Source organism: Virgibacillus oceani (assembly GCF_041521345.1).
In the GTDB taxonomy this organism is placed as follows: domain Bacteria; phylum Bacillota; class Bacilli; order Bacillales; family Amphibacillaceae; genus Virgibacillus_N; species Virgibacillus_N oceani_A.
In genome coordinates, this window is the sequence record NZ_JBGOHB010000033.1 from 1 (window position 1) to 54,316 (window position 54,316).

Below are 54,316 nucleotides of genomic sequence, written 5' to 3' on the forward strand. Positions count from 1 at the left end.
CGATTTTTGAATATCTTTTTTGCCTGGTCTGAACATGGGATAACCTCCAACAAGTTATTCTATACCTATTATAACGAATTGTTCAGTCTAGTTGGTGGGATTTTTGACCTTTTTGGGTGAGAACCTTTATATAAAATTTTTTAAAAATATAAAGGGGAAGGGGAAGGGAATGCAACGATGAATTTATTTAAGAGATTCGTAATAACTGCTTTTATTCTATCTATTGGTTTCGTTCTTGTAGCATGTGCAAGTGAGCCTGATGATACGAATGGTACTGATGGCAGTACGGAGAATGATGAAGAAACAGCTGCCCCGGGTGAAGGTGGAGATTTGATTATTGCAAAGGGTGCTGATGTCGTATCACTGGATCCCAACGGTTCCAACGATATCTCGTCTTATGATGTACAAAGAAATATTTTTGAAACACTGGTAAAACAGAATGAGAATATGGAGCTTGTCCCAGGGCTTGCAACAGAATGGGAAGCGATAGAAGATAATGTATGGGAATTCCAGCTTCAGGAAGGTGTGACATTTCACGATGGATCGCCATTTAATGCGGATGTAGTGAAAGCAAATATTGAGCGTATCATTGATCCGGACGTAGGTTCATCTCAGGCATCTTTATATGAGATGGTTAATGACATTGAAGTAGTGGATGATTATACGATTAGATTGACAACGGATTATTCATTTGCTCCGCTTCCTGCTCATCTTGCACATCCTGTAAGTGGAATCGTTTCCTTAGAAGTAATAGAAGACGATTATGCGGCCATGGAAGACGGTCAAGAACCGGGAACGATCATTAATGAAAACCCAATTGGTACCGGGTATTTTAAATTTGAGGAATGGGTTTCAGGTGAATACATAGATCTATCAAAAAATGAAGACTATTGGAATGGTACCGCTTTACTTGATAGAGTCCAGTTTAAAGTCGTGAATGAGGATATGACACGTATTGCCGAATTGAGCACAGGTGATAGTCATATTTCGAGCCCACTCAGTCCATCAGATGTGGGGCAAATAGAAGGAATGGACGGTGTATCTGTACATGAGCAAAGCATTGTAAGGTATTCCTATGTTGGTTTTAATATGGCTAAAGAGCCTTTTGACAACCAACTTGTACGACAAGCTATATCTATGGCAGTGGATGAACAATTGATCATTGACGGTATTTTTGATGGCTATGGTATACCTGCTAACACCCCAATTCCAGTAGATATAGAAGGTCATGATGAAAATGTGGAAGACTATGAATATGATGTGGAAGGGGCAAAAGAATTATTGGCCGAAGCAGGCTATGAAAATGGCTTCTCCACAACCATTTGGACAGATGATGAACGGGAACAAATGGATACTGCTGTCAACATTCAATCACAATTGCAAGAGGTTGGAGTTGATGCGGAAGTAGAGGTACTTGAATGGGGTGCGTATCTCGATCAAACCGCTGATGGTGAACATGATATGTTTGTCATTGGGTGGACTACCGGAACAGGGGACCCTGACTATTCTGTTTATTCCTTATTCCACTCTAATAGTGTTGGAGCTCCTGGTAATCGAACATTCACGGAAAATGATGAACTGGATGCCCTGTTGGATGAAGCACGTCAAACCACAGATGAGGAAGATCGTATGGCCCTCTATAGTGAAATCCAAGAGCTGCTCGTGGAGATCGCGCCTGCTATCAATATTAGTTATCCGGAATATTTGATGGGCGTAAATGATCGTGTTAAAGGGTTATCCCAGCTTCCGACACAATATTTGGAACTGAAAGATGTTTATATAGAAAATGAATAAGAGAATGTAAATCGTAAGGATAACCCTCTATATAAATGATGATGTAGAGGGTTATTTTTAATAAAACAGGAATGGGTCTTTAGAATGAAGGTAAGGTGATAAAATGAATAACTTGAGAAATATGTGGGAAATAGGTGGTTTAGTTAGAGACCAGAATAATGACGATGTCGCGGATCAGGTCAATGTTTGGATTGATGTCCCAAAAACCATTCATCCGGATGGTTTAATCGACTTTTGTGCCAGACTTGGTTTTGAGACTGCTATATAAAGGGAAAAAAAGGGTTTCAGGCACTTTTGTCTAATTAGTGTAGGTAATAGAATCTTTACCTATGGAGGCGGACAAAGTGAAAAATATTTATCCATATGAAAATCTGAATCTCGAAATTCAAGCTGTTAAAAGAGCGATGGGAGATACAAAAGATCTTCGTTTATTTAAACGTTATCAAGCAATTTTACAGTATATAAAAGAACAGCCGATAAGGGAAATTGCGGACTTAATAGGTTGTAGCGAGAAAACAATATACACATATAAGTCCAATGGTTTGGCAGGATTGACTCCTGGTGAACTCCAGGCAGGCCCCGTCATCTTACAGAAGAGCAGGAACAAAAAGTTTACGAGGTAATTGTTAATAAAGTGCCGGTTGATTTTGACTTTCCTGCTGAAATGAACTGGACCTCTTATTTATTCGTGATTGGATCAAGCAAGAATATGATGTCACATTCACAGATCGAGGCGTGCGTGCGCTGGTGCATCGTTTAGGACTCAGTTATACAAGGCCAACATACACGTTAGCAAAAGCCGATCCTGAAAAACAGGAAGCATTCAAGGAAGAATTTGAAACGGCTAAAAAAATGAACGATGGCGAGATTGATCGAATTTTGTTCCAGGATGAATCCATGATTCGAGATTATCAAGCCATTGCTAAGACCTGGTTTCCAAAAGGGCAACAAAAAAAGATACCAACAAATGGCAAGCACCATGGTGTCAAATTAATTGGTACATTGGATTACAAAACCGGCGACATCTTTTGCATTGAAAGAGAACGGTATGACGCAAAAGAGTTTCTATCTTTTTTAGAGCAAGTAGTCAACCGCTATCCAGATGAAAAAATTCTTATGGTTCTTGATAATGCCAGAATTCATCACGCGAATCTAATTAAACCCTTTTTACAGGAACATTCCAAACAATTGGAATTACTGTTTCTTCCGCCGTATAGCCCGGAACTGAATCAAATCGAAGGACTATGGGGCTGGTTAAAGAAATCAGTAATCTATAACGTGTTCTACAAAACTGTTGATGAGATCCGCGAGGCTGTACAAACCTTTGTTTCTGAAATCAGCAAGAGCCCTGAGGCCATCGTTCGTAGATTGTGTACTAAGCTGTAATTATTAAATTCCATTTATATATATAGCGAAGAGTCAAAAACTCTCAGCAAGTTGTATAATTAAATGCAACAGCTAAATAAATAGAAAGCCATCGTGAAACCACGTATAGTTAAGGTCGACGAAAACACAAAACATACGGAGGAAGTTCACGATGACTAAAACCAATTCTAACACGAAAGAACGCAGATTTTCACATTTAACAGAAATTGAAAGAGGACAAATAGCTGCTTATTTAGACGAGGATCTACCATTAAGGGAAATAGCTAGAAGAATGGGGCGTCATGTAAGCACGATTTCACGTGAAAAGAAACGGCGAACATTTATAGCCTAAACCAGTAAATTTTAAATTGCCTCGAAGAATGGCGAAATTCGTCCATTCGATAGCCCTTTATGGGCAATGATCCAATTTCTACACTCCAAGCGTGTAGAATGATGTCGAAATCATTCGCTCGGAACTAACCAAAAGGATTCAGAATATTAACCTGACAACATTGGTGTAGCATGGCGGTTGTAAACAAGGATATAATGAAAAGAGATGTATTAGAAAAATATAATTTAGCTAAACAATCTGTGCAATTAATAGAAAAATCAGCATCCTATAGTGCAATATCGAACAGACTTCCCGAGTACAATGCAGAGAATATGAGCTTTGGCACGTATAAGGAGGATGAATTCGTAGCTTTGTTTGCTGATATGAGAGGTTCAACAAAAAGGGGTAAAAATCTCGGTTCAATTGGTACTTTTTTAACCATCCATGCGGTGATGCCGACTCTTGTATATATCGTGGAGGCTTATGGTGGATATGTGATTGATCACCACGGAGGATGTATATGGAAATGAAATTAAAACGAATCTAGTGTTTATTAATACGACTAAAGGTGGAGCGTTAATTGAAGGAGTGCCTTTTTGCTAATTGAAGTTGATTATGTGTAAAAAACCAATTTTCACATATTTGTTATAATTTTATTGTTCATTCAGTCAACTTTTATATTATAATATAATTGAAATAATCAGATGAAGGAAGGGATAATTTATGCTAGGACAACATAGAAATCTAGAAGAACTTATTGATCAGAATAAAGAGGCTTTGCTCAATGATGAGGAAGCAATGCTTGAAATCGAACAAAAGCTTGATGAAAAATTTTCAAAAGAAATATAAAACTCAGCAGGATAAAAGCCCTGCTGAGTTTTATATTTTACCAATAAAAGACTTTCTAATTTATTTGATCTCTCGAGAATTAATCTTTGCTTATCTGCTAAAATCTTTTGGCGATTAGCTACTTTCTCTTTATCCTTTTTAACAACATAATTTTTATCTTGTGCTAATCTTTTTAAGTTACGTAGTGCAGTTATTCCCGCATTTCGATCACTAACGTTTTGATCGGTTAAATTCTGAATTATATCACCTTCTTTTTACTGGGTTAAATCATCTAAAGCTCTTCTAGCCCAAACAAACTTCGCTTCATGTCGGTAACTATCCACTATATTTGAAGGAACATTATGTGAGCGCATAAATTGAAGCTACTAAATCTTTATATAAACATCTTCCTAAGCATTGCATCATTGCTTCAATTATTTCAAAATGTAAATTTCTCATGGCATCCTCCATTATATTTTAAAAGTTGTTTAATATTATCCATTTTATCATATGTAGTAACTTGAGAGCTCAATAAAAGTGAAGTGTTTTGAAAAGGATCTACACTAATTTATTTTAAAAAGAAATAAAAAACACCATTCCCTATTCGGGTCTTTTGTACTATAATAATCCATAAGTACTATATTAATGTTACGGAATTTGTATTATCTTATCTGATTTGGAAAGGGGTAATCTTATGGCCAATTTCACTCCTAAGAATTCAAACTTCTTAAAAAAATTATTTACGAAAGACAGGACTACTTATGGCTTCGGAAATGATCCACGGCATGATACTGATGACATACTTCTATTAAACTATTATGCATCGTTAGCCATGCATCACCCTAATTTAGTAATTGTATTTTCACCATCAGGCGATGTGCTCACTCAAAATAGAAATAGTATTAATGAATTTATAGGTCATTCACTCCGTAATAAATTGGATTTTAAAGAACTCGTGTCCAAAGAAATCTATCAGATCCTGGATTCGGCTTTTGCCAAAACGTTAAAAGGGAAATCAGAAAGACATGAAATTACAGTAAAAAATAAACACGGACAAACGGCGTATATGAATTTAACCTACATCCCTGTTAAACAGGGCAATAATAAAGTCGAGGGTGTTTACTTAATTATAGAAGATATCACAGAATATGAAAATCTAATAAAAACAGTAAAATTACATGAAAAATATTTAGTTCATGCCCAGGAGATAGCTGAAGTTGGCAGCTGGGAGTATAACATAGAAGGAGACGAGTTATATTGTTCCGAATACTTTTATGACATTTTTGGTTTGGATAAAGCAGATGACATTTCCATGGATCAACCGTTTCAGCTTGTTCATCCGGATGATTATCAGGACGCCTATCAAAAAGTAGCTCTAGCTGTAAGTAAGGGAACGAGTTATGTTTCCGAATTCCGTATCTATCACGGGAAAACAAACGAGATTCGCTACATAACAGTCAAGGCTGATGCTGTTTTGAAAGATAAAAAAGCCTATAAATTAGTAGGTGTTATTAGAGATTTCACCACTCAGAAACAGTTAGAAAATAAAATCAGCAGTACAAATGAAAATTTCAAACATATTTTTGATAACTTAAATACCGGAATTTGGATGAGAGAATCGATAGATGGAAAAGTTGTCCATGCCTCTAAAGGGTTAGAACAAATACTGCAAAGTCCCATATCAAAACTTTATAAAGAACCTGACTTTTGGAAGGAAATGATTTTACCTGAACACCGAAAAGAAGTGTTTGATGCTTATAAGTTACTGCAAAAAGGGGAAAGTATAAATATAAAATATCGAATAAACAGCGGAGATGGGACAACAAAATGGGTTGCGGAACAAACGGTTCCCAGTGTTAATAATGAAGGTGCAGTTGTAAGCTTATTTGGCATGGTAGCAGATATTACCCCTGAAATGGAGATGCAGCAGAAGCTTAAATTATATGCAACCCACGACACACTGACATTACTTCCAAATCAGCGCAGTCTTTATGAAAAAGTGGATACGCTGTGTGAAAATGATAAAAATCAATTTGCGCTTTTTTATATAGATCTGGACCGATTTAATGTGATTAATGATTCATTAGGTTATCAAATTGGGGATAAGGTGTTGATCAACGTAGCTAACAGACTTATTTCCATACTGCCGGAGAATGGATACGCAGCACGTTTAGGCAGTAATGATTTTATTATTATTATAGAAAATTACAAGTACAAAGAGGCCATATTTAGTTTCGCAGAGAAAATGATCACAACCATTAGAGAAAGATTAACTGTCAAAGAATACGAACTCCATATTACAACAAGTATTGGCATAAGCTTTTATCCGGAGGACGGGGCGAATAAACTTACTTTAATAGAAAGTGCTCATTCTGCATTATATCATGCGAAGCAGCAAGGGAGGAATAACTATCAGATTTATTCATTCTCCAGGGATATTTCTTCTTATAAAAAATACATGCTCGAAAAGGATATGCGCAAAGCCATTGAAAATGAGGAATTTGAAATATATTATCAGCCACAGGTTAATGCCGGTAGCGGTATCATTGAAAGTGCTGAGGCATTAATACGCTGGAATCATGAGGAATGGGGACTGGTCTCTCCGGGCGAATTCATTCCATTAGCTGAGGAAAATCACCTGATTCACCATATTAGTGATTGGGTCATTAAGGAAGTATGCAGCCAATTAGGGAAATGGAAGGAACAGGGGCTTGCATTACGTCCAATTGCCATTAATATTTCGCCAATTCGATTTTTGAAAAAAGGTTTAGTCGATATTGTGAGGGAACAGCTGATGCTTCATCAAATACCCGCAAAATATTTGGAATTTGAAATAACGGAGGGTTCCTTATTAAAAAGGGAGGAAAATGTTCTCTCTACCATGGCTGCTTTAAAGGAATTGGGAGTTAGCATTGCATTTGATGATTTTGGCACAGGATATGCAACCTTGAATTATTTAAGGGAATTCCAACCAGATACGATTAAGATTGATCAGGTTTTTGTTCAAACCAATGAAGACCAGGAAGAAATGGATAAAGCTATTATTTCTGCTGTTTTACATTTAGCGAATAGTTTAAACGTCAAAACCGTTGCTGAAGGTGTAGAAGAATATGAACATTATGAGTTTTTGAAACAAAAAGAATGTGGCTTCATACAGGGTTATCTTTTTTCGGAGCCCGTTCCATTAGAAACCTTTGAGAAAATGCTGGAAACAGGTTATTTAAAGCCCAACAAGCGAAAGTACAATATCGACCCTGAAGATGAAAGAAGGGATTACTACCGGCTTGAATTTCCTAATAGCGTTTTAGGGGAAATGGGAATTAAAGAGGTAAATAAACGAAAAGTTGATTTAGGTCAAGCACAAATACTCATTGAAGATATCAGTCTAGGCGGACTAAAAATATATTCTTCTTTAAAGCTGCCAATCAATACGAATATGAAATTAAGATTCATATTCAAGCTGCTAGGTGAAACATTTGAATTAAATGGTTCACTGGTTTGGAAGAATGAAGGGAAAGGTTCCACTTACTACTATGGTGTGAAATTTGATTTGAGCGTCATAGATGAAGATCGTCTTGCAGAAGTGATTAATAGAATAACCGTGATGCTTAAAAATAAAATTGAGATCCCGGATACAGATTTTATTAATGAGGATGCTTATGTATATTTAAACAAAAACAAATTGTGATTTAAAATAGAGGGAGGAGTATACTTGAAGTTTGTATCTACTGGACTCAACTCAGTACTGGCGGACAAACAATGAAAATGGAGGAATTTCTCGATGAATATAAAAGACTTTTACCTAGTTAACGCATTGATGGATGAAATGAACGATATGATATTCGTTGTGAAGGTGGAAAATAAAACGGATTTTATTTACGATTATCTGAATTGTGCAGCATTAAATGGAGCAGGTATGACTGAAAATATAATAGGTAAATCAGTACGTGAGACTTTTCCGAATGAAAGAGGAGAATTTCTATATAATCAGTATAAAGAAGTTGTAACTAGCAGGGAAACGCTAGTATTTGAAAGTGTATATTTTTCTCCCTTAAGAAAAAAGCATTATTTTGAAACAAAATTAATTCCTTTCTTTAATGATAAGAAAGAGTGCACACAGGTTGTTGAAATTGTGAAAGATATGACTAAAGAAAAATGGTTATACGAAGATGTTAAATGTACATGGGATCGATATAATGAAAGTAAATCCCGCTATCTATCGCTATTTCACCATAATCCTGACCCGTTTTTTTCCATTGATTCAGATGGCTGTATTGCCAATGTGAATGTGGAAGCAGAAAACATTACAGGTTATCATTTTAAAGACCTGATAGGCAATGCGTTTCATTCACTGATTGCTGAAGAGGACAGGTATACATTTAAAGAGCTGTTTAGAAACGCGTTAAGTGGTAATATTCAGAGTTCAAACTTGGTCATTTTCGATAAAACAGGAGATCGTATTAAAGTAGCCTTAAAAGTAATACCGGTTTTTTTTGATGAAGAGATTATAGCGATGGATGGAATTTTAAAGGTTATTACAAATGATAAAGAGCGAATCGAAAGCATGTAAGGAGTTATTGCCGAACCATTCTATTGAGGGGTAATAAGACGATTCCAATGGAAATAGTTCCTTTATAGAAGTTAATCATGGAGAAGAAAAAAATACAACATTGCCTGAAATGGAAATGAGACGCGGCTCATTTTAATTCATAGAAGAAAAATTTGGAGGGTAGCGTCATCACGGGATGGGGCTTATTTCCGCACCCCTTCAATAAACGAGCGAAACAGTCTTTTCTAAGCATCTTCTTGTGATGACCCTGGAGTGGAGGAGGCTCTGTCTTTTATGTTATTATTTTACCTTTTGAATTTTAGCGAAGACCATACGGGCAGTTTGAGAATCGTTTTGCAATTATTATCCATATATTCATTTTTAGCTAGAGATATAACATAATTAAGCTGCCAAATACTTTCACTCATTAATTACAAACACTCAGGTTATATTAATGTTCCTCTCTTTATTAAACGCGTAATTCTATCAATGGATATATTCGTTTTTTGGGCGATTTCCATAGCATTGGAATTTGGGTGTTTGGCTAAAATCTCTTTAATTTTTTTCACATTATCCATTTCTTCTGTAAAACAATCTTCACAAAGCTCGTTTGTTAAATGGTCAATTTTTCCGCAATACATACAAGAACCATAATTTTTCATTTTCAACCATACCTTCCCTTTATGAATTTTTAGTCTTTCGTTTCCAACTTATTTAAAATGGATGATAAATGATTAAAGTGAGGTTTTACAATAAAATCCTTTGCCCCTAACTGCAAAGCCTCCATCACATTTGAATCTGTCCCTATGGCAGAACACATAACCACATTTGCTTTAGCATCAAATGCTTTAATTTTTTTCAATGCAGTTAATCCATTTATATTCGGCATCGTGATGTCTAGAAAAACAATATCAGGCCTTAATTTTTTATACTGTTCAATTGCTTCCAGCCCATCAGTTGCTTCTGAGATATTATGATATCCTTGCTGTTGTATCAACTTTTTTAACCACATTCGCATAAAAGTTGAATCGTCCGCTATTAATATAGTATACATTTCTTATCACTCCTTTTAGGTTATTTTCATTGTGTTTTCCTTTTATTCTATTCGTTTGTCTTCACATTAACCGAATCTGAATCTTTATATATCTGGGTCATGTAAAAAGACAAACCAAGAAAATAGTCTCCCCTTTTAATCGGTAACTAGCTAGGCTGACTAATGGCAAATAGGTGTCAGGTTGCTCGACTTTGTATCCCTAACAAATCTATTATAGGACAGTATTAATGAACAGTTTATGGTACTGTACTTTATTATTAATAATATCGACAAAAAAGTTTAGATTTTAAGTGGTGCAAATATCTTCCTTCAAAAAAATAATTTTGATGGTGTAATTGTAATGGAATGTGCTATTTCAAAGATATTAGGGATAAAAACGTTTCAATGTTTTTGCTGGAATTATGGATAACTTGCTACTATTTATTCAACTACAAAGAGGAAAACCCTTTTCATATTTTTCTTTAGGACGTTTCTATTGAAGATATTACTCTTCACAGTCCCAATCATCTATAGTATTATGGTGTTAGTGCTAAAAAATGGAAGTAAATAATAGTAAACTTAAAGAAAAGAAAGGGTGTAAAGCTACGAGTCTAAGGTTTTCAACCATGAACGTCAAGTTCCAAAGGGGTTGAAAATTCAGCAGCTGTTTATTAATGAGTAACTATTGAAGGCGACTTTCTTTTGTCGGCTGTTTTTGTGGGAATAGTCATTTGATTAAATTTATTATTCCAAAAGTTAGAAAGGATGATAAATAAATGGCAGTATGGAGTAAAGAAGAAATTCAATACTTAAAAGACAGTGTCGGCACGCTGAAAATAACTACTATCGCAAAAAATCTGGGAAGGTCTTATGTAAGTGTTCAATTAAAAATGAAACGCTTAAATATATATAATACCAAAATACAATCCGGTTTGTTAACCATGAATGAACTGGCTATCATTCTAGGGGTGGATCGAAAAACCATAGAGGGATGGGTTGTTAGGCATGGTCTAAAATATAAAAAACGTGTTACAAAGGAAAAACGCCAATTTTCCTTTATAAGTTCTGAAGATTTTTGGGAATGGGCGGTAAAACATAAAGACAAAGTACAATTTAAAGACATTGAACCCAATCTGTTGGTTCCAGAACCATCCTGGGTAAACCTAGAAAGAAAAAGAGAATTTGATCAATTAATAATTAAAAAGAGAGACTACCAAGTTTGGTCAATGAGGGAAGAACAAGAACTGTTAAGTTTAAGAAAAGAAGGGTATACCTATAAAAAAATCGGGGAAATGATGAATAGAAGCAGTGTTAGTGTTCAAAGAAGATATAGCAGACTGTCTGGCAATAGCAGCTTGTAAGCGTTCAATAGAGCTATTTCTAATCATATGAGTAAAAATTGGAAACCCAAGTTTAGTTATCATGCCGGGTTTCTTTTTTATTGTTTTTTCTCTATTGATCTTGTGTTACGTGTCCTTTTGTAACTGTCAAAAAAATGTTTATATCTTTTTTATTAATTATTGTAAACAAATGTAGTAATTTGTCGATAAATAAAAGTAGGACTAAAGTAACGGTTTCAAAAACTGTTTTTCAGTAGGTAAAGGAAAACTATTCGAAAGGGTAGGACGCAAAGCCCAGGGTCTAAGATGTCTGTTGGAACGCATTATGATCGCCTGGGGTTGGCAATTTTTTCATTCACCATTTACGTTTAAATCTTTGGCTATTCTATTATATTTGAAATGGCTTTTTTTATGGATGAATTACGAGGAAAAATTTGGACTTTTATATAGCCCTGTATTTTAGCTGCCAAAAGAAAGTATTATAGATTTCTACAAAAGAAGGGTTGAGTGAAGTTACACTATAGAAGTTAAAGAATTAGGAATCATTTAAGCAACTCGATAAAAATATGGCATTTTAAATATCTAACTGAACAAGTGATTTTATGGAGGTTATATGATGGATAAAGCATCATTTATAGGGTTATTATTTGGGTTTATTGCAGTCGGAGCGGGAATGGCATTAAAAGGGGTAAGCCCGTTGGCAATTATCAACCCGGGAGCGCTCTTGATCATCTTTCTAGGTACGGCAGCTGCCGTTCTGATCGCTTTTCCGATGAGTACACTAAAGAAGATACCGACACTATTGAAGATAATTTTCACGGAAGATCAGAACAATAATGCTGCGGAAATTATTACAGATTTCACAAAATGGGCAGAAACAACCCGAAAACAAGGGATTTTATGGCTGGAAGGGAAATTGGATAATGTGAATGATCCATTTTTACGTTCTGGAATGCAGCTGGCCATTGATGGTCAATCCTCCGACTTTATTCGTGAAGTAATGATGGAAAAAGTTTATGCGATGGAAGAAAGGCATCAAAAAGGTGTATCTATTTTTACGCAAGCTGGTACATACGCTCCTACATTAGGTGTACTTGGTGCTGTCATTGGTTTAATTGCTGCGCTTAGTGATTTGAATGATATTGAAACTTTAGGCAGCGCCATATCAGCTGCATTTATTGCAACATTATTGGGGATTTTTTCCGGGTATGTTTTATGGCACCCTTTTGCAAATAAGTTAAGAGAGAAGTCGGAGAATGAGGTTCGAGTAAAACAGATCATGATAGAAGGTGTGCTATCTTTAACAAGTGGAGAGTCTCCTCAAATAATCAAAGATAAGTTAAGTTCTTATCTATCTTCAGAGGAATTAGCATGGCTGGAGCAGGAGGATGGAAATGCGAAGACAGAATCGGCGTAAAAGTAATCATATCAATGAATCATGGCTGCTTCCGTATGCAGATTTACTTACCCTGTTAGTCGCATTATTTATTGTTCTTTTTGCCATGAGTGAGATTGATACCCAGAAATATGAAAGTCTCATTCAAATTTTTGAAAGTGAATTTAGTGGAGGGATGGGGATATTAGAGAGCAGTAATGGTATCCAGGGTCAGGCTTCCATTGAGATATATCATAACGATGAAGACGAGGAAGAAGTTCAGGATGAAAACAACCATGGGATAAGTGAATTACAAAAATTAAAGGAACTGCAAAAGCAGATTAATCACTATATTGAGGAAAACAATTTATCGGAAGTGCTGGGAACGAAATTATCAAATGAAGGATTATTGGTAACTATTTCAAACGATGTGTCTTTTGATACAGGAAGTGCTGAAGTAAAGAGTGAAGGGAGTGAGATAGCGAAGGAAATTTCAAATTTCCTGTATACCGATCCACCGAACCAGATTGTTGTAAGCGGGCATACGGATGATCGACCAATAGACAATCATGAGTTTTCATCCAACTGGGACTTAAGCGCCATGCGGGCTATTAATTTTATGGAATTATTACTGGAACATGAAAATCTGAACCCTGAACAGTTTAGTGCGAAAGGGTTTGGTGAACATCATCCGATTGTTCCGAACACAAGTGAAGAAAATATGGAAGTAAATAGGAGGGTGGAAGTACAGATTCTGCCAAACTATGATATTGAAATTGGGACAGAAGAAGAGGAGTTGAAATAATGCAAATTAATGAAAACGAACGAAATAAAGTAGTCACTAACTTGTTGAACAGTACGTTAATCTCTTTGGAAGGGGTAGTTCCGATTGAATTTAAAAGATCTGCCCCGCGGTTATTACAACAAAACTTCAATCTGAACTTTGGCGTTCTGATTGGAATCATCGGCGATGTTAAAGGAAAAATGGTTTTATCCGGGGATCTAGGGGTTTTTAGCAGAATTGGGGAAGCCATGTATGGAATGCCCCTTGCAGGAGAAATGCTGTTCTCCTTTAGTGGTGAACTCGGAAATATGATTGCAGGTGGACTGTCATCAAATATTGCTGTCGATGGCGTTGATATTAATATTACTGCCCCAACTATTATGCAGGGAAATACAACATTATCGGGATTTAAACACGGCCTAAGTGTATCAACTACCTTTGATCATATAGGGAATTTAGACCTTTTTTTATTGCTTGATTAATTGTTAGGACGAGGGATTTGAAATGGATACAAGTGACTATCATGATGTTTTCCTTGAGGAAAGTGATGAGCATTTACAGTCCATAAATAATCATTTACTGGAACTGGAAAAAAACCCGGAGAATCTTGATATTATCCATGAAATTTTTCGTTCAGCCCATACATTAAAAGGGATGGCAGGTACGATGGCGTTTCATGACATTGCTTCATTAACCCACAAAATGGAAAATATTTTCGATAAAATGAGGAACAATGAACTGGAAGTGAATGATGATGTTATTGATATCATTTTTCAGGCGGTTGAAGTGTTGGAGGAAATGGTTGATGCGATTCGTGAAGGTAAAAGCGGCAGCCTGGATGTTCATGAGCTTGTTTTGCGTTTGAATGAATTTGACGGGAAGGATTTTAATGCAGGAGTGGAGAGGTGCTCTACGGCGGAACAGTCAAATTCACTTTTGCGCTTGGATGAATTTCAGATGACCGTGGTCAAACAAGCTGAAGAGCAGGGGTTAACCTCTTTGCAAATTACAGTGAAGCTGTCTGAGGATTGTTTATTAAAAGCTGCAAGAGTATATATGGTGTTTGAGGTTTTGGAGGGACTAGGAGACATTATCAAATCGGTTCCCGGTGTTGAGGAGCTGGAGGCTGAAGATTTTGAGACGGAGTTTTCGGTAGTTATTGTATCGAAAGCCTCAGCAGATGATATTAAGGCCCGTATACATAAAGTTTCAGAGATTTGAAGACATTTCAATGAAGAAAAAAGATCATGAGCTGATTGAAACAGTTGAACATATTGCTAAGGTCTCACAAGATATGCAGGATTTAATTTTAACGATGCGAATGGTGCCCATTGACCGGATTTTTAACAGATTTCCGCGTATGGTGAGAGGTTTGGCAAAGGATCTGGACAAGGAAATTGATCTTGAAATTATTGGTGCCAAAACGGAACTTGACCGGACGGTTATTGATGAGATTGGTGATCCTCTAGTTCATCTCATTCGTAATTCTATTGATCATGGTATTGAAACCTCAGCTGAACGTAAGAAAGCAGGCAAATCCAGCGGGGGAAGATTAGTCTTGCGTGCTTTCCACAGCGGAAATCATGTATTTATTGAAATAGAGGATGACGGGGCTGGAATTAATCGGGAAAAAGTCGTTCAAAAGGCGATAGAGAACGGATTGATTACGAGTGATCGTGCTGATGACTTAAAGGATGAGGATGTTTATCAGCTGATTCTTGCTTCAGAATTCAGTACAGCGGATAAAGTATCTGATGTCTCAGGACGTGGTGTTGACTTAGACGCAGTCAGCAAGAAGATAGAATCACTTGGTGGACATAATTCGATTGAATCGGAGCATGGGCAGGGAAGTAAATTTTCCATTCAATTACCACTAACTCTTTCGCTCCTTTCGAGTTTATTGGTAAATGTTTAAAACGAAATTTTTGGGATTCCTCTTTCTTCAGTCATCGAGACGGTGTTACTTGAAGAAAAAGATATCATGAGCTCTCACCGCCAAAAAGTGATGGATTTTCGCGGGAAAGTAATTCCGCTTTTGTCACTGCAGAAAGTACTTGGAGTTCCGGGTGATCAACAGGCAGAGGAACAAGCGAATTTATCCGTAGTGATTGTGAAAAAAGGGGAAAAGATGACCGGATTAATCGTTGATTCGTTTATCGGTAAAAAGGAAGTGGTTTTAAAATCGCTCGGGAACTATTTGAAGGGAACATTTTCCACTTCCGGTGCTACGATTCTGGGTAATGGTCAGGTTTCACTGATTATCGACCCTAATGCATTGGTAAAATGAAAAAAGGAGGCTTTAACATGAGTAAATCTTTGAAGGTAGTTGTTTTTCTTATGGGAAAGCAGCAATACGGTATTTCGATAGATAGTGTTCTTGGTATTGAAGAATTACATACGATCACTAAAGTTCCAAATACATTAGACTTCATAAAAGGTGTTATCAATCTTCGCGGGAACATCACCCCTATACTTGACTTAAAACAACGGCTGCAGCTTGATGAAACAGAACTTGTTGAACATACTAGGATTTTAATTGTGAAAATGAATGACTTGCGGGTAGGTTTAATTGTTGATGCGGCAACAGATGTGATGGATATTGATAATTCTGTTGTAGAGCATGCTCCAGAGATGATGAATGGTATCAAGGAGTCATTTTTGGTTGGAGTTGCCAAATTAGAGGATAGTTTATTGATTTTGCTGGATTTAGAACATGTCTTAGATTTTGCTGAGGTCAATGAGGTAAATGAAATCATCGAAGGCAATTGACATTGGAGGAAAGGGAAATGGCAAAAATACTTATTACAGATGATGCAGCTTTTATGCGAATGCAGTTGAGAGATAATTTGACAAGGCTAGGCCATGAGGTCGTTGGTGAAGCCGAAAATGGTATAGACGCGATAGAAAAATGTCAGGAATTGAAGCCGGACCTGATCACGATGGACATAACGATGCCTGAAATGAATGGGGTAGAGGCTGTTACGGAAATCAAGAAGACAAATCCTGATGTTAAAGTGATTATGTGCTCGGCGATGGGGCAGCAAAGTATGGTTTTGGATGCGATAAAAGCCGGTGCTACAGACTTTATTGTTAAGCCATTTAACGCTGATCGTATAAAAAAAGCATTAGATAAAGTTTTATGATTCAGAATTGTGGGATCAGGCCCCCTGCGCTAAATCGTTAGAAGTTAGGAAATAAGCTTATTTGGTTTAAATACATAATATATAGTTTAAAGGGGAATAAGGATGAGAAAGAATAATAAAACTGCAAAAAATGGTTTTTTAAGTAAAAGTATACAAAGTAAAATAATGATTCCATTTTTAATTTTAATCATCTTCACAGGAGGTATTGTTGCGTTTGTCAGCTACCAATCCAGTGTCGATATAACTACAGAAGAGCTTTCAAACAATGTGGAAAATCAAATGGCCGGTATGAACGATACATTTAATATATTCTTTGCTAATATCGATAATACCCTAAATCGGTTAACTTCAAATGAACTGCTTCTTAATTATAGTACTCAGGAAACAGATGCATTATTTCACACCTTTAGAGAAACAGGCGAAGCAGATGAATCAATACTAAATATTTATACAGGAATTGAAGAATCAGGGGAGGTAATCATTTATCCGGAAGCTGATTTGGGAGATGATTTCAATCCGAAAGAGCGGGACTGGTATCAGGATGCTGTGGAAGCAGGAGAAACTACCATATGGACAGAACCATATACCGACGAAGCTTCCGGTGAAACCATTGTTAGTGCTGCACAAGCATATTATAACAATAGTAATGAATTAATAGGTGTTGTCAGTGCTGATGTATCAGTTGATACCCTTCTTACAATGGTTAATGAGGTAGAAATCGGTGACTCGGGTTATGCTCTTTTGTTCGATCAATCAGGAAACTATTTAGCCCACCCGGATGAAAGCTATATTGGTCAAGATGTGTCGGAAGAGGGTTTTTATCAGGAAATGATAAATACGGACGGCCAGGGTATTTTAAACTATCAGTTTGAAGGTGAAGACAGAATCATGGGGTATACGCACAACCAGACAACTGGATGGACGGTAGGTGGTACGGTCAGCCAGGCTGAGTTTGAGGATAAAGCACAAGCTATTCTGGGTCCTATATTAATTGTGCTGGGTGTTATATTAGCTATTGCGTTCGGTATTTCATTTATGATTACTAGAAGAATAACCAAACCACTTCATATGGTAGTGGAACGAATGAAGCTAATTTCCAGTGGTGACTTGACTCATGAACCAATTAATACGAAAGCAAAGGATGAAATTGGACAACTGGTAGTAGCTACAAATGAAATGAATAAAGAGATGCGTGATTTACTAAATCAAATCGGCAAGGTCTCAGAAACAGTAAGTACGCAGAGCGAAGAATTAACACAGTCTGCAAATGAGGTGAGATCCGGCTCGGAACAAGTTGCCTCCACCATGCAGGAATTAGCATCCGGTTCTGAAACACAGGCAAACAGTTCAAGTGAGCTATCTTCCGCGATGACAACATTTGCCACAAGTGTTCAGGAAGCAAATGAGAACGGAGAGCAGATTAAAGATTCTTCTGGTAAGGTGTTGGAGATGACTGATGAAGGAAGTCGGTTAATGAAAAATTCTAATACCCAGATGGAAAAAATTGATCAGATTGTGCTGGATACTGTTAGTAAGGTGGAAGGACTCGATAGCCAGTCTCAAGAAATTTCGACATTGGTTTCCGTCATTAATGATATTGCCGATCAAACGAATCTTTTAGCTTTAAATGCAGCCATTGAAGCAGCAAGAGCAGGAGAGCATGGGAAAGGTTTTGCGGTAGTTGCGGATGAGGTGCGGAAATTGGCAGAGCAAGTATCCGAGTCTGTTACAGATATTACGGGCATTGTAACGGACATTCAAACTGAAACCAGTGTTGTTACAGGTTCCTTGCATGAAGGCTACAAAGAGGTAGAGAATGGGATTGTACAGATTAAAGCAACAGGCGAGAAATTTGATGGAATTAGTGCAGCTATTTCAGGTGTAGTAGATAGTATTCAAAGCGTAACTACTAACTTATCTGAAATTGCAGCTACCAGTCAGCAAATGAATAGTTCCATCCAGGAAATCGCAGCTATATCCGAAGAGTCTGCAGCAGGGATAGAGGAAACATCTGCGTCATCCGAGCAAACAAGCAGTTCCATGGAAGAGGTTGCAGCCAGTGCTGATGACCTTGCTAAATTGGCAGAGGATTTGAATGGATTGGTTCGTCAATTTCGATTATAGTGTAAAGGTGTATGTAAGGAAGTTATAGGCATATAATAGTATTCGGATAAGCTCAATGAACAAAAGGAGAAAACTTTCCTGCGTAAACTGAGGAAAAGAACGTACGAAACTCGAAAGGCGATAGATATATTTATAAGTACGGTTTTTGATCCCTTATACTCAGTTTTTCCTAACAAATTTGGGGAACAGTAATATCTACCATATAAATAGGAAAGGGGATCAAAGTGCGAAGAGAATGGACAAAAGAAGAAGAGAATTATCTAACAGAGAATGTAGGAAAATATAAAGAGGTTAGCACCCAAAAACTAAGGTTTTTATTTTAATTTACAATCCCAATCCATAAAAAAAAGTCTTTTTTCTGGTTCAGAAGTCTACTTTTTATTTTGAAAAGAAAATGCAACCACCTTATACGGTGGCTGGCACCATATTTTTCAAGTGTTTTGTACATCTTTTGAAGTTCTGGGCGATGATCGAGCCATATATCCAGATTTTTGAGCGCACTTGTCCCCTGACAGGCAAATGCTGTAATTGATATGCCCGTTTCAAAACAGATGGAACACCTTCAACACCTGCACGATAATTGGATAATTCCTGATGTCTATCACTGCCAATGTTGGCTCGGGTTTGATCTGTTCGCCTTTTATTTTCACTAAAAGAAATGTGGTATGCTTTTTTTTGTTCTTTTACCTGGCACTCCTCAAGTAAAGGACATTGTTGACAATGCTCCTTATAAAACTTGGCTGTGTATATTTCTTTTTCAGGATCATAGATGGAGAAAGTCGGCTCAAAACCTTGTGGACATTTTACAACCTTGTGTGTTTCAGGATCAATTTCAAATCGGTCTACGCCTATGTAATCATCGGAGACAGCCCGGCCTGTCATTTGGCTGAAGTTTATTTCAAGGTTCTTTTTATCAGCGTGCTTTACAGTTTCCTGCCGGTAGTAAGCACCGTCAACAGCCAGCGTATCTATTTCATCTGCGAGAGGATGATTCTTGACAAAGTCCTCACCAAACTGGGCAACACTATAGGTGTTTTCTTTTAAATCGGCATGCATAATAAGCCCTGTTTCTTTTTCAGGGTCATGAACTTCCACCAGGTTTAAACTGCTTCCGATATGGTTTTCGCCACCTTTATTTCTCAGGATCGGAGGGGTTTTGAAGGATACGAGAAGACAAACTCGTCCCTTCAATTGGGACACAAACTTCTTCTTCTGATTCAACGGATTGTTCATGTAATAAGCGTGCCAGGTGAGTATACGCATCGGAATCCAAGGCTGCGGAATTTGCTTGCACCCATTGATACAAGTCATAGGCTTGTTGGATGAGAGATTCCAGTTTTGATTCTTCTTCATTGGATTTGGTTTTGTATATGATTTTATTTTTATGTCCTTTTTCAAGATATGCCGAAAAAGATTCTGGGATCTCTATTCCGGGAATCTTGCTCAGTTCTCTTACCATATTCCGAATCACAGTATAAAATAATTCAATTCGTGTCATTTTCTTACAGGAACTGTCAAGCATAGTGGAATCCATGCGAGCCATTGATTTATTAATGGAAAGAAATTCTGCCATTTTTTCAGCGAGCGATTCCATTTCTTGTTGGAGAAGGGATTCTCCCGTTTTTACTTCATGTTCAACCAGACGACATCTAAAATTGGATAACGTGTTAACACAGAGGCGTTCCCTGTCAGCATCCGATTCAAGACCCAGGGCATACTGGAACCGGTAATCAAAGTAAAGGGATCCAATTAACTCTTCATCTGAGAGTAAATTCTGTTGTTTGAGAACCAACAAACTAACCAGTACATTGACTGGCTTATTCGGACGACTTGCCTTATCGCTATATAAAACTGAAAAACGTTCTTCATTAATTTGCGTAAGAATGAGGCGATAAAAGTCTTCTGCCCAACTTTTTTTCAGTAATTCAATGATATGGTCCGGAAATGCTTGATCCTGGTCGAACAACGATTTTTGAATATCTTTTTTGCCTGGTCTGAACATGGGATAACCTCCAACAAGTTATTCTATACCTATTATAACGAATTGTTCAGTCTAGTTGGTGGGATTTTTGACCTTTTTGGGTGAGAACCATAAAGAGAGTTCCATAGCGAAAACACTGGAAAGAACCCCAACAAGCGTAGAGATGAAAATGAAAAGAATGGGTTGTTTAATATAAGAGAACATACAGGTAAACTGACAATGGGGAGCCTTGCCAGGCTTTTAGGAGTGGATAGAAAAATCGTTCTAAATCGTAAAACAGAGTATGGCCTCTTCCTTACAATGGAAGAGTTCTATTGTTGAGATATTTAGGAGTGTTAATCTTTTGAAACGATACCAGTCTCAGATACATTATCACTGTATTGTAGAAGACTAGACTGGCATCGTATTTTTAATAATTTCATTTCTAGAATTGCACTGTAGCTAATGACTGTGATTGCGAAATTGATGCGAATTAATTTCAATAAAGCTCTTTGTTGTCCTCGTTTTTCTTTTCAGACAAATATTTTGCGTATGGGATTGCATGCTTAGCAACATCAAATTCAAAATTGACTATCCCGGGTTTGTTAACATTGATTTCAATAAGGTTCATGTTCATACTTTTATCTATTGCAAAGTCTAATGCTAATTCATTTATATTTTCGTCATATAATTGTTCAAATGTAGTTACTATATTATGGGATAAGTCTTCAATTTGTTTTTTCATATCTATAACATTATTTCGACCGTAGTTTCTTTCTAAAAAGCTATCAATTTTGCCAATATATCCTCCCTTTCTAACAACTAAAATTATGGCATGATAGACTCCTACTCTTGGATAAATTTTAACAAATGACCATTCACCGTTTTCGTTCTTCATCATATGCACCCTGATATCAAAAGGCTGCCCATCTATTGTCCGTGTTTCAATATATTTTTGTACAATAAATGCCCCTTTTTTTATTAAGTCTCTTAAATAATTAGAAAGAGAAATCTCATTATAATACGCTTCTTTTTCTCCAATAGCTACAAAATAGGTGTCATTACTTTCTTTTGAAATAAAATGAACACCTTGAGCAAAGGATCCAATTTCAGGTTTAAGAATAATTTGTCCATAATTTTCTATATAATTAAAGATATCCCTTATTCGTTTAACCTCTTGATAGGGTATTAAGTAGTTGTTGTCAATCTCCTTAGTCTCTGTTAACTTGTCATAAACTTCAAGCTTGCTAATGGAATTTCCATAAAATTCATTAGTAAATGGTATCCCATCCAATTCCTGATAAACGAGATTGTATCCCTTTATCCCTCTCAATCTCAATCGATCATAAATAACATCAGGATATTCAACGATTTTTTCTACCCATTTATTATTCTCATAAAAATGTCCTCGGATCAGCATTTCATCAAAGTCTATATCCTTGGGGTTAAATAAATAAAAATTGACATCTTCATATTTTGCGACATAGGCACAAGCAACAGCTAACTCTTCATCGTCTATCCCATTGACCAACATAGCAATTCTCGGGTTGTTATCCAAGTTAGCCCAAGTTAAATCAGTGGATCTGGCATTAAATTGTTCTTTCATGTCAGGTGTGCTTTGAAGTTCATTGGTATTTACTATACCGTTTTCAGCTAAATAAATTGCATAGCCAATTGTATTGACTGCTCTTTCTTTTTCATGGTAAGTAGACTGTGGTCCATTATTAACTTCATGTAACCAAAACCTGCCACTTTTATCGATTGTTAAATCAAGTCCAAGTTCATCTAGTGCTGATCCATATAGCTTATCAAGATGTCTGGTTAAATCATGAGCTAGTTGTCGAATTTCACTTGAATATAGCTTTCCTTTTTCTCCAAATTCTTTTATTAATAAAGTATCTAGTTCTTCTGTTCTTCCCCCGCGACTAATATTACTAAGAATACTTTTTTTACTACCAATACGCGGATATATTCTAGTAATCTGCCATTTCCCTTCGCCATTTTTTTGCATATGGGCACGGATGTCAAAGGGTTCGCCATTTTTGGTTTGACTATCAACATATTTTTGAATCATGTAACTGTTCTTTTCTTTTAAAACGATATTTTGAATCCATTCATGAAACTTTTTATTACCAAGCATATGCTCTTGCTTATGGTCTAAAATTAAATAGTGATTTCCTTTTTTCTCGATATAGTATATATTTTCTCCTCGTCGACCAAGAATGGGTTTTAAAACAGCTCGATTATGTTCAGCTAAAAAATCAAAAATAATGGAATCATTAGTAACCATTTTGAAAAAGACTAATAGCTCCGCATACTTTCTGTATTGAACTAATTTCTTAGGTAAATATAGTTTATTGCCTACAAAAAAGCTTGTGAATGGAGTGGTTCTTCTTAATTTTCTATCTATGATTGATTGCTGAGAACGAGAAACAACTCCTATATTATGGATAATGTCGGGGAATGAAGTCGAGATCCGTTGCCAATCTCCATTCTTAAAAAAATCAGCATTGATTTCCCTTTTATTTAAATCGACATCATTTGATGAGAAAAAGAGGAGCCTGGCACCTTGTTGCTCGCTTTCGTCAATTAATGCGTTAATTCTTTCTTCTGGATAAGCATTTCTTGGATTAGTTTTATCAAAATAGACTCCAATTGTAATGTCTTGTTTATCCAAGGTATTGCTGCTAGTTTCTGTAAACGCCTCTTTTAATCGTCTAAGTTGTGGAGAAAAAGAGAATTGTAAAATCTCGGAAGTCTTAATAAGATTCCCTTTCTCTAAATGTTGTGCAATTAATAGTAAGTATTGCTCGATTTTTTCTCTTTCTTTTTTTCCATGTGTTGTTTGGTATGTATTTAATAGTCTATTTATCGTATCAAAACCTTCTACAACAGAAGTAAATGTATAAATGCTTTGATTCAGTTCTTTTTTCTTGATTAATATTGAGAAATGTTCCGTTGCTTCAAGCAATGTGTCTATAATATGATGTACTTGCGAAATTTGTTTATCATTTAACCTTGCCATAGGTGCCACTCCTTAAATAATCCTTCTTTTGTCTATTATATTATCGGATTAAAAGTAATGAAAATGAAGTTTTGTCAGGGGAAATATTGTTGCTTGAAAAGAGGGAAGGGGTAATTTTGGGTTTAAATAGACATAGTGATTAAGTTAAATGTGAAAGAAAGGACAACAGGAGGGGGTTGAATGTGCTCTTAGTGAAAAACAGAATTTGTAGAAGGTTGTAATTAGCAAGTGGAAGTAATTATAATTAATTTTTCATAAAAGTATTAAACAATCCAAAATCTGGCCGATATAAGTATTGTAATCATCAAATGATGATTTGTTAAGTCCTTAACGTTAAGCTTGATAATAACTCTTGGCCAAGAGTTATTATACATACGGGACATAAGGACGTGACCCGTAGAAAAATTATATTACATGGAGGTAAGGAAAAATGATTATTAATCACAACATTTCTGCTCTTAATGCACATCGCCAATTAGGAGCAAACCAAGGTGCAGTACAAAATTCATTGGAGAAGCTTTCTTCAGGTCTTGGAATTAACAAAGCAGGGGACGATGCTGCAGGTCTAGCAATCTCTGAGAAAATGCGTGGTCAAATTCGTGGATTAGAAATGGCGAATAAAAATGCCCAAGACGGTAAACTGGAAACGCCGCTCTAAGTAGTAATACTTAGATGAAAACTCCGTGAATTCGGTGGAACCCCAAACCAACTTTGCAGTTATGGATGGTGGGCAATACCGAGCCGAGCCTGGTGAATTGTAAGGAAAGTTGTAGCTAGGAAGGTGTAACGATCAGGTAGTGAGGAAGCAGACCGATAACCTACCCACGAGCGCGGGGCATCCTAAAGGGATGAAGATATGATCTGAACTTTATGGAAACATAAAGAAGTAGTGGATTAAATGTCACTGCGATAACAAATTTGATTTCTCTAATCCAAACTGCTGAAGGTGCATTGAATGAAACACATTCTATTTTGCAACGTATGCGTGAATTAACGGTTCAAGCGGGTAATACAGGAACACAAGATTCAGATGATTTACAAGCAATTCAAGATGAAATTAATGCACTAGTTGAAGAGTTAGGTGGAACTAATGACAGCCAAGGTATTTCAGACCGTACTCAGTTTAACGGAAAAGATTTACTAGATGGAACTTTTGCTAGCGGTGAATCTGAATTAGTATTCCAAATAGGTGCTAATGGAGAGCAGCAATTAAGTGTTAATATTGGAGATATGTCTGCTGAAGGATTAGGTTTGTATGGGGCTGAAGGTAGTTTAATCGATGTAACTGAATTTGTTGGTGCTGAAGGTGCAGCGGAAACTGCTGAATTTGATGCCCAATTAGCTCTAATTGATGGAGCTATTAATACAGTATCAAGTCAACGTTCTAACTTAGGTGCAGTTCAAAATCGTTTAGATCATACAATTAACAACCTAGGCACATCAGCAGAAAACCTAACTGCTGCAGAATCACGTATCCGTGACGTTGATATGGCGAAAGAAATGATGGAGTTCACGAAGAACAATATCCTTTCACAAGCGGCACAAAGTATGTTAGCTCAATCCAATCAAATGCCTCAAGGAGTTTTACAACTTCTTCAGTAATTTGATGGGAAGGGCGTCTAACCTGGTAACGGGTTAGAGGATAACTGGGTGAATTGCTGGAAATTCCTAAAGTGTTTTTGTACCACAACGCAGATGGAAACGGCAAACGTGATGGTCTGAAAAACAAAACAATGAACCAATGGATAATCAGCAGCCAAGCGCCTGTGGTGAAAACCTGGCGAAGGTTCAACGACTAGAATGCACTGCCTAACAGTTTAACTTAAGGCAATGAGATTCGTAGGGTGATGATAACGTTCATCATTCGAAGTGCCCAGCTCCTTATGGATAAGGATGAAGATATAGTCTATTCTATGCTCGAAAGACATAGCGGCAAAGCAAGCCAACCAAATGCCTCAAGGGGTATTACAGTTGTTACAATAATATTAGATTTAAAAGGGACTCTGGCTTGGCTGGGGTCTCTTTACTTTTAAAGTACATATCATTGAAATTTTTAATTAAAAGAGGAGACAATAGGTATGGCTATGAAATATAGTAGAATTAAATCACTTGATATAGAATCTTATATTAAGACGCAGGAATTTAAAAATATTCATATAAATGTAGCAAGTGAATTACAGATTAAGGGTATAAACTGTGAAATTAACCTTTGTAGCGAGACCATAAATAAAGAAGGTCATATAATATCTAATACTTTAGGGCAAACAAATATTAAAGACGAGTTCACACGAGTAGAAGGAATTAGCTTATTCAAAGATAATATAGTTCAAAATGTAAATGATTCTTATTCAAGAATACCTGAGTCTAATAAATATGTACTTGACCATATTTTGAAGATATTTTTTAACTTTATTGTTATTCATGAGTTAACTCATATATCACAATTTAAAGAAGAGGGATCTAAGGAATTAAAATGTCTAGTTAAATTAAAACATAACTTGGAGGAGTATAGGAATTCTTCACTTGAAAAAGAAGCAAATATGAATGCATATAGTTACCTAAAAGAAATTGATGAATTTACTGCAACAATTGCTTTAGATTGCAAAAAGCAATTTGGAGGACGAAATATAATAGATTATACTGATACAGCAGAGCTACATTCTATGAAGATAATTAATTTATACCACGAAGTATATGGTAATAATCGATAGTATATTCCCATTTAACTTGTTCTTTTCAATCGTTTTTAGTAAACCATATAAAAAAGCTACTTAACAAACTACTTCCAGAATGATTTTCGCAATGGTAAACAAGCCAAGATAAATCTGAGCCTGAACCCATTTTCTACCCCCTTGAGCCTGGATTTCATTCTAACTTTATTATTTTGGGAACGTCAATCCCCACTGCGTTAATGTGTTGAAAAAGATAAGGCTTTAGGTTCTCCTGCCCCAATATGAGATAAGAGGGGATTGATTGTATCAACTCTCCACCTTTCTGAACACACCACTCTATAGTATAATAGCAGTATCATAACAAAGAGGTGCAGAAATGATTACAGGAGAATTAAGAAACAAAGTGGATCGAATATGGGAACGTTTTGGACTGGCGGGATTACTAACCCGCTCACAGTCATAGAACAATTCACCTATTTATTATACATAAAAGTCTTAGATGATAATGAAAAGAACAAAGAAAAGGATGCGGAGTTGCTTGGTATCCCACATGATGGCATTTTTCCGAAAAATCAGCCTGAATTAAGATGGACGAGCTTTTCGAATATGGGGCCGGAGGAAATGATTGAAGTTGTTTCGCAAAAAGTGTTTCCGTTTATTAAAACTATGGGGGAGCAGGATTTAGCTTATGCGAATCACTTGAAAGATGCAGTTTTTGTGATCCCGACTCCTTCCTTATTATCACGGGTTGTTGCCGGAATCAATGATTTTCCGCAAGCGACAAGTGGCGAGCAGGAAGTGGATACACTTGGGGATTTGTATGAGTATTTGCTATCCAAATTGCAAAGCTCAGGTACAAACGGGCAATTTCGTACACCGAGACAAATTATTGATATGATCGTAGAAATGATGAAGCCGACACCGGAGGATATTATTGTTGACCCTGCGGCAGGGACGGCTGGATTCCTTGTTTCAGCAAGCCAGTATTTGAGAAAAAATCACAACGATGTGTTCTTTGTCCAAGGGCTTAGGGAGCATTTTAACAATGATATGTTCCATGGGTTTGAGTTTGACAATACCATGCTAAGAATTGGTGCCATGAACATGATGTTGGATGATGTGGATAATCCAAATATTACTTATCGCGGTAGTTTATCTGAACAAAATAGAGACAGAGAAAAATACACCCTCGTTTTGGGCAATCCACCGTTTAAAGGATCTTTGGATTATGATTCCGTATCGGACGACTTATTAAAAATAGCAAAAACGAAGAAAACAGAACTGTTATTTGTCAGTTAATTTCTGCGTCTCTTAAAAAAAGGCGGGCGCGGTGCAACGATCGTGCCGGATGGTGTCTTGTTCGGCGCATCCAACGCCCATAAAGCGATCCGAAAAGAATTGATAGTAAACCATAAACTAGAGGCAGTAATCAGTATGCCAAGCGGGATTTTCAAGCCATATACCGGTGTATCAACAGGTGTGCTTATTTTTACGAAAACGGATGCCGGCGGAACGGATAACGTTTGGTTTTATGATATGGAAGCAGACGGATTATCCTTGGATGATAAACGAAGCCCTGTTGAGGAAAATGACATTCCGGATATTGTGGCGCGATTTAATAATCTGGAAGCGGAAAAAGATAGGAAGCGGACAGATAAATCATTCTTTGTGCCGGTTTAAACTGTACTATTAAAAGACGTTACAGAAAACTTAAATAATAAGAGGAAACCCCTTAACCAAAATGCTAGAAATGAAATGAAAGAATATAAATTATATCCTTACTGTGGTGCAAATGGGATTATAGAATATATAGACGAATATATTTTTGATGATGAAATATTATGTTTAGCGGAAGATGGAGGTAGTTGGGGTTTTAATGAAAAAAGTACTTATATTATGTCTGAACCATGCTGGGTAAATAACCATGCTCACGTATTAAAAGCATGTGAACAAATAGAACTAAGATATCTTTATTACTATTTAAAATTATACCGACTTAACTAAGTATATTACTGGTGCTACTAGAGGTAAGCTTACTAGAAGACTGGTGAAAAACTAGTATTTTTATCCATCAAAAAAGTGAATTTTTCAGTGAGTTTTTCTCGGATTTCCTGAAAAAGGTGGAAAATAGAATGATTATGATGGCTTTGGTGGCATTCTTCAACCCGTATTTCCGTTTCAGCGCATGCTGAAATGCCGGTCTTAGGCCTTATGCCCTTGAACCGGCTCAATTTTTTAAGGTTTTGCACGATGGCAGTAAAGAGTGCCTGTTCCTGCATGCGGTCCAGCCCTCTGCCTTTAGCCTGATCCATTCCGTGAACCGTCTTGCTTTCGGCGAAATTATGTTCACATTGTACACGCTTTTTTTGGATGTCTCGGTATTTACCTTCAAGTTGGATTTGTTTGGCTTTATTTTTGGTTTTGACTTTCTCGCCTTTTTCCTGGCGTTTTCGTTGCCACTCCGGGTTGTTGGTCTCTCTTTTCCATGTGGGAACTTCTTCCAGGTTATAGTCTCTCAAAGAAATCAAAGGTATAATGTCCTGCGAAAATAGGCATGCCAAATAATCCGGTGTGCCATATGCTTTGTCACCCGACAATGTTTTAATATATATTTGTGGATGCTGAAAACGAACAGCTGCCAACTGCTGAAGGCTAATTTCTCTTTCCGCTTTACCGGAAGCGATGCTTGCATTCGTTTTTAAAATAATGCCTGATTCCACGTCTGTTAAGTCATGTACAAGGTAACGCGGGTATGCTTCCTGCCCTTTGCTTTTCTTGTAAAGACTCTTCCGAATTATTTTCATTTGATTTTGGCGTTGGCGGATCTTCATCGTCTTTCTGATCCGGCGTGTCTGTTTGATCCAGAGATGCTTCGTCACTCTGTTTCATATCATCCAAGTATTCTTCAATGCTTTGTACAGGGGCAATTTCTATTTCTTCCAAACTGTGGATGGATGCATTTGCACGCACTTGTGTACCATCCACACCAGCGTGAACATCAGCACGAACGAGTCCGGCTGCTATGCACTGATCCACCACATGTTTCATGATATCTTCAAAGATACCATGTTGACGCCAAAGAGCTTTTGTTTTCACAAGTGTTGTTCGGTTGGGGATGGATGATTCAAAATCCAGTCCACAAAACCATAAATAACCTGCGTGCATCGGAAGGATCTCAAAAAGCTCCCTTTCCGAATGGTTAAAGAGATATTCCAATATGACCAGACGTACAGCCAACTCTGAATTGATGGAAGGAGATCCCATTTTTTCGGAATAAAGGGGCTTCACCCAATCGTGGACATGGGAAAAGTTAATGACATCTTTCAGTCTACGCAGAATGTGCTTCTCGGGAACGATGTTCTCCATATCTATATATTGAAACAAACGAGATTGAATGTGAGTTTGCTTTGGCGATTGCATTCATGATCATCCTTTTAAATTGTGTTACTTACTTTATTAGACATAAAGAGTCGTAATTCCTGTTTCAGCTATGACTTTTTCACCGGACTTCTAGGAAAAAGGTCGATTGCCAGGCGTGCTTCAAAAAAGCTGGACAGTAGATCTGGCCCATTTTTATCTTCAAAAATAACCTGCACTATCTTCAATTTAAAATCAGCACTTTTAAGGAGATCTAACCAGAAATTTTTAATAACTAAACAGGGAGTCCTGCAAATGATGGTACACTAATGATATGTCTCGGAGGATTCATAGACAAAATAATTTGTTAATGGGATAATACGCCTAATGATATGTAAATAATAGAAGGGGAGGTAACACAATGAGTAATAGTAGAGATGATCAAAGTGATCAGAATCAACAAATTCACGATTTGTTGGAATCTGTTTATGATATGTTAAAAAGTTCAAAGATCCCAAATAAGATAAAAGAAGCAGTGAAAAAAGAATTAAATGAACTAAAGTCATTTACATTAGATAGAAGGCCTGCCCGAATTGTTATTGTAGGCAGAAGAGGGGCGGGGAAAATCAAGCCTGATTAATGCGATTTTTAATGAGATGCGAGCGGAAATCGGAGATGTAAAAGCAAGGACAGGCATAGGGAAATGGCATACGTATGAATCAGACTTAGGGGACCTTGAAATACTTGATACAAGGGGATTAGGTGAAGCAGATAAACCAGAAGAGGAGATTTCCCAATCATCTGCGTTAGAAGAATTGAGCGTGTCGATTAAAGAAAAATGTCCGGATGCCATGTTGTTTCTGAGTAAGGCAAAAGAGGTAAGTGCAAGAATTGATGAAGATTTGCAGCAATTACTGGATTTAAAGCAAACGATTCGGTCAGCGCACGATTACGATGTGTCAATTATCGGTACTGTGACACAGGTTGATGAGTTAAGTCCTAAAAGACCTGATACCCCTCCTTTTGATCATCCAATAAAACAAAAAAATATAGCTGAAGCAGTCGAAGTTCTATCAACTAAATTACAAGAAGCAGTGTCAAACCCTGTTAAGGTGATACCAATTTGCTGTTATCTTGAATTTGAGGATAATAAAATCACTTATGATATCAGATGGAATGTGGATACGTTATTAGATTATTTAATCGAACAATTGCCCAATGAAGCCCAAGTAATCACTGCAAGACTGGCAAAGATAAAAACTGTCCAGAAAAAGGTAGCCCGAAGAATTGGTTCAAGCGTGGCAGGGGTTACTGGGCTGATAGGCGCAAATCCAATTCCGGGTTCTGATTTACCGATAATTACAGGGCTGCAGACATTTATGATTTCGGCAATCGCCCTCATAGGCGGAAAGAAAATCAACAAAAAAGGTGTCATTGAATTTTTTAGTGCTCTAGGAGTAAACGTGGCAGCAGGTTTTGCTTTACGTCAAGTAGCCCGCCAGTTAGTGAAGGTAGTTCCAGTTGCGGGTAATGTTGTTTCAGGCGCTATTGCCAGTGCAGGTACCTATGCTTTATGTGAAGCAGCCATAGCGTATTTTATTGATGAAAAATCAATTGAAAATGTTAAGGATATATATAAGAAGGTGTTTGATAAGCGGAAGAAAGAAAGTGAAAAAGAATATTGAGGTCATGCCATAACCTGTTGGAATGGTCTCATTTAAATGATTGTGTACAAGTAGCACAAGTCTTTAAGGAGTTTGTCGAGAAACGAAATTGATTTTTTTGAGGATAAGGTAAGTTTGTAGATAATTTAATCAATTAGAAACTTATATATTCTTCCAAGGTAATAAGATTTATATTCGAAAACCACGAATAATATTAGTAAAGGAGAAAAATATACAGATTATTCCCTAACATCTATGGATGATAAATGATTAAATGTATGCCGATATCGTTTAATAGCTGATAATAAAGAGGATGAGTTAAAAGGAGTAACCTTTGACTCAGCCTTTTTATGTGTATTCATATTTATTCTTTCATCAACTGTGAAAATTCATTGAGTTTTCTTCGAGCTTCTGAACTTAGCGTCTTTAAGGTATCAATTAGTTGAATGAAATCCTCCGGTAAATCCTCATCGCCTGCTAAGTAAGTCGATAAGTCTGTGCTAAGTGATGCGAGTATTCTTTCCAGTAAATCGATATCAAGGATTGTTCGACCATTTTCAAAACGGCTGATATACGACTGTGAGATATTTACCTTATTGGATAAATCTAGAGCTGAGGAGGGGGGCAGGCGGGTTAAACGAACAGGTTGTGTCGAGGCTTTGAACCACCTAAGAGTCCAGAATGGTCCCCATTAATTACACTAAAAGAAAATAAAAAAGAGAAAAATAATCATTCTGGTGAGCAGCGAGTTTTACATGCAATTAAAGGTGCGTTAAGTCAGAAAAAGAAGATGTCTCGCATGAGGATGTTGATGGTTGGAGATGGAGTAGCTGCAGGAGGGATAAGTCACAGTGGCGGCTTTGGAAAGGGAAGAGATTAAATATAAAGCTGGCGAATTTTGGGTGAGCGGAGCCAGGGATTAGTTTTCACATTATTTTTGAGAAGCAATTTACTGTATTACTGTGTTAATTATCTAAAAATTATATTGATTTAATAATTCTACCATGTTAAAATGCAATTATACGAAGTAAAAACTTTATTTTTTGTTAATGAGAAGGAAATCCTTTTAATAATAGAAAATTCGGAGGTTTTCATGGAACATATTTATACTGCTATTAATGAACAGCAAGCTAATTTTTCCAAAGGATTCAAAAAAATAGCTGCTTCCTTTATTCAGGATCCTAAATTATTTGCTGTTTATTCAGCAGCAGAAGCTGGAAAGCAAATGGGAGTAAGTGAAACAACGGTAATACGATTCAGTCATATGCTTGGATATAAAGGATATAAGGCGTTACAAGAAGATGTGCAGCAGCATCTTTTCCAAAAGAGCAGCTTGTCTGATTATGCAGAGACAAAAAGGCAGGGTTCTATCAAAGATATGATGCATAACGATCGGGATAATATATTAAAAGTGATAGAACAAATAAGTGAAGAAGATCTGGAAAAAGCTGTGAAGAAACTTTCTGTCGCTGATCAAGTCCTTATTTCGGGTGTTCGTTCTTCTCATGCTCCGGCAAGCTGGTTTGCATTTGCGCTGGACTTGGTAATTGGAAAAACTCGTTTGTATCAGCCCAATTCCGATGATGTGTTACTCCGTCTCAGTGAATTGACGGAAAAAAGCGTTTTTGTAGCTTTTTCTTTTCACCGTTACACAAAAGATACGATTCATATGGCAAAATTAGCTAAACAACAAGGTGCTTTTGTTATTACATTTACAGATTCTCCCTTTTCACCTATTTCAAAGTATGCTGACTTAAATTTAGCAGTGCAATTATCGATCAAATCAACACTTGATGTGGCACCAGTTTTATTTTCTCTGATGAATAGTATCGTTTCAACCATTTCATTACGAAATGCGGAGGATTTTCACCGCCGAGTTAAGCAATTTGATGCCATGGAGGCAGCGGATTTTTTTCCATTATAATGATAGGAGGCGTGCTTGAATTGAAACAGACAATTGAAAACTTAACACCAAAGCTGATGGAAATTTTCACTCATTTGCATACCAATCCGGAAATTAGCTGGGAGGAATACAATACAACGGCCTATATTAAAGAACTGTTTAAAGACCTTCCATGTAGAATTACTCCATTTAAGCAAACTACCGGATTAATGATAGAAATTGGATCTGGAAAACCGGTCATCGGCTTGCGTGCAGATATAGATGCGCTTTATCAAGAAGTGGATGGAACGTTTCAGGCAAATCATTCTTGCGGACATGATGCGCATATGTCCATTGTCATTGGAACACTCTACACACTTTTAGAAGGAGGCTATCCGGATAAAGGGACATTTCGGTTTATTTTCCAGCCGGCAGAAGAAAAAGGAAAGGGGGCTCTTGCACTTGTAGAGGAAGGAATCATCGATGATATGGACTTTCTATACGGGATGCATGTGCGCCCGGTACAGGAATTACGGTATCAGGAGTTTGCGCCAGCCATTCAACACGGGGCAGCCCGGTTTGTCGAAGGAAAGATCCGTGGAAATGATGCGCACGGCGCCCGGCCGCATTTAACTGTGAATGCCATTCAGGTAGGCAGTGAGTTGGTACAACATATAAGCAATATAAACATTGATCCGATGATTCCGTATTCCATAAAAATGACGTCATTCCAGGCTGGGGGGAAAAGCGCGAATATCATTCCGGGTTCAGCGACGTTTTCTATCGATATCCGTGCTCAAACGAATGAAGCGATGGAAACATTAATGAATAAGTTGGAACGGATTTCAGAAAATATTGCCTCTATGCACGATGTAGAAATTGATTTAGATATTGGTGCAAATGTTGCTGCAGCTGTTATTAATGAAGAAGCAATCGCGGTCATGCGCGAGGCCATAATAGAATGTGAGGGAGAAGAAAATTTAGTACCCATGATTACAACGACAGGCGGGGATGATTTTCATTTCTATACGATTAAAAGGCCGGATATAAAGGCGACAATGCTTGCGATTGGATGCGATGTCCAGCCGGGGCTCCACCATCCGAAGATGACGTTTAATCATGATATCATCCCCCATGCTGTTGAAATTTTAACTCAGGCATTAATAAAAACTGCGGTGAAACATTCCCAGGGATATAAGGAGGCTTTTGATGGGGAATCAAATTGAAATTAAAAAAGTGACGAGTATGCAAGAGCTGCCTAACATACAAAAGCTGGAGGAAACTGTCTGGAATATGCCACCGACCCCGGTTCATCAAACCTTTACAGCTTTAAATAATGGCGGCATTATCCTAGGTGCCTATGACGGTGATGAAATGGTCGGCTTCCTTTATAGCTTTGCAGGCTATGACGGGGAAAACAGTTACCTTTGTTCCCATATGCTCGGAATTTTAGCGTCCTACCGCAAAGCCGGACTTGGGGTGCAGATGAAAAGGAAACAGGCGGAAATTGCCAAAAGTATGGGTTATCCATACATCACCTGGACATTTGATCCACTGGAAAGTTTAAATGCCTATCTTAATTTGCACAAGCTTGGAGCAACGGGTGCATATTACAAGGAGAATCATTATGGAGAAATGGAAGACGACCTGAATCAGGGGCTCCCGACGGATCGCATTCAAATCATTTGGCACTTGGATGACCATAAAAGTAAAACTAAAAAGGCTGCTGGGATAGATGAACATAATGTATTGCTAACAAATGAAGGTAACAAACCTGCTATTACGGAAGCTTTCAGCAATGATATTTCCAATAATTCGGCCGGCTGGTTTGTTGCCGTGCCCATGGACTTTCAGCAGATGAAGCGGGACGATATTGAATTAGCCAAAGCATGGCGCTACGATACGAGGATGGTATTTCAGGCATTGTTCTCTCACGGATATCAGGCAACAGATTTAATAAACGCTCGTGAAAAGGGAATAAGCTATTACTATTTTTCGCGCAACTAAATGAAAAAAGGAGATATGCACAGTGACGATACCAATAAAACAAATCAAATTACATAAGTTAAGAATGCGTTTAAAAGATCCATTTACCACAAGTTTTGGGACATTTCAGGAAAAGGAATTTTTCGTAACGGAAGCAATTGATAATGACGGAAACCGCGGGTTTGGCGAATCCGTAGCATTTACCAGCCCGTGGTACAGTGAGGAAACAGTAAAAACGAACTTACATGTGATGAAAGACTTTTTAATTCCTATTTTACAAGAAAATGAGATTACTCATCCGGACGAGGTCTCCGTCCTTTTTACCCCGATAAAACGAAATAATATGGCAAAGGCAGCATTGGAAGGAGCGGTATGGGATCTTTATGCAAAACGTCAAAATATATCTCTGTCTCGAGCGCTCGGCGGGACAAAAACGGAAATCGATGTCGGAATCAGTATAGGAATACAACCAACTGTTGCCGATTTATTGGATGTGATTGACCAGTATGTCAAGGAAGGTTATAAGCGAATCAAAATTAAAATTAAACCGGGCTGGGATATTGATGTGCTGCGTGAAGTACGGAAACAATTTCCGGATACTGCGATTATGGCAGATGCCAATTCGGCTTATACTTTAGCGGATATTGACCATCTAAAGCAATTGGATGATTTGAACTTGACGATGATAGAGCAGCCACTGGAACACGATGATATTGTTGACCATGCTGAGCTGCAGGCTGCACTAAAAACGCCTGTTTGTCTGGATGAAAGCATTCATTCTCTGGCAGACGCAAGAAAGGCAATAAAACTTGGCAGCTGTAAAATTATCAATATCAAAATTGGCCGTGTCGGCGGACTTACTGAAGCCAAGCGAATACATGATTACTGTAAAGAAAATGGAATTGCTGTATGGTGTGGCGGTATGCTGGAAGCAGGTGTCGGGCGGGCACACAATATTGCATTAACTACATTGTCCCAATTTAGTTTACCTGGTGATACAGCTGGATCTTCCCGCTATTGGAAACAAGATATTATTCAGCCTGAGGTTATTGTGGAAAATGGTGTCATTACCGTGCCGGATAAGCCTGGTATAGGGTATGAGGTAGATGATGAGGTGTTGTCTGCATTTGCAACAGATGTAAAAACATTTCATTTTTAAAAGGAATCATAAACATTCAGTGCATTAGCTATCAAACTTGGTGATATATATACTTTATATATATTAAAAGGAGTAAATAATTAATGAAAATAATTATTGGTCAGGTCACTCATGAAACAAATACATTTGCTGTTACTCCCACTGATAAAAGTTCTTTTACTTCATGGGAATGGGGTTATGGAGACGAAATCATTGAAAGGCACAAGGGTGTTGAAGACTATTTAGGTGGTATGATTGAGGAATGTGAATATAGAAATATAGATATTGTACCAACCTTTTCGGCATTCACATATCCCTCAGGAATTATTAATGAGGACACATATAATGAATTAGAGAAGGAATTAATTCAATCCATTAAAAGTGCCGGTGTTGTCGATGCTATCTGTTTATCATTACATGGTGCAGGAGTAGCAGAAAATACCGAGGATTTGGAAGGAAATATATTAGCAGCTCTTCGTGAAGAAATAGGATATGATATCCCGATTGTTGTTACGCTTGACCTTCATGCAAATGTAACAAATAAAATGGTTACAGAATCAGATTTGCTGTTGGGTGTAAATTTCTACCCTCACACGGACTCTTTTGACCGAGGAAAGGAAGCTATTGATAAGGCGATTAAAATTGCTAATAAAGATATAAAACCTGTTATGCATTTAATTAATCTGCCATTAATCATTCCAACTTCAACGACTAACTTATCACCAGCAAAAGATATTAATGAAAAATGCTGGGAATTTGAAAAAGAAAGTTCTGTATTAGACTGTACATTTTTTCACGGGTTTCCATATACAGACATCTCCAAAGTAGGGGTTTCTGTTATTGCAGCTACAAATAATGATAAACATAAAGCAGGAGAAATTTCAAAATCTATTGCTGATTATGTATGGGCAATCCGAGATCATTTTATTGTTGAAACCATTTCACCCTCTCGGGGGATTGAAAAAGCACTTCGAATTGAAGGTGGACCAATCATTATTAATGAAACATCTGATAATCCAGGTGGGGGGACGCCGGGTGATGGAACTTTTTTATTAAAAGCTTTGCTTGAAAAAGACATAAATAAAAGTTGTTTTGGTTTCATTTATGACCCAGAAGTTGCAATGGCAGCTCACGAAGCGGGTGTGGGATCAAATATAAACGTTAAACTCGGTGGTAAAACGGATCATTTGCACGGAGAACCACTTGAGGTCGAAGGTTATGTTAAGAGCTTAACTGATGGTATATTTATTCATTCATCACCGATGTGGGGAGGATTAAAAACTAATTTAGGAAAATCAGTTAGACTAAAAGTCGGTGAGGTGGATGTGATTGTTTGCTCAGTAAAAGCACAAGTTATGGATGAACAAATTTTTCTACTTCATGGGATAGATGTTACATCATACAAAATCGTTGCACTGAAATCCAGTCAGCATTTTAGAGCAGCCTTTGAACCTTTAGGTAGACAAATAATCACTGTTGATTCTCCAGGATTAACAACACTTGATTTTACAACATTTAATTATAAAAAAGTTGTGCGTCCAATTTATCCTCTGGATAAGATGTAAAGATGAGAAAATATATCCTGTTTAATAGATTATAAAGTTATTACTTTTAAATACTATAAAACTTCGGAAAATAATTGGAAGGGAGAAATACATGTGTATCTGATAACTTTTTTAGTATATTTAATTATCGTTATTGGTATCGGGGTTTATTTTAAAAAGTATAATGAGGGGGTAGAGGATTTTGCGGTTGCGGGACGTAGTTTAGGTGTGCCGGTACTGTTAGGCACACTTTTTTCCACAACAATGGGTGGAGCAACTGTTGTAGGATGGACCGGAAGTTTCTATACAATGGGAATCGGTTGGTGGTTTAGCGGCTTGGGAGCTATATTGGGGATATTAGCTGCGACCTTTATTTTAGCAGAAAAATTCCGAAGATTGGAGCAATTTACGGTTCCTGATATGTTAGCATTGAGATATGATAGAAGGTCCGGCTATCTCAGTTCAATTATGATTATAATTGGAGATGTTGCAGTTATCACCGTTCAGATCTTATCGATAACTGGTATACTTGTTGTTTTCATTGGATTAGAAGAATTGCCTGCAATGATTATTGGTGTTTTAGCATTTACCGTCATCTCTCTTTTTGGAGGAATGAAGGGAGTAGCAATTACTGATGCTATTCAAGCGGTATTAGTATTTTTAGGATTAATGGTTGGCGTTATTATTTTATTTTATGTAGGTGGGGGCATTAATAACATTGTACAAGCCCTTCCAAACGATTATTTTAGTGTGTTTTCAAGTACAGATGGATTAGGTGCGTTTAATATGGCTATGGCAGCTTTCGGAACTACTGCAGTGTCCCAGTCAATTATCTTTGCCAGAGTTTTTTCTGCAAAGGATGCAAAAACTGCCAAAACAAGTTTATTATGGCTTGTACCAGCTGTTTTCCTTGGATATCTTTTTACAGCATTATTAGGATATAGTGGTCGTGGAATTCTAGGAGCAGATGTCGTACCTGATCAAGTTTTCCCAACAATCGTTACTACTCTATTACCACCTTTTGTTGGTGCATTGTTATTAGTTGTTGTCATCGCTGCATTGGTAACCACGACAAATTCAATTATTCTAAGTACAAGCATTAACGTTGCAAGAGATTTCTATCAACAGTTAAGAAAAGGGGATGTTTCTAGTAAAGAATTACAAAAAGTGAGTCAAATATCGGTTGTTATTATTGCTGTGATTAGTTTTCTACTTGCTTTCTTTATGCCTAATATAATTGATGCAATTGTATTTGCATATACAATGTATGCTGCAGGGTTGTTGATACCGATGTATGTTGGATATTTGTGGAAAGGAGCTACTGCAACAGCTGGAATGTTGAGTATAATAGGGGGAGGAGGTACCGCACTATTGTGGTATATTTTAAACCAACCTTTTGGGTTACCTCCTATGGTTCCTTCTTTATTAGTATCTTTAGTTTTAATCATAGTCATTAGTTTCATTACTGAAAAGCCCTCTAAAGAGCAATTGAAATCTTTTGATATTTAAAACCAGCATTGTGTGGAGTTAATTTAATAGAAAAGGTTCAAAAATCCTCTCTGAGTTATGTTCGGAGAGGATTTTTGCAGGTTAAGGTTTTTATGGAGTAATTGAATACTTCTTGTGGCTTATTTAGTTCTTCTTTAATACATTCCCGGCGTCTAATAAGCTGATCAGCATTTTCAATGGATTACTCACTAAGTTCATTAAATGAATTTGCACCTTTCATTTTTTCGGGTAATCGGATAATCGTGTGGAAATACGTTTAATGATATAAATTTAACACGAAATAATTTATTTTATTGACATTTTCTCCAATACATTTCACTATTACGTCACACGATATAACACTGAACGTAACCCCGGAGCGGATATGTTTGGCTTCTGGTCATCTTCGTATTGAGAAGGTCCGCGACTGGACAATTCATACACCTGATCATTATTGTCCAAGGTAGCCACAGCATAGCTTTCCGGGTAGTTTGCTGGAGATGGTATGGTGTTCTCTCCAGGACCGTTGTTCCCTGCCGAAAAAACCGGAAAAATACCGGCATCTTTCCAAGCTTGCGCCATCGGTCGGTACCATTCATCAGCACCTGGAAAATCCCTCCAGGAATTGTTGATGATGTCTGGGGCCAGGCCAGGGTCATCTTCCGGAGCCAGCATATATTGACCGGCTGCATGCAGATCAGATTCTGATCCACCTACAAGACTAAAGGCGCGGGATTGTCGGGGGCATCAGGATTGTATCCGCGCCATTTCTCTTTTAAAGCCTCATGTTCCCAGTGTACCCCAGTATCTATAATCCCTACTGTTACCCCCTGTCCTTCAACACCAAAAGTGTTCCACACATCTGGGGCATTGACACGATCAATATTCCATTCCACACTGTTAGAAGCTGGCGGAACGTCCTTAATAGATACCTCCGGCCAATCCAGCTTAATAAATTCATCCATCTTGATCCGTGAAATTTCAGGACGATAAGCCAGTTTTTTAACGGCATCTTAAGAGATTTCAGCGTATATGACATTCATAATGTAAAAGCTTTCGAATGATTTACTTCTCCATCATCCTTTGCTTTCTCTAGTATGTCCAGAGCAGCAGCCTGTGTACGTTGGGCAGTACTTTTTAGTTCATTGTACACTCCATTACGTGCAGCCATCTTCTTTTTATACTCTGTTGCAGTGTCCGCCGTCATTTGGATTCCTTGTTCAGCTGCCTGTGATGTATTTACTTTCTCGTCCATTTCAATAAGTACTTCCACGTATTGTTGATCTCCAAAAGCTTCTATAACTTCATGGTCAATTTTTTTAAGTGCTAACTCGGCCGTTTCCTCATTCATACTCATGATTTCCTTTGCGTTCTCTTGACCTGAAGTTGCTTTTGGCTGCATCCCTCCTGCATAGGATGGAAAAAATCAACGTCAGAATCAATAAAAGAACAAACCGACCCTTGTACCTTTTACACTTGCTTAGTGTAAACATCGTTCTCCTCCTTCTTAGAAAATTGGTTTCCCTATCCGCTATACATCACTGTCTCTGCGGACGAATCTAAGTGTTCGAGCGGTCTGAATGTTAATTCATAGACCCTAATATTGGGCGGTATAATAGAATTTCCAATATCAGTCCTAAACTTGAAGCAGGAGTAAATTCCTCTTATTGGCCTACAGCTCTGGTTATCAATGTCGAATTTACTGTCTCCAGCCTCTAGACCTTGTCAAATTATATATGCTAAGATCATTTTATAAATTTTAATTATTCTTAAAATAGGTAACATTATTCGTTTTGAGTAAAAATAGTTTTATTCGTTTTTGTTAATTCATTAATAATAGAAGGGGAGTTTTAGGCTGATAAGATACTTAAGAAATACATGCAGCTTTATTCCCTGCAAAAAATCTTATTGCTATTTTGTATAGGTCTCGAAACGAAAGTGAACCGGTGAAGCCACCTGAAAGAAATACGGTTAAACTTCAGGTTGTAACTAGAGGGATTAAACGATTGTATTCTGAGAAGTAAGTCAAAAATCGGAAGTTGCATGAAAAAGTGAATGATATCGTGATACTTTATATCGATCAACAAAAATGCAGTATCCATTTTTTTGTTAATCTAATAAAGGTAACTGTTCGTGATTGATTCGAAATTCGGGTCAGCAACATTAACTCCCCCCCCAATAGTTTTGCTGGGTCGAAAGATCGGTCAAAGGAAAGGTTTCGACCCGCTTAGCGTCGGTGTTCTCGGCTTTTTACGATCTGCAGATGACTGTTAATTTTTCTGAATTAACGAATGATAGTTTATAAAGAATAGAAATAACTGTGGCAAACTCGGGATATTAATAAAACATTATTCTACAGAATTTAAAAACGGCTACCATCAAAAAGATATGATGATAGCCGTTTCTAAGTTTTTACTAAAATCTTTCCTGTTCATCAAAAACTTTTCAATACATTAAATCTTACTGATCATCAAACTCTTCCCAATACGAAAGTATAAAATCAGTATCTGCCATCAGAAAGTCATACGCTTCATCAGATATTAATTCATTGTCATATTGATGATCAAGTATCAGTTTGAAGCTTTCCGTGTGGCGTATTACTTTTTCTGCTGCTTCTTGCTGTTCATATTGGCTCACAGCAGTCAAGTGCATTTTTAATAAATTCGTATCAGCTTCGTTTGTAAATGCTCCTTCGTTTTCCAATCTCTCCACATGGGTTCTCATATTCGCCGCAGTAACCGGAAGTCGATAGGCTCGAATGATTTCCTGTTCAATTTGATTTTGTTCTGTGTCCCATGCTTCCACTTTTAAAGAAACAAATCCACTTCCTTTTGGATTTCCATGATCCAGGTTTGCTTCGAATTGGCCATTACCTACGGGTTGGACATGATCAATTTTTCTCCATTCATTCCCATCATCATAAGAAATCCATAGATTAGCATTTTCAATTGGATTGCTGTTAGATCCAGATTGATGGTTCACTTCGAAATGGAAGACACCCTCTTCAGCTGTTTCATCTGAACGTTTGGCAGAATTGTTTAAGTTTAACTCTTGATCGTAATCAATGAATAGCATTGGTGCTATCGTTTGTATGTCATCGTCTGAATTAGAAGAAAATGTCCATCTCGTCCAAGTTGATGAAAAAGGAGGACCTTGGTCAGAAGCGTCAACCTCTGTTTCGATCTTGATTTCTCCATCATTTAAAGTTAGTGGAAAACTACCCGACAGCCAGTTTTCTTCACCAATAAGCTCGTCGTTTTCATACACACGTAATGAACTTCCTACACCCGTTCCCGAATGAAGATCCGTGTCTGCAAAATCATCGATGGAAACTTCCAACGTATCTCCTTCCCGGTAAACATCAGCATTTCCCGGACGTATAGGCTGCTTATACCAATTAGATTCACTTTCACCAAGTTGATAGTTTAATCGGGGACCTTCTAATCTCCTCCCGCTATGATGAAGCACTGATTTTCTATACTCAATATCTTCTGGGATAAAATATTCTGTTCTCTCTTGACCTGCATGTAAATAACGTGGTTGTGCAGTTGATCCGAAAACAGAAGCAAAAGCATGTTGAAGAATACCGTATTCTTCAAATGAATCACCATAATATTGATTATGGACTACGGCCAGATCTTCTTTGTTTATGTCGTAATGCATTTCGGATGGAAACGCTCTTTCTTCAGTCACCAATATTTTATAAAAATATGGATTTCCCTCTATGTCAGAAGGCGATACTAGCTCCAAATTAGTGAGTAGGTTAAATTCACCCATTGTTGTTTCTTCAGTAGAAGCAACAGAAACCTGTTCATTCATAATTAGATTTTGAACATAAGATCCAGACTTTTCCATATCTCTTCTAATAGACATTCGATATGACTGTGTTTCTACTTCATCCTCTACATCCACCACGACAGGGTTCGCATCTCGAGCATCAAGAATAAGTGTACTATCCTCATCAATGTTAAATTCCAAGTCAGAGACAAATGATGATTCTTCTCCATCCGTATCAATAAGCGCAATGATACTGTATACACCCGAAGGTACACGTGTTTTTATTTCACCTGCTGCATCCCAATCATTTAAGCTTGCCTCGAAATAATGCGAGATGTCCTCCATGTTAGCGACACTTGCCCTGCTTGATGAATCTGCAGGATCACCATTACGGTCAATGGCTTTTATTGTTAAATCAAACATTTCAGGCTCAATGTAAAATCCGACAGGGGTGTGGATGGTTGTATCATTACCAGATTGTGCAGTAACATTCCCTCCATACAATAATCCATTCGTTCCATATTCAGGATGAAGTATAACTTCCACTGATTTTGTACTGTTTGCTTCAATGAATAATTCATCTTCAGAAAACGTAATCATGGATTCGTCAATTGGATTACCGTATTGATCAGTGATATTTAAGCTGACATTTAAAACTACACCCTCATTCGATAAATTATGGTAGGTAATCGTTTCTGTTACAGGCTCATGATCATCATGTGTGAGATTTCCCATATGCACAGTTGGTGTAGTTGAAAATATATCCTGAGAGATGAAACTCTCTACATCTAACCTGCCTGCCCCTTGTTCATAGATGCTGTAATCTTCATGTGGAATGGCCGTTGATACTAATGCCGCTTTCAACTCTTCAGGTGAAAAATCTCTTTCCATCTCAATCCATTTTTCAGCTAACAAAGCAGCTGCTCCTGCTACATGGGGGGCTGCCATTGAAGTTCCTGAGGCTTCCATATAGTATTCATCCCCTCCCTCTGCTTCAATTTCTCCTGAACGGGCAGCATTTATCGAGACCCCGGGGGCAGTAATTTCAGGCTTGATCCCATTGTCACCAATTCTTGGCCCTCGGCTTGAAAATGAAGCAAGTTCATCTGCATTATCTACCGCTCCAACGGTCAAAGCGGAATCAGCTGTACCAGGTGTAGTAACTGTTTCACTATTTGGTCCAAAATTACCTGAAGCAATCACGAATAGTACATTATTTTCTTCCGTAATGGTATTAACTGCTTGACTAACAATATCTGTTCCATCAGTAGGGAAGGAACCTATACTCATATTGATAATCGAAGCTCCTTGATCTGCTGCCCATTCCATACCTTCAATAAGATTTGAAGTTGGTCCGCTTCCATATTGATTAAGGACCTTTGCGTTTATTAGTGATGCATTGGGAGCAACCCCTTTCTGCGCTCCATCTGAAGCTTCTCCACTACCAGCAATAGTAGAAGCGACGTGGGTTCCATGACCATGTAAGTCTTGTGTAGTTTCATCTGCTGTAAAATCCTGTGCCTCAACAACTTTACCGTTTAAGTCAGGATGTTCTTCATCAATGCCTGAATCTAACACAGCCACTGTAATTCCTTCTCCATCATATCCTGCTTCCCAAGCTTTGGGTGTACCGATCTGCGGAACGCTATCTTCCAATGACACAGTCACTTGTTGATCAAGATGAATATACTCAATCTGCTCATCGAGTAAGTCAGTACTTTGCAGAGACAAATCATTCTGAGTAAATAATATATCTTTGAAAAAGACTGTATTATCTTTTGAAACTTCAGCTGCTACTCCATTAATACTTGAAAAAACATGTGAATCAGAGAGTCCTGTCTCCGTGTGAAGGGAGGATTGCATCGTCTGCACAGAATCTCGATCATTAAGAGTAATAATAATAGGAATATGATTCGTCTGTGAATCATCATATCCTTGTTCAACTAATTTGGTAATATTGAAAAGTTCCTTATCTAATTTATCAGGGATATGCTCCATTATGTCTTCAGGGAAAACGTAGATTTCATCATTTATCTCCATCTTTTCAAAGTTCGGCACATAGCCCTCGCGTTCAGCTGGTAAAAAGTTTACTGCACTCCGGCCGTCTGGAAATTGCTGAATTTCAATTTTGTCCCCGGTAATTAGGGTAACGTTGTGCGTCTCACTTGTCTCTGCATTTTCAAGGTGTGCTTGATTGCTTAACTGTGCTGTATCGGATAATGAAAGTCCTAAAAGAATGGATAGAAATAATACAGTCACCAGAAAAGAAACAATAGTTTGCCATTTTTTTAGCATGATAATCCTCCTTAAATTTTTTGGGGGTGGTCAAGTCTGGGGTGTTTCTAAAAAGGTTATTTGAAGGGATGTTTATATACATGGGTGTGAGGTTAATTGTTCAAAATACAGCTGCGCTTTTTGAAACCATGTATCTTCATATCAATTTTGAAGACCTTGAACTTGGTGAAATAGTGAAACAGCCTCCTTATTTAAAGATTATTGTTATAACGGTAAGTGGAGTAGATGTATTTTTCCGAATTTGAGTCTGAAAATTAGGTAAATTAATCTTGTATCAACGATAAAAAAGAATAAAAACTAAAGAGAGAAATCATATATTTTTTAGATTTTACCATTCATTCTTTTGTAAATTGTTCTTTTTGCAGGAGTCTATTTGGTGGTTTGTCATCATTAAAAATGCCATTTGAGAACCTGTTCATTTTTTTGATTGATCTAATATCACTTGCGTGGCATGGTGGTAAGTTCATCTTGCGTTGCGAGAGTGAATAGATTTAAAACTGAAAATCATTGGAAAATGCAGTTGCAGGAAGCTGTTATAGTAATACTTAAATTCCCATTTATTTAATTTTTATTAATTGTTTTTTGTCATTTTTAAGAAAAATCAGATCATGTCGAATCATGAGTCTTCTAAATATTATATAGAAGTTTAACAAAATAGAAAATGAGTAATTAGTACAAATTGTATTCATTATTACTTAACGAATAGTAGGAAAATAGGAGAGATGGTCTATGTTTGTTCTTTAAGTTAAAAATGCTAAACCCCCATTGAAACTTAGAAAGTTAAGTTTAGTAATGTTATTTGGCCCCAGAATTCTAAGCAATTATATTAGTATATAAGTGCTAGTTAAATTTTTTTGAACCACAGGGATGAACCACAGGGACAGGCTCCTTGGTCCACAATGTTTTAGAGATCCAAAGAAGGAGGTACCCTGGTAAACACAGTAGTGGCCGAGACTGAGTGTTCAGATTACCCGGTCTATTTTTGGGTTTCACTTTAATATCCAAAACAGTTATTCTGCGAGCTGGTGGGTCTCTTCCTCAAATAATTCTTGGATGATAAATAAACTTTGCTGTAGTATAATGGTCATTTATTTCTCAAACTCGTTGGGGCACAAGGGCTACGAATTATGATATTCGTTCTATTATAAAGAAGGCATAATTCTCTTTTTTTGAGAACTATACCTTTCTTTTTTAGAGGTTTTTTCAGTTTCCTTCACAAAAAGAGGATTTTTATTACTGAAAGGGAATTTTAAATTATTGAAAGAGGATTTTTGAATTACAGAATATCTATCTTTTTAATCCTGTTCTTTTTGAGAAACGCTTTTACTTACTCTTGCACGATATAAACGTCATACCCTGCATTACTAGCTTGATCAGCAAGTGCTTGAGCATTGCCTCTGTCGCTAAATGCCCCAATTTGAACTTTAAAAAGACCGCCTTCATGCACGATAAAGTTATCAAATCCTGCTGCTGTTGCTTCATTGGCTAATTGCTCGGCATTTTCTCGTACACTAAATGCCCCAATTTGAACTTTATAAAGAGTGGGTGGTCCTTGGTTTCCGATACCTGCTTTAAATTCATCCCATGTTGGTAATAGCTTTCTTGGACAATATTTACCACTCCAATGGCTATGGGAAACAACATTACTTAATGAAATATTATTCGTACTCATCAACTGATTGATAAGCCATTGCGCATTTTCTGTCGCCCTATTGAAGTTACCATCACTATTCTCGCAAATTTCAATTCCAATAGATCTAGTATTACCACTACCTGAACCATCACCTGCATGCCACCCTTGCTGAAAGTCTTCAAGCGTTTGCCATATTTCCGTGTCATCTACAGTGTAATGCCAACTAGCTTGTCGGCCACCACTACCATTATGCAGATAATTTTTATGCATTTCAGCATTTGCTCCATGTGACGTATTAGCCGTATTGTGAACGGTAATATAAAGTGGTGTCATTGTACGTCCCGGCACATTTGAAGCGTTTTGTGGCAGAATAGCTCTTTTAATTTGAACCATTATTGATCATCTCCTTTACGAGATAATCTATGTACTATCAAAATGCCTGTACATTATAAACAACTAAAAAAGAGTAGACCTTTGTAACCGTCAAGTGAAAATGATTTTTACGCATATTTGGTGAATGAACTAGTATCCATGAGTCAAGTGGTATCTAGTTTGTATAATCTTTATCTTTTGAATATATCGATAATGTGGTATAGTATACTTAATAAATGACAGGTAGCTGCACACTGGAATATTTTTTTGGGAATGGAAATCAGAATATATAATATGTTTCAGTGTGATAAAAGAATAGAGTTTAAATAATAAATTTATCAGCAAGAAGTACTTTGTTTGGGATAGAAATTATTTCTGAAATCAAAAGATCAGAATGAGAAAGGAGGAAAATGAAATGAAATTTGGAGTGAGAAAACCCAGTTTAAAAAAGAGTGTTAAAGCACGGACAACTGGAAAAATAAAAAGGAAAGCAAAATCTGCTGTTAACCCGATGTATGGCAAGAAAGGCGCAGGATGGGTCCGGAATCCCAAGAAAGCAGCTTATAATAATGTTTACAAGAAGACATCATTTAGTATATTTGATTTGTTTAAAAAGTAAGTCTCAAATCTAGAATGAGGGATTTTTTATTGATCAATTCGGCTTTTTCATAATATCTGTAGAGAAAAAATGGGGGCAAATAACCCCCTCTTTATGTATATCTCGCTGCAAAACGACTATGAAAAATTAGATTACATATATTCCAAATTGCTGTTTCCCTTGAGAATTAATGCTGTCCTTTTCCCTCCGTCACACGCGGCATCGGATTCAACAACAAAAGCATTTCCAATCCAGTGAGTTCAGGCAGCCGTTCGACGAAACCATTCAGCTCTGTTTTTGTACCAAAACTGAAAGCGGCTAAATCCTGGATGGGAAAGAAAGCGTCTTCATTCTGTGCCAATTCGAAAACTCGTACAATAAACATGTTGTCCTTTCCCTCCGAGAGCACGGCAAATCTCAAATCCGGGTGTTCTGCTGAAAAAATGGTTGATTCTACGTTCATTTCCTCCAGCATACTATTGTCAGAACGCACTTTCTTTTCCGAATTCATAGCATTTCCCCTTTCATTTTTTATGATTGCTTGCCGCTAATTCCTGGGTGCTCTATAACCGGCATTTTCAGCTTCTTCAGTGGAACAGAACCACTGGACGACATTGGTTGTCCGGTCATAATAGGTGCTCCCTGGCACATGATAGATTCCACTTTCACTGCCTTTAATATCGCAAGCTGCATCTTCAGTGTCGTTGTTGTCATTATCGCTGGAAGCGCTGACTTCCGTGCTGCTTTCCGAAGTGGTAGAATTACCAGAGTTACTTGCTGAATTTGTGGAACTATCAGAGCTACTGCTGGAGGTGCTTGTACTGCTGTTACTTGACTCGGTAGTAGAAGATGCTACTTGCTCTTCTGCCTGCTCTAATTCTACCATTATATCTTCAAAATCATCAGTTAATTTTTTATTTTCTTCCTCCAATTTGCTGTATGTTTCTTCGAGATCTTGATAGTCTGCTGTGATCAAATCATATGTCTCAGTTAGGTCGCCGTACTTCTCTTCCACTTCTTCCAATAGGGACAAAAGATCCACGTTCTCAGCTTCCAACAGCTGCATCATTCCCCACCAAACTATGACACGCAACAAAACACCAGAGAAGCAACCCGTACCCTTCCCCAACATCTAACACCCCAGAAGCTTATCAACCTCTATTGCACTTTGATGGACAGGAGTTCGGAAATTACTGCTGATAATTCCTCATTCTCTGTCACGGCATCTGATAATTTCTGTGTTGCTTCAGTTGCAGGGGAAAGGCTGCCAGCTGTAATAATGAATATAAATAAAGCGGAAAATGTAACAAGGATTTTTTTCCAAAGCGCTGTCTCTTTGCGATATTTCCAAACATAGACTAATGCAGCAATAAGTAAACATAATAGGATGACTAAAGCCATTTTTTCACCTTGGCTTGGGTGTTTGTTGCGGAATTTTCCAGTTGATTATTTTATTTTGGAAGGCATAGAGGCAATGTCTTCTTGGGGTAATGAATACGTCAACCTGCAAGCGCTGGTTCGCTCCATCTGTTTATGAATCATGTAGCTGGAGATATCCAGTGGGATTTGCATGCCATTTTTAAATGGAATAATCGATTTTGTCGGCGTTTTCTTCGATGTCGGGTGATTGATCACTGAATGGATATGATTGGGGAACAGCCACATGCATTCGAAATCGGTTGGTGCGTGGGTGGGAAAGGTGTAGATTTCTCTCTTGATGCTGATTGGGATGGGTACCTTTCTTTTAAAGCCGGTATGATACATTGCTGCACCCCGTCTTCCCTGATAAGTAGCGCCGTGATCCAGACAGGCAGCTTTCACAAGCTGGATCGGCGTTTTTTTAATGAAATACTGTTTGTGTTGTTCACAGGCAATGGTGGCATAGTTCATGTGCCTTGCAGGGAGTAAAGCAAGGGTGTGTTTGTTTATTTGTAATTATTGTAAATTAATTGGGATATTTTGATAAGGTAGGAAAGAACTATTTTTTCGTTAATTTGTAAACTGGGTTAGCACTTAATGCCTATTTGCTATGAAAAATCGACATAGTAATTAAGTTTACGGCAAAAAGTAGGCTATATCTATCTATGAAAAAATTCCCATTTTTTTAAGCTGTAATTAAAATGAATTAGGCTCAAAAATGTATATCAATAACAGAGCAAGGTGGATTGAAAATTCTACGGTGACTGTCCCGGTGATCCGGTTGAAGTTGGGGCTGAAGAAGAGTTTTTTTAAAAGAGCCAGGACTGAGCTGAAAGAAAAGGGAGATATTGATTATTTTTCGCGGACCAGAAATCAAGCTCAAGTTTATCGGATGGTGAGGTAGAGCGGGGGAGAGGTGGTGATAGAGGGTGACGATACTGAGCATATCGGTTCAGGAGATACTGTCGCTTGTTCGACTCCCGTAGACTTAAGCCAGCAGCCGGATTCCCAAAGAAGCTTCCTTCTAATCGGGAAACGGGGCGGTCTAGGAAGAAGATATGGACCACCTTACAGACAAGGGTGCAAGCCCATCATTAAACATAAAGACAAAAAAAGAGCTGAAGTATGCGCGGAAGGCGGATTTGCCAGGTGATGCTGATAAGGAAACGGAAGAGATAAAACAAATGCTGAAGAATTTGGGGAGGAGGTCTTCTGAGATATGAACAAAAAAGGGGGGGGAACCTATGTATACTTTACTCAGTTAAAGTCATTGCTATCATACATTTGTAAGGCTTTTTTAAAGAAAGTTAAAATACTACTTTTATTCTTAAACAACTCTTATTAAATCCATAAAAATCTTTCTGATAAATAAATATTATTTCTTATTTTTATATTAGATTTATTACAGACTAATGAGATGTTTATGATTAACTTTAAGTAGTTTTTACTATAAATTTGTTTTTATAATAGTATATAAGTTCCGTTTTTTGTGATAAGTATTTTATTTTCATTGAATAATTGTTATGCTTACCTAACATTTCAAAAAATTAACAAAATATTTTTAATGGGGGGTTATGAAGAGTGGGGTAAAATAGGAAATTGAAAGCAAAACTTCTGAGTTCAATAGGTTAACTCAAAAAGTAATAGAAATGAGCTTAAGAAAATATATGATAGGAGGCACATTAATGAAATTTGGAAGGTTATTATTATTGATAACGTTTACTATAGTTATTTATAGCTCTATAATCACAGTTGCCAGTGCAAATGATGAAATTGGCAGTCGGCAGGTGCCTAATCCTCTAATTACATTAGAAGGTGACAAAATAGAAAATAAGGCGCAATGGCAACAGGTTAGACGACCAGAAGTCCTTGAACTATTCCGTGATAATATTTACGGTAGAGCATCGGTTGATCGTCCGGATTCATTGGAGTTTGATGTTGTTGACGTTAAAGAGGATATGATGGATGGTGAAGCTACGCGAAAGCAAATTGATATATCTTATGAGGGGCCGAATGGAGAAGATGAGTTTCGACTGCTTCTTTTTGTTCCAAATGATATAGATAGACCAGTTCCAACTTTTTTATTCATGAATAATCGTGGATATGAGAATATGGATCCGGATCGAGAAGAAAAAACGGAGTTCTGGCCAGCAGAAGAAATTATTGATAATGGCTATGCGGCAGCTGTGTTTCAAGTTTCTGAAGTTGCTCCAGATTCACCTGATTCATTTGATGAAGGTGTCCATGGTGTTTTTGATCCACAAGAAGAAACACGAGCTTCTGACGCATGGGGAACAATTGCGGGATGGTCATGGGGAGCAAGCCGAGCAATGGATTATTTGGAAACTGAACTAACTATCGATTCAAATAGAGTTGGAGTTGTCGGCCATTCCAGGGGTGGAAAAGCAGCGCTTTGGGCCGGAGCTATAGATGAGAGATTTGATTTGGTAATAAGTAATAATTCCGGAAATACAGGTGCTGCCATTTCTCGAGGAAAGGTTGGTGAAACGATAGAAGACATTAACACTAGCTTTCCTCATTGGTTTAATGAAAACTATAAAAGTTACAATGGAAATGAGTATGACCTTCCTGTTGACCAGCATATGCTTATAGCATCAATGGCACCTAGGCTGGTTTACGTATCAAGTGCATCAGAAGATACATGGGCTGATCCGGAGTCTGAGTTTTTATCATTAAAGTATGCAGAATCTGTATATCAATTGTTTGGTATGGAAGGACTGGAGATAAACAATATGCCAGACAATGACACGCCCTCGCATGGAGAAGGGATGGGTTACCATGTGCGAACAGGAGAGCATAATTTAAAGATATATGATTGGGAAAACTTTATGGACTTCTGGGAACCATCGAATGCTGATAGTATAAAGAGGTATGTGGACCGATTTAAGGAAGAGGGGTATTTCGAAAATGATGCAGCCCCGCATGCTCTGCAGCTTCATTTGACAGCGATTAATCAATACGAGAAGCAAGAAGAGGTAGAAAAGGTATCCAGGCACTTAGAAGGTTTTAAGGATTTGCTTGAACATCAATTAGATTATGAACTGATTTCCGAAGATGCCTATCATACCCTAGTTAGTCTGACCAACACATTGATGAATACATGGAATTGATGTTTTGGCACAATTATTGTCTGAGTAGTGGATGAGCTCTATAAGCTTGCATGGTCAACTACCTGTGTGAAATCATAAGCGTTATATAGAGCAGGGGTCGATAAACTATCTCAACATAAAAAATACAAATGAGATCTTCCTTATACAACACAAAAGGGAGATCTTTTTCTATTTCAGTTGAAGTAACTAAATGGAGTCCCATAACGAAAGTATAAAATCCATTATATGGATAGAGTAGTGAACTAGACAGCTTTCAATAGCTGGATCAGTATTCTCCTTAATGAAAAACTGTTTGTTCAAACAACTTGTTTCATCGTGGTAAATGTACTCTTTATGTATATTGTTTAAAGACGGCTTTATCGCAATGGGGTGTTTAGAATGAAATAGTGTAGATTAAACAAAACTGAGGGAATTGGGGTAAGCTTCCATTTGTGCCAAGGTGATAGCTTGTCACAGATGGCTCCTAGTCTGGTGGGAGATGGCGGGTTAGTGGATCAGGTGGAGGACGAGGGTGTTGGCCCACCTTAGGGCCCAGGATGCGGGGCTTAAATTAAACAAAAAGAGAATGAGAAGAAACAAGACAATATTATTTCAGCAGGTGGAGCGATTGCATTTTTCCAGGATAATTTCGGTGTTGCCAGTTCTTATGTAAGCGGAGAAATCCTTCATTGGGTGAATCAATCAGGTGAGCAGCTGGTTTTGCATGTCATGAAACGTGCACTCGATCGAGGGAAAGCTAGCTGGGGATATGTGCGGTCTATTTTGGAGAATTGTCAGGATAAAGGGATTAGTAGTTTGGAGGAGGCGAGGGAAGAGGAAATGCGGTTTAGGGAGAGAAAGGTGTCTCGAGGCAAGGCACGAATGATTGGAAATGGAGCAGCTGCTGGGAAGTGGTGCCGGAGTGGTTTTGGGAGCGGAAGAGGGTGAGAAGAGATTGGCGGGAACGTGAGGAGGAATCTGGAATGCGAGAGGACGTTGAGAAAGAGACGGAGGAGATTAGGCAGATGTTGGTGGAGTTGGAGTAGGGGATTGCGTTTATGTGATTTAGTGTAATTGTTTGCATTTTGTCGTTAATTGTCGAACGAAAGGTGTAAAAAATGTCGAGGTATTATAGTAAAATAGAACTAGCATCTGATAGAATGGTACTAAGCAATTACTTCTTAGTAAATAACTACAAATCCAAAGGTTTGTTAGTTGGGATTAAGAGTGAGACTCGTAAGAACTAAACATAGAATATAGACTATGTGTTACATATACCTATTACTAAATAGCTTCAACGACAGATAGATTAAACATTATAAATTATTGTGACTTCAAGACCTAGGCATAAATTAGTTTATTTTTTGCTGGGTCTTTTACTATTTTAAAACCTTTCCTAACCGTAAGATTAATTGTTAAAAAATAGATATTACTTACAGCATTTGACTGATTCTTGGAAATACTTCTAGATAATCAATAATTTTATAACAGAAAAGTTGTAAAGCGGTAATTTAGTAGATAGGTTTATAATTATCTATTTTTAGTTTGAAATCAATTTATATAAAACATCCGGAATATTATGTGTATATTTTAATTATATAAATATGGTTAGCACCCAAAAACTAAGGTTTTTATTTTAATTTACAATCCCAATCCATAAAAAAAGTATTTTCTTTGGTTCAGAAGTCTATTTTTTATTTTGAAAAAGAAATCCCACCACTTTATACGGT

43 protein-coding genes, 7 pseudogenes and 1 riboswitch are annotated in these 54,316 nt (G+C 37.4%); of the genes and pseudogenes, 34 read left to right on the forward strand and 16 right to left on the reverse strand.

Going from position 1 to position 54,316, the window contains the following annotated elements; genetic code table 11:
* Positions 1 to 177: 177 nt before the first annotated feature.
* The 8 genes and pseudogenes from ACDX78_RS19100 (at position 178) to ACDX78_RS19135 (ending at position 8,888) form a co-directional block, all read left to right on the forward strand.
* Positions 178 to 1,794 carry a glutathione ABC transporter substrate-binding protein gene (locus ACDX78_RS19100; RefSeq protein WP_486029878.1) on the forward strand — a complete coding sequence of 539 codons (1,617 nt, stop codon included), beginning with the start codon at positions 178 to 180 and terminating at the stop codon, positions 1,792 to 1,794.
* 103 nt (positions 1,795 to 1,897) lie between these two features.
* Positions 1,898 to 2,062, forward strand: coding sequence for a hypothetical protein (locus tag ACDX78_RS19105; RefSeq protein WP_486029879.1), 165 nt, complete (start codon positions 1,898 to 1,900; stop codon positions 2,060 to 2,062).
* A gap of 61 nt (positions 2,063 to 2,123) precedes the next feature.
* Positions 2,124 to 3,180 (forward strand): annotated as a pseudogene (locus ACDX78_RS19110) (IS630 family transposase).
* A 151-nt stretch (positions 3,181 to 3,331) separates the two neighbouring features.
* Positions 3,332 to 3,511, forward strand: coding sequence for a helix-turn-helix domain-containing protein (locus ACDX78_RS19115; protein ID WP_486029881.1), 180 nt, complete (start codon positions 3,332 to 3,334; stop codon positions 3,509 to 3,511).
* A gap of 194 nt (positions 3,512 to 3,705) precedes the next feature.
* On the forward strand, positions 3,706 to 4,020 hold the full coding sequence (locus tag ACDX78_RS19120; RefSeq protein ID WP_486029883.1) for a hypothetical protein: 315 nt from the start codon (positions 3,706 to 3,708) through the stop codon (positions 4,018 to 4,020).
* A 193-nt stretch (positions 4,021 to 4,213) separates the two neighbouring features.
* Positions 4,214 to 4,339 (forward strand): FbpB family small basic protein, encoded by a 126-nt coding sequence (locus tag ACDX78_RS19125; RefSeq protein WP_486029884.1) that lies wholly within the window; start codon positions 4,214 to 4,216, stop codon positions 4,337 to 4,339.
* Positions 4,340 to 5,012: 673 nt separating this feature from the next.
* On the forward strand, positions 5,013 to 8,006 hold the full coding sequence (locus ACDX78_RS19130; RefSeq protein WP_486029886.1) for an EAL domain-containing protein: 2,994 nt from the start codon (positions 5,013 to 5,015) through the stop codon (positions 8,004 to 8,006).
* A gap of 93 nt (positions 8,007 to 8,099) precedes the next feature.
* A complete protein-coding gene (locus tag ACDX78_RS19135; RefSeq protein ID WP_486029888.1) occupies positions 8,100 to 8,888 on the forward strand; it encodes a PAS domain-containing protein in 789 nt (262 codons plus the stop codon).
* A gap of 425 nt (positions 8,889 to 9,313) precedes the next feature.
* Here ACDX78_RS19135 and ACDX78_RS19140 read toward each other — a convergent pair whose 3' ends face one another.
* Together ACDX78_RS19140 and ACDX78_RS19145 are read right to left on the reverse strand one after the other, a co-directional pair.
* Positions 9,314 to 9,535 (reverse strand): hypothetical protein, encoded by a 222-nt coding sequence (locus ACDX78_RS19140; RefSeq protein ID WP_486029890.1) that lies wholly within the window; start codon positions 9,533 to 9,535, stop codon positions 9,314 to 9,316.
* 23 nt (positions 9,536 to 9,558) lie between these two features.
* Positions 9,559 to 9,921: a response regulator gene (locus ACDX78_RS19145; RefSeq protein WP_486029892.1), complete on the reverse strand. Its 363-nt coding sequence runs from the start codon at positions 9,919 to 9,921 to the stop codon at positions 9,559 to 9,561.
* 755 nt (positions 9,922 to 10,676) lie between these two features.
* Between ACDX78_RS19145 and ACDX78_RS19150 the strand changes: the two genes are divergently transcribed.
* From ACDX78_RS19150 to ACDX78_RS19185, 8 genes and pseudogenes are all read left to right on the forward strand, one after another.
* Positions 10,677 to 11,261, forward strand: coding sequence for a DNA-binding protein (locus tag ACDX78_RS19150; RefSeq protein ID WP_486029894.1), 585 nt, complete (start codon positions 10,677 to 10,679; stop codon positions 11,259 to 11,261).
* Positions 11,262 to 11,492: 231 nt separating this feature from the next.
* A riboswitch (cyclic di-GMP riboswitch) is annotated at positions 11,493 to 11,587 on the forward strand.
* A 269-nt stretch (positions 11,588 to 11,856) separates the two neighbouring features.
* A complete protein-coding gene (motA, locus tag ACDX78_RS19155; protein ID WP_486029896.1) occupies positions 11,857 to 12,657 on the forward strand; it encodes a flagellar motor stator protein MotA in 801 nt (266 codons plus the stop codon).
* A complete protein-coding gene (motB, locus tag ACDX78_RS19160) occupies positions 12,635 to 13,420 on the forward strand; it encodes a flagellar motor protein MotB (protein WP_486029898.1) in 786 nt (261 codons plus the stop codon). Before motA ends, motB begins: the two co-directional genes overlap by 23 nt.
* The gene (locus ACDX78_RS19165) at positions 13,420 to 13,881 is read left to right on the forward strand and encodes a chemotaxis protein CheX (RefSeq protein WP_486029900.1); all 462 of its coding nucleotides are present in this window, start codon (positions 13,420 to 13,422) and stop codon (positions 13,879 to 13,881) included. The genes motB and ACDX78_RS19165 overlap by 1 nt, the downstream gene beginning before the upstream one ends.
* A 22-nt stretch (positions 13,882 to 13,903) precedes the next feature.
* Positions 13,904 to 15,686, forward strand: a pseudogene (locus ACDX78_RS19170) (chemotaxis protein CheA).
* A gap of 17 nt (positions 15,687 to 15,703) precedes the next feature.
* Positions 15,704 to 16,168, forward strand: coding sequence for a chemotaxis protein CheW (locus tag ACDX78_RS19175; RefSeq protein ID WP_486029902.1), 465 nt, complete (start codon positions 15,704 to 15,706; stop codon positions 16,166 to 16,168).
* A gap of 17 nt (positions 16,169 to 16,185) precedes the next feature.
* A complete protein-coding gene (locus tag ACDX78_RS19180) occupies positions 16,186 to 16,542 on the forward strand; it encodes a response regulator (protein ID WP_486029903.1) in 357 nt (118 codons plus the stop codon).
* Between the two features lie 102 nt (positions 16,543 to 16,644).
* A complete protein-coding gene (locus ACDX78_RS19185; RefSeq protein ID WP_486029905.1) occupies positions 16,645 to 18,666 on the forward strand; it encodes a methyl-accepting chemotaxis protein in 2,022 nt (673 codons plus the stop codon).
* A 405-nt stretch (positions 18,667 to 19,071) separates the two neighbouring features.
* On the opposite strand, the gene ACDX78_RS19190 is transcribed toward ACDX78_RS19185, so the two are convergent.
* The 3 genes from ACDX78_RS19190 to ACDX78_RS19200 all read right to left on the reverse strand — a co-directional run bounded on the left by ACDX78_RS19190 (position 19,072) and on the right by ACDX78_RS19200 (position 23,651).
* A complete protein-coding gene (locus ACDX78_RS19190; RefSeq protein ID WP_486029907.1) occupies positions 19,072 to 19,761 on the reverse strand; it encodes a transposase in 690 nt (229 codons plus the stop codon).
* 37 nt (positions 19,762 to 19,798) lie between these two features.
* Complete coding sequence (locus ACDX78_RS19195; RefSeq protein WP_486029909.1) at positions 19,799 to 20,668, reverse strand: transposase; 870 nt, start codon at positions 20,666 to 20,668, stop codon at positions 19,799 to 19,801.
* Positions 20,669 to 21,125: 457 nt separating this feature from the next.
* Entirely contained in the window at positions 21,126 to 23,651 is a 2,526-nt protein-coding gene (locus ACDX78_RS19200; RefSeq protein ID WP_486029910.1) for a YheC/YheD family protein, read from the reverse strand.
* 430 nt (positions 23,652 to 24,081) lie between these two features.
* Between ACDX78_RS19200 and ACDX78_RS19205 the strand changes: the two are divergent.
* The 5 genes and pseudogenes from ACDX78_RS19205 to ACDX78_RS19225 form a co-directional block, all read left to right on the forward strand.
* Positions 24,082 to 24,288, forward strand: a pseudogene (locus tag ACDX78_RS19205) (flagellin N-terminal helical domain-containing protein); the annotation flags it as partial.
* Between the two features lie 284 nt (positions 24,289 to 24,572).
* A pseudogene (locus tag ACDX78_RS19210) lies at positions 24,573 to 25,253 on the forward strand (flagellin); the annotation flags it as partial.
* Between the two features lie 476 nt (positions 25,254 to 25,729).
* Positions 25,730 to 26,362 carry a hypothetical protein gene (locus ACDX78_RS19215; protein ID WP_486029912.1) on the forward strand — a complete coding sequence of 211 codons (633 nt, stop codon included), beginning with the start codon at positions 25,730 to 25,732 and terminating at the stop codon, positions 26,360 to 26,362.
* Positions 26,363 to 26,699: 337 nt separating this feature from the next.
* A pseudogene (locus tag ACDX78_RS19220) lies at positions 26,700 to 28,000 on the forward strand (type I restriction-modification system subunit M); the annotation flags it as partial.
* Positions 28,001 to 28,024: 24 nt separating this feature from the next.
* Positions 28,025 to 28,327: pseudogene (locus ACDX78_RS19225) on the forward strand (restriction endonuclease subunit S); the annotation flags it as partial.
* Between the two features lie 32 nt (positions 28,328 to 28,359).
* Here ACDX78_RS19225 and ACDX78_RS19230 read toward each other — a convergent pair.
* Both ACDX78_RS19230 and ACDX78_RS19235 read right to left on the reverse strand, forming a co-directional pair.
* Complete coding sequence (locus ACDX78_RS19230) at positions 28,360 to 29,154, reverse strand: transposase (RefSeq protein WP_486029914.1); 795 nt, start codon at positions 29,152 to 29,154, stop codon at positions 28,360 to 28,362.
* Complete coding sequence (locus ACDX78_RS19235) at positions 29,054 to 29,743, reverse strand: transposase (RefSeq protein WP_486029916.1); 690 nt, start codon at positions 29,741 to 29,743, stop codon at positions 29,054 to 29,056. The genes ACDX78_RS19230 and ACDX78_RS19235 overlap by 101 nt, the downstream gene beginning before the upstream one ends.
* A 358-nt stretch (positions 29,744 to 30,101) precedes the next feature.
* Between ACDX78_RS19235 and ACDX78_RS19240 the strand changes: the two genes are divergently transcribed.
* Both ACDX78_RS19240 and ACDX78_RS19245 read left to right on the forward strand, forming a co-directional pair.
* Positions 30,102 to 30,320 (forward strand): hypothetical protein, encoded by a 219-nt coding sequence (locus ACDX78_RS19240; RefSeq protein WP_486029917.1) that lies wholly within the window; start codon positions 30,102 to 30,104, stop codon positions 30,318 to 30,320.
* Positions 30,321 to 30,336: 16 nt separating this feature from the next.
* A complete protein-coding gene (locus ACDX78_RS19245) occupies positions 30,337 to 31,365 on the forward strand; it encodes a YcjF family protein (protein ID WP_486029919.1) in 1,029 nt (342 codons plus the stop codon).
* 343 nt (positions 31,366 to 31,708) lie between these two features.
* On the opposite strand, the gene ACDX78_RS19250 is transcribed toward ACDX78_RS19245, so the two are convergent.
* Positions 31,709 to 31,972, reverse strand: coding sequence for a helix-turn-helix domain-containing protein (locus tag ACDX78_RS19250; protein ID WP_486029948.1), 264 nt, complete (start codon positions 31,970 to 31,972; stop codon positions 31,709 to 31,711).
* Between the two features lie 465 nt (positions 31,973 to 32,437).
* On the opposite strand from ACDX78_RS19250, the gene ACDX78_RS19255 reads away from it, so the two are divergent.
* From ACDX78_RS19255 to ACDX78_RS19280, 6 genes are all read left to right on the forward strand, one after another.
* Positions 32,438 to 33,268 (forward strand): MurR/RpiR family transcriptional regulator, encoded by an 831-nt coding sequence (locus tag ACDX78_RS19255; protein WP_486029921.1) that lies wholly within the window; start codon positions 32,438 to 32,440, stop codon positions 33,266 to 33,268.
* A gap of 11 nt (positions 33,269 to 33,279) precedes the next feature.
* The gene (locus ACDX78_RS19260) at positions 33,280 to 34,452 is read left to right on the forward strand and encodes a M20 peptidase aminoacylase family protein (RefSeq protein ID WP_486029923.1); all 1,173 of its coding nucleotides are present in this window, start codon (positions 33,280 to 33,282) and stop codon (positions 34,450 to 34,452) included.
* On the forward strand, positions 34,436 to 35,233 hold the full coding sequence (locus ACDX78_RS19265) for a GNAT family N-acetyltransferase (RefSeq protein WP_486029925.1): 798 nt from the start codon (positions 34,436 to 34,438) through the stop codon (positions 35,231 to 35,233). Before ACDX78_RS19260 ends, ACDX78_RS19265 begins: the two co-directional genes overlap by 17 nt.
* Positions 35,234 to 35,297: 64 nt before the next feature.
* A complete protein-coding gene (menC, locus tag ACDX78_RS19270; protein WP_486029950.1) occupies positions 35,298 to 36,371 on the forward strand; it encodes an o-succinylbenzoate synthase in 1,074 nt (357 codons plus the stop codon).
* Positions 36,372 to 36,454: 83 nt separating this feature from the next.
* Complete coding sequence (locus ACDX78_RS19275; protein WP_486029927.1) at positions 36,455 to 37,915, forward strand: M81 family metallopeptidase; 1,461 nt, start codon at positions 36,455 to 36,457, stop codon at positions 37,913 to 37,915.
* A gap of 93 nt (positions 37,916 to 38,008) precedes the next feature.
* Positions 38,009 to 39,403 carry a sodium:solute symporter family protein gene (locus tag ACDX78_RS19280; protein ID WP_486029929.1) on the forward strand — a complete coding sequence of 465 codons (1,395 nt, stop codon included), beginning with the start codon at positions 38,009 to 38,011 and terminating at the stop codon, positions 39,401 to 39,403.
* Between the two features lie 321 nt (positions 39,404 to 39,724).
* Here ACDX78_RS19280 and ACDX78_RS19285 read toward each other — a convergent pair whose 3' ends face one another.
* From ACDX78_RS19285 to ACDX78_RS19295, 3 genes are all read right to left on the reverse strand, one after another.
* Positions 39,725 to 40,057: a S8 family serine peptidase gene (locus tag ACDX78_RS19285; protein ID WP_486029931.1), complete on the reverse strand. Its 333-nt coding sequence runs from the start codon at positions 40,055 to 40,057 to the stop codon at positions 39,725 to 39,727.
* A 364-nt stretch (positions 40,058 to 40,421) separates the two neighbouring features.
* Positions 40,422 to 40,784, reverse strand: coding sequence for a hypothetical protein (locus ACDX78_RS19290; protein ID WP_486029933.1), 363 nt, complete (start codon positions 40,782 to 40,784; stop codon positions 40,422 to 40,424).
* A 1,058-nt stretch (positions 40,785 to 41,842) separates the two neighbouring features.
* Positions 41,843 to 45,454, reverse strand: coding sequence for a S8 family serine peptidase (locus tag ACDX78_RS19295; RefSeq protein ID WP_486029935.1), 3,612 nt, complete (start codon positions 45,452 to 45,454; stop codon positions 41,843 to 41,845).
* Positions 45,455 to 45,534: 80 nt separating this feature from the next.
* Here ACDX78_RS19295 and ACDX78_RS19300 point away from each other — a divergent pair, with 80 nt between their 5' ends.
* Positions 45,535 to 45,699, forward strand: coding sequence for a hypothetical protein (locus ACDX78_RS19300; protein ID WP_486029937.1), 165 nt, complete (start codon positions 45,535 to 45,537; stop codon positions 45,697 to 45,699).
* A gap of 1,082 nt (positions 45,700 to 46,781) precedes the next feature.
* On the opposite strand, the gene ACDX78_RS19305 is transcribed toward ACDX78_RS19300, so the two are convergent.
* Complete coding sequence (locus ACDX78_RS19305) at positions 46,782 to 47,480, reverse strand: N-acetylmuramoyl-L-alanine amidase (protein WP_486029939.1); 699 nt, start codon at positions 47,478 to 47,480, stop codon at positions 46,782 to 46,784.
* A 394-nt stretch (positions 47,481 to 47,874) separates the two neighbouring features.
* Between ACDX78_RS19305 and ACDX78_RS19310 the strand changes: the two genes are divergently transcribed.
* A complete protein-coding gene (locus ACDX78_RS19310; RefSeq protein WP_486029940.1) occupies positions 47,875 to 48,078 on the forward strand; it encodes a hypothetical protein in 204 nt (67 codons plus the stop codon).
* A gap of 166 nt (positions 48,079 to 48,244) precedes the next feature.
* Here the strand turns inward: ACDX78_RS19310 and ACDX78_RS19315 are convergent, their stop codons facing one another.
* The 4 genes and pseudogenes from ACDX78_RS19315 to ACDX78_RS19330 form a co-directional block, all read right to left on the reverse strand.
* Positions 48,245 to 48,568 carry a hypothetical protein gene (locus tag ACDX78_RS19315; RefSeq protein ID WP_486029942.1) on the reverse strand — a complete coding sequence of 108 codons (324 nt, stop codon included), beginning with the start codon at positions 48,566 to 48,568 and terminating at the stop codon, positions 48,245 to 48,247.
* Positions 48,569 to 48,604: 36 nt separating this feature from the next.
* A pseudogene (locus tag ACDX78_RS19320) lies at positions 48,605 to 48,742 on the reverse strand (sunset domain-containing protein); the annotation flags it as partial.
* A gap of 473 nt (positions 48,743 to 49,215) precedes the next feature.
* Positions 49,216 to 49,458: a hypothetical protein gene (locus ACDX78_RS19325; RefSeq protein WP_486029943.1), complete on the reverse strand. Its 243-nt coding sequence runs from the start codon at positions 49,456 to 49,458 to the stop codon at positions 49,216 to 49,218.
* Between the two features lie 45 nt (positions 49,459 to 49,503).
* The gene (locus tag ACDX78_RS19330) at positions 49,504 to 49,986 is read right to left on the reverse strand and encodes a competence protein ComK (protein WP_486029952.1); all 483 of its coding nucleotides are present in this window, start codon (positions 49,984 to 49,986) and stop codon (positions 49,504 to 49,506) included.
* A 409-nt stretch (positions 49,987 to 50,395) separates the two neighbouring features.
* On the opposite strand from ACDX78_RS19330, the gene ACDX78_RS19335 reads away from it, so the two are divergent.
* The 3 genes from ACDX78_RS19335 to ACDX78_RS19345 all read left to right on the forward strand — a co-directional run bounded on the left by ACDX78_RS19335 (position 50,396) and on the right by ACDX78_RS19345 (position 53,534).
* Positions 50,396 to 50,629: a hypothetical protein gene (locus ACDX78_RS19335; RefSeq protein ID WP_486029945.1), complete on the forward strand. Its 234-nt coding sequence runs from the start codon at positions 50,396 to 50,398 to the stop codon at positions 50,627 to 50,629.
* A gap of 532 nt (positions 50,630 to 51,161) precedes the next feature.
* Complete coding sequence (locus ACDX78_RS19340; protein ID WP_486029947.1) at positions 51,162 to 52,607, forward strand: glucuronyl esterase domain-containing protein; 1,446 nt, start codon at positions 51,162 to 51,164, stop codon at positions 52,605 to 52,607.
* Positions 52,608 to 53,213: 606 nt separating this feature from the next.
* Positions 53,214 to 53,534 (forward strand): DnaD domain protein, encoded by a 321-nt coding sequence (locus ACDX78_RS19345; RefSeq protein ID WP_486029954.1) that lies wholly within the window; start codon positions 53,214 to 53,216, stop codon positions 53,532 to 53,534.
* Positions 53,535 to 54,316 lie beyond the last annotated feature (782 nt).

Coding starts and splice junctions, on each gene's coding strand:
- ACDX78_RS19100 (WP_486029878.1), top strand. CDS start 178: ATGAATTTATTTAAGAGATTCGTAATAACTGCTTTTATTCTATCTATT.
- ACDX78_RS19105 (WP_486029879.1), top strand. CDS start 1,898: ATGAATAACTTGAGAAATATGTGGGAAATAGGTGGTTTAGTTAGAGAC.
- ACDX78_RS19115 (WP_486029881.1), top strand. CDS start 3,332: ATGACTAAAACCAATTCTAACACGAAAGAACGCAGATTTTCACATTTA.
- ACDX78_RS19120 (WP_486029883.1), top strand. CDS start 3,706: ATGAAAAGAGATGTATTAGAAAAATATAATTTAGCTAAACAATCTGTG.
- ACDX78_RS19125 (WP_486029884.1), top strand. CDS start 4,214: ATGCTAGGACAACATAGAAATCTAGAAGAACTTATTGATCAGAATAAA.
- ACDX78_RS19130 (WP_486029886.1), top strand. CDS start 5,013: ATGGCCAATTTCACTCCTAAGAATTCAAACTTCTTAAAAAAATTATTT.
- ACDX78_RS19135 (WP_486029888.1), top strand. CDS start 8,100: ATGAATATAAAAGACTTTTACCTAGTTAACGCATTGATGGATGAAATG.
- ACDX78_RS19145 (WP_486029892.1), bottom strand. CDS start 9,921: ATGTATACTATATTAATAGCGGACGATTCAACTTTTATGCGAATGTGG.
- ACDX78_RS19150 (WP_486029894.1), top strand. CDS start 10,677: ATGGCAGTATGGAGTAAAGAAGAAATTCAATACTTAAAAGACAGTGTC.
- motA (WP_486029896.1), top strand. CDS start 11,857: ATGGATAAAGCATCATTTATAGGGTTATTATTTGGGTTTATTGCAGTC.
- motB (WP_486029898.1), top strand. CDS start 12,635: ATGCGAAGACAGAATCGGCGTAAAAGTAATCATATCAATGAATCATGG.
- ACDX78_RS19165 (WP_486029900.1), top strand. CDS start 13,420: ATGCAAATTAATGAAAACGAACGAAATAAAGTAGTCACTAACTTGTTG.
- ACDX78_RS19175 (WP_486029902.1), top strand. CDS start 15,704: ATGAGTAAATCTTTGAAGGTAGTTGTTTTTCTTATGGGAAAGCAGCAA.
- ACDX78_RS19180 (WP_486029903.1), top strand. CDS start 16,186: ATGGCAAAAATACTTATTACAGATGATGCAGCTTTTATGCGAATGCAG.
- ACDX78_RS19185 (WP_486029905.1), top strand. CDS start 16,645: ATGAGAAAGAATAATAAAACTGCAAAAAATGGTTTTTTAAGTAAAAGT.
- ACDX78_RS19195 (WP_486029909.1), bottom strand. CDS start 20,668: ATGTTCAGACCAGGCAAAAAAGATATTCAAAAATCGTTGTTCGACCAG.
- ACDX78_RS19200 (WP_486029910.1), bottom strand. CDS start 23,651: ATGGCAAGGTTAAATGATAAACAAATTTCGCAAGTACATCATATTATA.
- ACDX78_RS19215 (WP_486029912.1), top strand. CDS start 25,730: ATGGCTATGAAATATAGTAGAATTAAATCACTTGATATAGAATCTTAT.
- ACDX78_RS19230 (WP_486029914.1), bottom strand. CDS start 29,154: ATGAAGATCCGCCAACGCCAAAATCAAATGAAAATAATTCGGAAGAGT.
- ACDX78_RS19235 (WP_486029916.1), bottom strand. CDS start 29,743: ATGCAATCGCCAAAGCAAACTCACATTCAATCTCGTTTGTTTCAATAT.
- ACDX78_RS19240 (WP_486029917.1), top strand. CDS start 30,102: ATGAGTAATAGTAGAGATGATCAAAGTGATCAGAATCAACAAATTCAC.
- ACDX78_RS19245 (WP_486029919.1), top strand. CDS start 30,337: ATGCGAGCGGAAATCGGAGATGTAAAAGCAAGGACAGGCATAGGGAAA.
- ACDX78_RS19255 (WP_486029921.1), top strand. CDS start 32,438: ATGGAACATATTTATACTGCTATTAATGAACAGCAAGCTAATTTTTCC.
- ACDX78_RS19265 (WP_486029925.1), top strand. CDS start 34,436: ATGGGGAATCAAATTGAAATTAAAAAAGTGACGAGTATGCAAGAGCTG.
- menC (WP_486029950.1), top strand. CDS start 35,298: ATGCGTTTAAAAGATCCATTTACCACAAGTTTTGGGACATTTCAGGAA.
- ACDX78_RS19275 (WP_486029927.1), top strand. CDS start 36,455: ATGAAAATAATTATTGGTCAGGTCACTCATGAAACAAATACATTTGCT.
- ACDX78_RS19285 (WP_486029931.1), bottom strand. CDS start 40,057: ATGCTGGCTCCGGAAGATGACCCTGGCCTGGCCCCAGACATCATCAAC.
- ACDX78_RS19290 (WP_486029933.1), bottom strand. CDS start 40,784: ATGCAGCCAAAAGCAACTTCAGGTCAAGAGAACGCAAAGGAAATCATG.
- ACDX78_RS19295 (WP_486029935.1), bottom strand. CDS start 45,454: ATGCTAAAAAAATGGCAAACTATTGTTTCTTTTCTGGTGACTGTATTA.
- ACDX78_RS19300 (WP_486029937.1), top strand. CDS start 45,535: ATGGGTGTGAGGTTAATTGTTCAAAATACAGCTGCGCTTTTTGAAACC.
- ACDX78_RS19305 (WP_486029939.1), bottom strand. CDS start 47,480: ATGGTTCAAATTAAAAGAGCTATTCTGCCACAAAACGCTTCAAATGTG.
- ACDX78_RS19310 (WP_486029940.1), top strand. CDS start 47,875: ATGAAATTTGGAGTGAGAAAACCCAGTTTAAAAAAGAGTGTTAAAGCA.
- ACDX78_RS19315 (WP_486029942.1), bottom strand. CDS start 48,568: ATGAATTCGGAAAAGAAAGTGCGTTCTGACAATAGTATGCTGGAGGAA.
- ACDX78_RS19325 (WP_486029943.1), bottom strand. CDS start 49,458: ATGGCTTTAGTCATCCTATTATGTTTACTTATTGCTGCATTAGTCTAT.
- ACDX78_RS19340 (WP_486029947.1), top strand. CDS start 51,162: ATGAAATTTGGAAGGTTATTATTATTGATAACGTTTACTATAGTTATT.